The sequence below is a fragment of the Ramlibacter sp. genome, from assembly GCF_035548915.1.
Taxonomy (GTDB): domain Bacteria; phylum Pseudomonadota; class Gammaproteobacteria; order Burkholderiales; family Burkholderiaceae_C; genus Ramlibacter.
Genome location: NZ_DASZSE010000038.1, coordinates 1 through 57,063 on the forward strand (window position 1 = coordinate 1; position 57,063 = coordinate 57,063).

The following is a 57,063-nucleotide window of genomic DNA, read 5'->3' on the forward strand; positions in this document are numbered from 1 at the left end:
GCCCGCGCCCGCGCCCGCGCCCGCGCAGTTGCCCGCGCAGCCGCCCGCCGCGCCGGGCGAGGCACCGCGCCCGCGCATCGTGCTGGCCGACGACAACGCCGACATGCGCGCCTACATTCGGGATTTGCTCGCCCACAGGTACGACGTCGAGGCGGTCGGCGACGGACTTGCCGCGCTGGAGGCGGTCCGGCGGCGCGGTGCGGACCTCGTGCTGAGCGACGTGATGATGCCGGGCCTGGACGGGTTCGCGCTCGCGCAAAGGCTGCGCCAGGACCCGGCCACGGCCGACATCCCGTTGATGCTGCTCTCGGCTCGCGCCGGAGAAGCGTCGCGCATCGAAGGCGCGGGCGTGGGCGCCGACGACTACCTGGAAAAGCCGTTCACGGCGCGCGAGCTGCTCGCGCGCGTCGCGGGGCGGCTGGAGATGGCGCGGCTGCGTCGCGAGTCGGTGCGCGAGCTCGACCAGCGCGAACGGCAACTGCGCATCGTCACCGACTGCGCGCCCGTCATGCTGCTGCAGGTGGATGCACAGGGGCGCTACGTCTTCGTGAACGAAGCATTCGCGACGCGCATCGGCAGTCGTCCACGCGATCTGATCGGCCGAACGATGCGCGAAGTCCTTCCCGGGGCCACTTACGAGCTTCTGGCGCCGAGGATGGACACCGCGCTGAAGGGACAGGCGATCGAGTTCGACGAGCTGGTGAAGTATCCCGCGACGGGCGAGCGGTGGATTCACTACAGCTACCTGCCCCAGCGCGCGAGCGACGGGCGGCCGGACGGCGTCGTCGGTGTGCTGCAGGACATCACCGACCGCAAGCTCGCGGAAATGCGCGCGCAGGACGAGGCGCGCCGTTTCGAAAGGCTCAACGAGGTCGGGCTGGCGCTGGCCGCCGAATCGGACCTCGAACGGATGGTGCAGGCGGCCACGGATGCGGCCACGGAGTTGTGCGCGGCGGAATTCGGCGCCTTCTTCTACAACGTGCTGAAGGCCGACGGCGAGTCGTACATGCTGTACACGCTGTCGGGCGTGCCGCGGGAGCGCTTCTCGCAGTTCCCGATGCCGCGCAACACGCGTGTCTTCGGCCCCACGTTCCGCGGCGAGGGCATCGTGCGCGTGGACGACATCACACGCGATCCGCGCTATGGCCACAGCGCCCCGCACTTCGGCATGCCCAAGGGCCACCTGCCCGTGTGCAGCTATCTGGCGGTGCCGGTCGTCAGTCGCACCGGCGAAGTGCTCGGCGGCCTTTTCTTCGGGCACTCGCAGCCGGCGCGCTTCACCGAGGAGGCCGAGCGCATCGTGGCCGGCATCGCGGCGCAGGCGGCGGTGGCCATCGACAACGCCCGCCTGCACGAGCAGCGCATGCGCCTCATCGACGACTTGCGCAATGCGGACCGGCGCAAGGACGAATTCATCGCGACCTTGTCGCACGAGCTGCGCAACCCGCTCGCGCCGCTGCGCAACGGCTTGCACGTGCTGCAACTCGATCCCTCGGCCGCGCGAGAAGACCTGCTGCCCATGATGACGCGCCAGGTGAACCAGCTCGTGCGCCTCGTCGACGACTTGCTGGAGGCCTCGCGCATCAATAGCGGCGCGCTTGCCTTGCGCAAGGAACGGATCGATCTGCACGCCGTCGTGCAGCACGCGGCCGAAACCGCCGAGCCGCTGGTGCGCGAACGCGGCCACACGCTCGAAGTCTCGCTGGGCGAGCGCGTTGTGTGGCTCGAAGCGGACGCGGCGCGCCTCGCGCAGGTGCTGTCGAACCTCCTCAGCAACGCCACGCGCTACATGGACCCGGGCGGCCATATCGCCGTGAGTGCAGCGGTCGAAGCGGGGCGCGTCGTGGTCACGGTGAAGGACCGAGGCATTGGCTTCGCGCCCGAAGAAGCGCCGCGCCTGTTCGAGATGTTCACGCGTGGCGAACGGTCGCAAGGCCTGGGGATCGGGCTCGCGCTGTCGCGCCGGCTTGTGGAGATGCACGGCGGAACGCTCGAGGCGCAAAGCGATGGGCCCGGCCGCGGCGCGACCTTCACGCTGTCCTTGCCGCTCGAAGCACCGTCGCAGCCGCAAGCCGCAGCGCCGAAAACGGCGCAGGCGTTGCCGGGAATTCGCGTCCTCGTCGTGGACGACAACCGCGACGCGGCCGATACGCTGCAAGTGCTCCTGCAGTTGCTGGGCGCGCAGGCGCAGGTGGCACACGGCGGTCAGGCGGCCCTCGACTTGTTCGAGCGCGAGCGCCACGATGCCATCCTGCTGGACATCGGCATGCCCGACATGGACGGCTACCAGGTCGCGCGCACCTTGCGCGCCCGGCATCCCGAGTGGCCGGGCACGCTCATTGCGCTGACCGGCTGGGGACAGGATGCCGACCGCACCAAGGGGCAGGAAGCCGGGTTCGACCACCACCTCGTGAAGCCGGTCGACGTCGCCGCGCTGGAGCAGCTGCTGTCCCGGGCCGCGACGAAGTCGGGCGTACCGGCGGTCTCGCTCTGAAGCAAGGCGAGATTCGCGACTAACCCGCCCCGGCTCACTGCTCGACCGTGCGCGCGTCGCGATCCAGACTTTCCAGAATGGAGAGCACCTGAGCCAGGTCGACCGGCTTGGTCAGGTGCAGATCGAATCCGCTCGCGCGTGTGGTGTCGCGGTCTTTCTCCTGGCCCCACCCTGTCACGGCGACGAGGAAGGCCCGGTTGCCCGATCGGCGCAGCGCTTGCGCGGCTTCCAGGCCGTTCATGACCGGCATGCCGAGGTCCAGCAAGATCACGTGCGGCTCGAACTCCCGCGTGACCTGCAGGCACTGCGCGCCGTCGTGCGCCTCGCGTACTTCGTGGCCGAAATGGCGCAGGCTATCGGCGAGCAAGGCGGCGGCATCGACGTTGTCGTCCACGACCAGCACGCGCCGCGCGCCGATGGGCGGCTCGCCCGGCGTTGGCCGAGGGGCCGCCGTCGAATGGGGAGCCTGCACGTCCGCCAACGGCAGCGTCAACTCGAATGTACTGCCCTGCCCCGGTCCGGGGCTGCTCGCGCGGACCTCGCCGCCGTGCATGTGGGCCAGGGCTCGCGCCAACGCGAGTCCGATGCCCAAGCCGCCGTGGGTGCGCTGCAGCGCCGGCGTGAGCTGGGAGAATTTCTCGAAGATGCGCTCCAGGTGCTCTGCGGGTATGCCCACTCCGGTGTCGGCCACCACCACGCGGGCGAAGCGGCTGTCGTGCGAGACGGCAATACGCGACTGGCCGCCGTGCGGCGTGAACTTGACCGCGTTGGTGAGCAGGTTGAGCACGCACTGCGTGATGCGCGTCGCATCGCCTTGCACGAACAGCTCGAGCGAGTCGGCATCCATCTCCAGCCGCTGACCGGCGGCCAAGGCGGCGGGGCGCACGGCCTCGACCGCATCGCGCACGCAGGTGTTCAGCGATATTCGCTGCACGTTCAGGTTCAGCTTGCCTTGCGTGATGCGCGAGAGCTCCAGCAGATCGTCCACCAGCCGCGTGAGATGGCGCGACTGCCGATCGAGGATGCGCACCGCGTCCGCCGCCAGCTTGGGCAAGGGTTCTGCACGCGAGATGAGCTCCACCGCCGTGCGGATGGGCGCGAGCGGATTGCGCAGCTCGTGCGACAAGGTGGCGAGGAATTCGTCCTTGCGCAGGTCCGATTCGCGCAACGCCTGCTCGATCTCGATCTGCCGCGTGACGTCGGTGTTGGTGCCGAACCACTGCGTGACGTGTCCGCTCTCGTCGCGCATCGGCACCACGCGCGTGAGGAAGTCGCGAAACCGGCCGTCGGCGCCTTTGAGCGGAAACACCATCTCGAAAGGCTCTCCCGTGGCGATCGAGCGGGTCCATCGTTCCATCACGCTCGCGAGCACCGCCGGGTCGTGGACCTTCTGCCAACCCCAGCCCTCCATGTCCTCGGCGGTCGCACCCGTGTATTCGTACCAGCGCCGGTTGTACCAGTGGATCCAGCCGTCGGCGCGCGCGATCCAGGCGAGTTGCGGCATGGCGTCGACCATGAGGCGAAACCGTGCTTCGACTTCCTGCCGGGCGGATTCTTCCTCGATCGTGCGGCGCGCGCGCGCGAGCGCCAGGTGCATGCGCGCCTGCTCCACGAGCAGCATCGCAAGCACGCTCAGGGAGGCGAGCAGCGCGTAGATCCGTCCCGCGTAGAAGCCTACGTCGAATCGCCCGGCGTTGAAGATGGCCACGAGCCCGATTTCGAAGAACGATCCGCACAGGGCGACCGCGAACCACAGATCGAGCGTCGAGCGGCGCGGGGTCTTCCACACGGCGACGGCGGCGGCGGCCATCAGCAGCCACTGGCCGTAGCGAAAGCCGTTGAATCCCGCCGAATAGTGGTTGCCGGCGAGCAGCGGCGGCAACGATTCGCTCTGCGCGATCGCCACAAAAGCGGCCGCGGCGGCGGCAACGAGGGTGGCGAGCAGCGCGGCAACGGCCGTCTGCGACCACGTGCCGTGCGTCTGCGCGTCTCGCCGCCGCGCGATCGCATAGGCCAGCCCGAAGATCGCAAGTCCGGTGTGCCAGAAGACATAGAGATACGCCGTCGTCTGGGCGCCGCCGCCCACCACGCCGCCCGAAGCGAAGGCGCCCGGGAACGACAGCAGATGGACGACGGCCATCGTGGCGCAGAACAGGTAGCTGCAGGCAAGCAGCAGCACCGCCTTGCTGCGGGCCAGATGCCATTGGCCCAGCAGCAGCACCATCGTGATCAGCTCGTTGGCGACCAGAACGATCTGGTTGACCGGCACGAACAGCGCAACCGCGCGCGCTTGCGTCTTGGCAAAGGGAAGCAGCGCCGCGAACAGCCCGAGCGACAAGCAGAAAACGACGAGCGCTCCCCGGCGCGATGACTCGGAAGGCGCCTGATGATCGAGAGCGAGCAAGGCGGCGGTGCGATCGAGCATCGCGCAAGATTAGTCGAGTTCGACTCGCCCTGGTGATCATGGCCACGGATGAGCAAGGACCATGATCGCTGACGCCATTGCGGTCCGCTCCCACCGCTAGTAACCTGCAATGTCCAGCACCCAACGCTCCAGCAGATGCCCCTCCCGTCCCAGGATCCAGCCAGCGTGGCGTTCCATGGCACGGGAGCGAAGGAGCTCCTCTACGCAAGCGCGACGACGCGCGTCTCGCGCATCCAGACCCAGCCGGACGGCGCTCGCCTCGTCTGCAAGGAATACCTTGGACCTCGCGGGCCGTTGCGCCTGCTGCAGGAAAAGGACGTGCTCGCGCGTCTCGCGCGAATCGAAGGCGTCGTGCAGCTGGCCGAAGGCACCCCTCCCGACGGCATGCTGCTCCTGCGGGACTGCGGAACTCTCACCCTCGCCCACGTCGTTCGCTCCGGCAAGTGCGATCTGCTCACCGTCCTCGCGCTCGCGCCGCAGCTCGCCCGCACGCTGGGCGAAATCCATCGGGCCGGGATCATCCACCGGGATGTCCACCCCGGCAACATCGTGCTCTCCCCCGCTCTTCAGCCCACGTTCATCGATTTCGACGTGGCGGTCTTGAGCGAAGAGCATCGCGCCGGCCCGCAGGACGGTGCGATGGCCGGCACGCTGGCCTACCTCTCGCCCGAACAGACCGGGCGCACCGGGCGGCCCGTCGACCAGCGATCGGACCTCTATGCGCTCGGCGCGACGCTCTTCGAGATGGCCACGGGCCGGCTGCCCTTCGAGTCGCGGGACACGCTCGAACTCATCCACGATCATCTGGTGCGGGAGCCGACCGCGCCTTCGCAGCTCGACTCGCGCGTGCCCGCGGGCCTCTCGGCCATCATCATGCGCCTGCTCGCCAAGGAGCCGGAACAGCGCTACCAGAGTGCCGAGGGCCTGCTGCACGACCTGAAGCGGTTGCGCTTGGAGCTCGAACAGGGCGCAAGCGACCTGTTCGAGCTGGGCGAGCGCGACTTTCCCGCGCGGCTCACCGCGCCCGCGCGGCTCGTCGGCCGCGAGGCCGAGCTCGCCATGTTGCGCGCGGCTTTCGCCGACGCGCTCGCGGCCGGATCGCGCGCGGTCCTGATCGAGGGCGCGGCGGGCGTGGGCAAGAGCGCGCTCGTGAACGAACTGCGGCCGCTCGTGCAGGCGGCCGGCGGCTGGTTCGTCCACGGCAAGTTCGATCAGTACCAGAAGGAACGCGCGGTCACCGGCGCGCTCATCCAGGCGCTTCGCTCGCTCGGCCGCCTGCTGCTCGCCCGGCCGAGGAACGAATCGGCGGCGTATCGCCAGCGCATCCTCGAGGGGCTGGGCCGCAGCAGCGGCCTCATCACGCGCATGCTGCCCGAATTCGAACTGCTGCTCGGACCGCAGCCCGGCGCCCCGGAGGTGGACCCCAAGCACGCCCAGCCGCAGTTGCAGCAGGCCACCGCGGATCTCCTCGCGGCGATCGCATCGCCCGAACGCCCTCTCGTGATCGTGCTGGACGACCTGCACTGGGCCGGGCCCGCGCCGCTGCGGGTGCTGGAGCGCCTCATCGGCGAGACGAATCTGCGAGGCCTGCTCTTCGTGGCCGCGTACCGCGGAGGCGAGTCGGAGGTGCTGCCCGCCCTGCTCGCCCAGTGGCGCGGGCTGCCCCGGCCGCCGATCGAGATCGCGCTGCCGAGCCTCGGGGTCGACGGCATGACGGAGCTCGTGGCGCTGATGCTGCGGCTCGACCGGCTTGCCGCGGTCGAGCTGGGCCGGGCCGTTCACGCGCTGACGTCGGGCAACCCGTTCGACACGCTGGAAATGCTCAACGCGCTGCGGCGCGACGGCGTGCTCGTCCTGGCGGAAAGCGGATGGCAGTGGGACGAAGAGCGGGTCCGCCGCTTCGTCGGGCGAGGCAATGTGGTGGACTTGCTTGCCGCGCGCGTGGCGAGGCTGCCCCCGCCGTCGCGCGAGCTGCTGCAACTGGCGAGCTGCCTCGGCAACCCCGTCGACTGCAGGCTGCTTGCCACGGCGGCCGGTCTGCGCGAGGACGATCTGCAAAGACACCTGCGCGATCCGCTCGCCGATGGGCTTCTCGTGGCCGACCGCACGGGCGGGCAGGACAGCATCGGCTTTCGGCACGACCGCATTCAGCAGGCGGTGCTGGGCACGATGGACGAGGAGGGGCGGCACGCGAGGCAGCTCGTCATGGCGAGGCGCCTCGCGAGCGAGCCGGCCTTCGAGGACGAAGCCGCGCAGCAGTATCTCGCCTGCGTCGGCAGGCTGCCCGATCCGCAGGAACAGCGCCGCGTCGCGCGTCTGTTCCATGCGCAGGCGCAGGCGCTCGCGGCGGTGGCGAGGTTCGGCTCGGCCGAGCGTTACCTCGCGGCCGCCGACGATCTGCTCGTGGGGTTGGCGCCGGGCCCGGCGTCGCCGGGGGACGCGGAGCTTCGGGCGGCGGTCGACGTGGCCCGCCATGCGGCGCTCTACAGCCTCGGGCGGCTCGACGAATCCGACCCGCTGTTCGCCTCGATGCAGGCTCGGGCGTCCGATCCGCTCGACCTCGTGGAGCCCACGTGCCTGCAGATGCGAAGCCTCAGCATGCGCGGGCGCATGGGCGACTCGCTGAAGCTCGGGCTCGGCCTGCTCGCGCAGCTCGGGCTCGACGTGCCTCCGGACTTCGCGACACCGGACACGCAGCAGCGGCTGGACGCGCTCGCCGAGTGGGTGCGGCAGGACAGCCGGCTCGATCATGCGCGCCGTCCGCAAGTGCACAACCGCCGCTCGCTCGCGATGGCGAAGCTCATGAGCCGCGCGGTGCGCGCGGCGCTCGTCTTTCTCGACACGAAGCCGCTCGTGTGGCTGCTGCTCGAAAGCCAGCGCCTCTGGGCGGAGTACGGCCCCTGCCCGGAACTCGTGGCGAGCCTCGGGCGCCTGAGCGGCATGCTCATTGCCATCAGGAACGACTTTCGCACCGCCTACGACGTCGCCCGCCACGTGCTCGCCGTGGGCGAAGCGCTCGGCTACGAGCCGCAGACGGGCGAGGCGCGCTTCATCTTCGCGAGCTACGCGAGCCACTGGTTCGAGCCGCTGGAAGACACCGTCGAGCAATGCGCTCGCGCCTACGACGTCGTGCGCACGCGCGGCGACGCCGCCTATGCGTGCTACGTCCACGTGATCCTCACGACGGTGCTGGTCGACACCGCGCCCACCATCGCCATCTCGGATGCCGAGGTCAAGGCCGGCTTGAGCCTGTGCGAGCGCACGGGGAACCTGCACGCGGCCGTGCAGCACGCGTGCGTGAGCCAGCTGCTCGGCGCGCTGCGGGGCCGCCCGCCCTCGGAGGAAACCCCGCGCGATCCGGTGCTCGACGAGCAGGCGTTTCTCGCCCGCGTCGGACGCTCGCCGTACATGGAAGTGACGTACACGGAGTACCGGGCCCTGCATGCGCAGCTGCTCGGCGACGTGGATGCGCTCGCCCGGCACGCCTGCGCCCTCATTCCGCTCATGCGCGTGCTGCCGGGGTATTACGTCTCGATGCGCGCGTATTTCTCGGTGGCGCTCGCGCGGGCCTGGCAGATTCAGCGCGATTCGGCCGTCGACGCCGAGGCCATGCTCGCCGAGCTCGACTTCTGCCGCGGCTGGCTCGCGCGGCGAGCGGCCGACCAGCCCGCCAACTTCCTGCATCTGCTGCTGCTGCTGGATGCGGAACGAGCCTGGGCGGTGGGCGACGTGCGGGCTGCCGGCCTCGCCTTCGACGCGGCGCTCGGCGAAGTGCAGAGCCGCCAGCGCCCCTGGCAAAGGGCATTGATCACCGAGCGCGCGGGACTGTTTCAGCTCCATCAGGGGCTCACGCATGTGGGCCGCAGGCTGCTCGCCGAAGCGCGCGACGTGTACGAGGCCTGGGGCGCATCGGTCAAGGTCGCACAGATGCAGCGCGACCACGGCTTCCTCGGCGCCATGACGGCGGCATTGCCCGTGGCGGCGAACCGCGCGGCCGGCGCGGCGGACAGCGTCTCCGCCGACGCACTCGACCTGATGGGTGTGCTTCGCGCCTCGCAGGCCCTCAGTTCCGAGACGAGTCTGGAGCGATTGAGCTCGCGCGTGACGGAGGTCATGGCCGCCTTGAGCGGTGCCACCAAGGTGCTCGTGCTCTCGCGCAACGAAGATCGCTGGTGGCTGCTCGCGCCCGCCCCGGGGGAGTCGTCGATTTCGGTGGCGCAGGCGGCCGAGCGGCGCCTGCTGCCCCTGTCGGCATTCGCGTACGCCGACCGCACCGGCGAAGCGCTGGTCGTGGACGACGCGGTGCGCGACGACCGGTTCGCGCGCGATCCCTACTTCGCGGGCGTGCCGCTTTGCTCCCTGCTCGTCGCGCCGATCTCGAGCCAGGGCACGAGGCGCGCGATGCTGCTGCTGGAAAGCCGCCTCGGGCGCGCCGCGTTCAATTCGCAACGGCTCGATGCGGTGATGCTGATCGCGGGGCAACTCGCCGTGTCGCTCGCCAACGCCCAGCTCTACGAAAGCCTCGAGCAGCGCGTGCACGCGCGAACGCTCGAGCTGGAACAGGCGCAGGAGCAGCTCGTGGCGACCGCGCGCCGCGCGGGCAAGGCCGAGATCGCGAACAACGTGCTGCACAACGTGGGCAACGTTCTGAACAGCATCAACGTTTCGGCGAGCGTCGTGCGGCGCACGATCTCCAATTCGAGGATCGAAGGGCTCATGCGTGCCGTGGGCCTGCTCAGGCAGCACGAGGGCGACCTCGGGCGCTTCGTGCTGAGCGATCCGCGCGGCCAGGTCGTGGTCGGGTACATGGAGCAGGCGGTGCAGGCGCTCGACGCGGAGCGCCGGGAAGCACTGGCGGATCTGGACCGGCTCACGAGCAGCGTGGAGCACATCACGTACGTGGTCGCCACCCAGCAGTCGCACGCCGGGCCCTCCAGCGTGCTCGAGACGGCGCGGCCCGAGGACTTGCTGGAAGAAGCACTGCGTCTGTGCGGCGAGCGCATCGACCGCTCGGGTGTGATGGTGGTGCGGCGCTACGACGACATCCCCGCGGCGGCGCTCGACAAGCAGCGGCTGCTGCAGGTGCTCGTGAACCTGATCGCCAACGCGGCGCAGGCGATGGAGAACATGCCCGAGCCTTTGCGCCGCCTCACGCTGCGCACAGCCCTCGAAGACGTCGACGGCGCGGCGTACCTGCGCATCGGCGTGCACGACGGCGGCGAAGGCATCGCGCCCGAGAACCTTTCGCGCATCTTCGCGCACGGATTCACCACCCGCAAGGAAGGGCACGGCTTCGGCCTGCACAGCAGCGCGCTCGCGGCGATGGAGATGGGCGGACGCCTCACCGTGCACAGCGACGGGCTTGGGCACGGGGCCGTCTTCACTCTGGAGTTGCCCATCAAACACGGTTAGACTGCGCCGCAGACGGGGGACTTCATGACGCGAATGTTGGCGGCACATCTCTTCCGGGCGGCAGTCGCGGCCTTCGCGTTGTCCCTGTCCTTCACCGCTTGGGCCGACTATCCGGACCACGCGATCCGCATCCTCGTGCCCTTCCCGGCGGGCGGGGCCTCCGACGTGATGGCGCGCGCGATCGCGCAGCCGCTGTCGCAGGCGCTCGGCCAGCCCGTCGTCATCGAAAACAAGCCCGGCGCGGACGGCGTGATCGCGGGCGAGACCGTGGCCAACTCGCCGGCCGATGGCTACACGCTGCTCATGGGCGCCGGCACGGGGATGACCTACGCGCCGCTTGCGCGGCTGCAGCCGCCGTACGATCCCGTGAACGGCTTCACGCCGATCGGGCTGGTCTGCGACGCGGCGTTCTTCCTTTACGTGCACGATGGCGTGCCCGCCAGGTCGGTGAACGAGCTGATCGCCCTCGCCCACGCCCGTCCCGGCGCGCTCAACCACGGCAGCGGCACCGCTTTCGCGACGCTGGCGAGCCTGCAGTTCGCCCGCAAGGCCGATATCCAGATGGTGAACGTGCCGTACAAGGGCGAAGCGCCGATGTTCCAGGACCTGATGGCCGGGCGCATCCAGTTCGCGATCGCCTCCGGCGGCGGGCTCGGCTTCGCGAAGGATGGACGGGTTCGCGTGCTGGCCACGACGCTGCCCCGGCGAAGCACGCTGGTGCCGGAGGCGCCCACACTGGGCGAAGCCGGCGTCGGCCGGGTCGACGTCGTGCCCTGGCTCGGCCTCTTCGGTCCGCCGCGCATGGCCCCCGACACCGTCGAGCGCATCGCGCGGGCATTGCGAACCGTGCTGGATCGACCCGACGTGCGCGAGCAAAGCGAGCGGCTCGCGTTCCAGATTCGGCCGAGCAGTCCGCAGGAGCTGAAGGCGTTCGTGAAGGATCAGCTCGAGACCTGGCACCAGGCGATGGACGCGGCGGGCATCAAGCCGCAGTGAGGCCGCAGTGACGCCTAACCGGCGATTCGAGGCGATCCGGCGCATCTGCATCGAGCCGCGCCCGGAAAGTTCCCTTCTCGCGAAACTTGACGGGGGCAAGCTTTGAACCTCTGGTCTACCGAGAGGCCCTACCCTCACGACTCGTTACCAACTCGTTGATTTTGCGTATAGTTTTTTGCGAAATCCGTCACGCCACCGACTTGCTCTTTACGCACGCTACACCTACCTTAGAGGCACGCACTGCCTCATCCACCATGCGCTGGCTCAAACCCAATCTCAGGAACAGCATCTACGGCCTGCTTGGACATGCGCAGTCGCCGTCGGAGTCGATCCTCGAGAGCGGCATGGAAGACATCCGCGAGTCCATGCTCGCGCTGCTCGGCGAGGCGGGGCCGAAGCGGTTTTCCCAGGTCACACGGCGCATCCGCTACGCGAGCGACGTCCAGGCGCTTTGGTACCTGCGCGGCGACCTGATGGCGGCGCTCGCGGCGATGGATGGGGAGATCGTCGCGCGGCAGAAAGTCCAGCGCATCACCGACATGTTCCGCGGCCTCGTGCCCGGCAGCATGAATTCGCGCCCGAGCCCGCTGGTGGGCTGACGCCAGGCGAACCGGCCCTTCAGCGCCGGTTCCCCCAGATCAGGAAAGCATCGCGGCCTTCCACCGACAGGTGGACTTTCGCGCCCACGGGCAGCGCGACCTTGGTCGGCACGTGGCCGAAGGGCAGCCCGGTGAAGACGGGCGCCTTCACTTTCGATCGCAGCCAGTCCACGACCGTCTGCAGCTTGAAACCCTTGTCGTTGGGCACGGCCTTGTAGTTGGTGAAGCGGCCGAGCACGATGGCCTTCTGCTTCGCGAGCAAGCCCGTGTAGAGAAGCTGCGTGAGCATGCGTTCGATCCGGTACGGGTGCTCATGGACATCCTCCAGGAACACGATGCCTCCCGCGACTCGCGGCATCCACGGCGTGCCCGCGAGCGCCGTGAGCACGGCCAGGTTGCCGCCCCAGAGGATGCCCTCGGCATGCATGGGCTTGGCCACCGCCTCCGCCTTCGGAAGCTGCCAGCCGGCGCCCTCGCCCGTGCCGTCGGCAAGTTCCTCGAAGCAAGCCTGCATGATGTCGTCGGGCTCGCCTTCGACGCCGAAGTCCTCGCCGACCGCAGGCCCCGCCCACGTCGCGCGGCCGGTGGTGGCGAGCACCGCGTTCTGGAACGCCGTGAAGTCGCTCAGCCCCACGAACTTCGTTCCGCGATCGATCGCCTTCGCCACCGCCTTGTAGTCGATGGCGGGCAGAAGCCGCGTGAGGCCGTAGCCCCCGCGCGTGATGATCGCGATGGCCGCGCCGCTTTTCGCCGCGCGCGAGATGGCCGCGAGCCGCGTGGCGTCGTCGCCCGCGAAGCGCATGTGCGTGGTGAATGCGTCCGGATCGAGCTCGACCTCGTGGCCGAGCGCCTTCAGGCGCGCGACGCCGCGCCGCACGGCGGCCTTGTCGCGCACCGCGCTCGAAGGCGAAAAGACGTAGATGCGTTGATTCACGCGCGGAAGTATCCCACCGCGGCGCGCGCGATCTCTTCGCCATGCTCCTGGACGAAGTGTCCGCCCTCGGCAACGAGCATCGGCGCAGGACAGCCGCGGATCACGGAGCGCAATGCTTCCATCGCGGGCGGCCCGAGCACCGGGTCTTTCGCGCCCACGGCCATCAGCGTCTTGCCCTGCCACTCGTTCGAGAGGAAGTCGCGCGCGCGCCGCGAGACCGCGGCGCCATCGGAGTCGGGGAACTCCGGGACCATCGGCGGGAAGACTCGCGTGGCCGCGCGATGGCCGCGATCCGGGAACGGCGCATCGTACGCGGCGCATTCCGCAGGGGTCATGTGCGGATTGCCGCGGGCGAAAAGACGCGCCACGTCGAAATCGGGATTCTTCGCGCACATCTCGCGCCAGGCGAGAAAGCCCGGCGTGAGCGGCACATCGCCCGTCCCGAGTGCCGTGTTCATCACGAGCAAGCCGCGATACCGGTCGGGTGCTTCCATCGGCAACGTGAGCCCCAGAAGGCCGCCCCAGTCCTGCACGACGAGCACGATGTCGCGCAAATCGAGCCGCTCCACGAATTCGAGCAGCACCTGCCGGTGCCAGGTGAAGGTATGGGCGGATTCCTTCTTCGGCTTGTCGCTCTTGCCGAAGCCGATGATGTCCGGCGCCACCACGCGGTCTCCGGCCGCGAGGAAGACCGGGATCATCCTGCGATAGAGGTAGCTCCACGAGGGATTGCCGTGCAGGCACAGCCACGTGAGCGGCGCATCGGCCGGGCCCTCGTCGAGGTAGTGCATGCGCAGGCCCGCGAGCGCCGGCAGGTCGTTCAGGTACCGCGGCGCCCATGGGTAGCCGGGCAAGCTTTCGAAGCGCGAATCGGGCGTTCGCAACGCATCGTCACGCAAGCGATATCCATTCATCCGTGCCTCCTGCCTTCGAGATTGGAAGAATCGGCTCAGCAATTCGCCGCACTCATCGGCGAGCACGCTGTCGCGCACTTGCGTCTGATGATTGAGCTGCGGGTTGCCGAAGATGTCGATGACGGAGCCGGCCGCGCCCGTCTTGGGATCGGCCGCGCCGAACACCACGCGCTTCAGGCGGGCATGCAGCATCGCGCCGCAGCACATCGCGCAGGGTTCGAGCGTGACGTAGAGCTCGCACCCGTCGAGCCGGTAGTTGCCGATCGCGGCGGCGGCTTCGCGCAGTGCGACGATCTCGGCGTGGGAAGTCGGGTCGTGACGGTGCACGGGCCCATTGCGGCCGCGGCCGATCACGCGTCCTTCGTGCACGACCACCGCGCCCACGGGTACTTCGCCTTCGCTTGCCGCAAGCCGCGCCTCCTCGAGCGCGAGACGCATGAAGTCCTCGTCGGTCATCCGCGCCGTCTACTTTTTTTCGTCGGTCGTGTCTCGCGGCTGCTGCAGCGTGGCCTCGATGCCCGACTTGAGCTGGTCCAGCTGCTGCTTGGTGTTCGCTGGGGTTCCGACTGCGGGCGCGGGCTGCCCGGGCACGGCCACGGTGGGCACCGCGGGAACCTGCACCGAAGCAAGCTGCTTCCGGGCGATGAGGCCGACGATGACAACGGCCACCACGAGCCCGATGATCCCGAGGACACCACGCATGTCAGTTCCCTTCGAGCCCCTTCAGGCCGAGCCGTTGCATCCACTCGGCGAGCGCGCGTTCATCGGCGTTACCTTCGGCGTAGGCGGCGCGAAGCCGCGCGTGCGATTCCGGGCGGTGCTGGTTCAGCTTCAGCTTGCATTCCCAGCGGACGACGTCGAGTTCGAATGCCATGATGCCCGCGAGCATCGACAGCCGGAAAGCTTCGTCGAGACTCGCCCATTGCTCGGCGTAAGCGGCTTCGTGGTCGCCGATCAGGCTCTTGAGCACGACTTCCTTCTGCTCAGGCGCTTCGAGCAGCCGCGCCTGCACGGTGCAATGCACAGCCAGGTAGTTCCAGCTCGGCACACGCTGGCGGTCCGCATAGATCTTCGGCGACTGATAGGCGTGCGGCCCGAGGAAAGTCACGAGCGCCGTCGGGCGCGCCTGCAGGTAGCGCCAGTGGGGATTCGGCCTGGCGCAGTGTCCGAGCAGCACGAAGCGGTCGTCGCGCTCGCGCAGGTGCAGCGGCAGGTGCGTGACGTACGGCAGGCCGCCGTCGTCCACCGACACGAGACTCGCGAACGAATGCGCGCGCATCAGCTCCGCGGCGATGGCGCGATCCTCGGACTTGAATTGAGGCGGCTGGTACATGGCTCGACTGTAGCGGCAACCGGGTGCAGCCGCATGGACTCAGCTCGAATGGACAAGACGGCGCCGGACCGCCTCGACCAAGGGACCGATCACGGACGGCGGAAAGGGCGCGACGCTGCTGACGTTGATCTCGCAGAGCACGAACCCGTCCGCATCCGCGCTGCCGTGCTCACGGTACATGAAGTCGCAGTCCCACAGGAGCGGAAGCCGCGCGTGGGGCACGCCGACCCGGGTTCGCAGCTGTTCGATCCACCCGGACTCGAGCAGCCGTCGCAGACCCTGGCATTCCCGCAAGTCCGCGTCGTGATAGAGCCGCGGACCTGGCTCGCGAGTTTGCCCGTCGGGCGCCGCCGGAAACAGCGCGTTGACGGCCTGAAGGCCGAAGCCCGCGACGCGATCCTCCACGAGGTAGGCCCTCACGGTTCCATCGACGAGGCGCGGCTGCCAGGGCTGATCGATCATGTGCCCGCCTCTCGCGGGTTCGAAGTACGGAGCGAGCCGCCGCATCAGTTCGGCCAATGCGATCACCTCATCGACGCTGCCGCGTTCGGCATGCAGCACGCGCACGAGGCCATCCGAGTCTGCGACGCTTTCGACCCGCCACACGCCGATTCCGCTGTGGCCCCGGTGCTGCTTCAGCACGCGCGCGCCGCGAGCGAGCCGTTGCGGCAGCCGCGTCTTCAGCTCGGAAAGCGACTCGACCCGGTGCACGTCGCTGCCGAAAGGCAGATCGCGGGTGTCGAAGAGCACGTCTTTCGTTCCGAGCTTCAGGATGGTGTCCGGATGCGCGCTGACCGTCACGCCGGAATCGGCGAGCTCCCGCAGCATGGCATCCAGGCGATCGCGACGCCGCCCCTCGTGGATCGGGTTGTGCCAGACGAGAACGAGCGCGGCGTTGCGAAGCTGCGCCTGCACTTCGTCCGCGAAGTCGTCGTGATACACGGCCGCCTCCGCGCGGATGCCCGCGGACGCGAAGGCGTCGAACAAGGCGGCGAACCGGCTCTCGGCCGGATTCGAGCGGTCGCGGGCCGCACGGTCTCCGGGGTAGAGCAAGGCGACAGGTCGTTGCGTCAATGGGCTTCCTCCTCGTGGTGAGAACCGCGCACGATGGGCTCAGGCACTGCGGTATGTGAGCCTGTATGCATACGCAAAATCAAACGATAATCATCGTTTTTTGCATACGATCGGGGCTACTCCCACTCGATCGTCGCCGGCGGCTTCGTGCTCACGTCGTAGGTCACGCGGTTGATGCCCCGCACCTCGTTGATGATCCGGCCCGACACTTTCTTCAGGAGCGCATAGGGCAGTTCCGCCCAGTCGGCCGTCATGAAGTCGCTCGTCTGCACCGCGCGCAGCGCGACGACGTAGTCGTACGTGCGCCCGTCACCCATCACGCCCACGCTCTTCACCGGCAGGAACACCGCGAAAGCCTGGCTCGTGAGGTCGTACCAGCTTCTGCCGCTCTGCTCGTCCCGGAAACCGCGAAGCTCCTCGATGAAGATCGCGTCCGCCCGCCGCAGGAGATCGGCGTATTCGCGCTTTACCTCGCCGAGGATGCGCACGCCCAGCCCCGGTCCGGGGAACGGATGGCGGTACACCATCTCGTGCGGCAGCCCCAGCGCCAGCCCCAGTTCGCGGACTTCGTCCTTGAACAGGTCGCGCAGCGGCTCGAGCAGCTTCAGGCCCAACTGTTCCGGCAAGCCGCCCACGTTGTGATGGCTCTTGATCGTCACGGCCTTCTTGGTCTTCGCGCCGCCCGATTCGATCACGTCGGGGTAGATCGTCCCCTGGGCGAGCCACGCCACCGTGCGCGCATGCGTCTCGCGAATCCTCGCGGCCTCGGCCTTGAACACGTCCACGAAGAGGCTGCCGATGATCTTGCGCTTCGCTTCGGGGTCGCTCACGCCTTCGAGCTTGCCGAGGAAGAGTTCGCTCGCGTCCACGCGCACGACCTTCGCGTGCAGGCGGCCTTCGAACATGTCCATCACCATGTCGCCTTCGCCGAGCCTGAGCAACCCGTGGTCCACGAAGACGCACGTGAGCTGTTCGCCGATCGCACGGTGGATCAGCGCCGCGGCCACGGACGAATCGACACCGCCCGACAGCCCGAGGATCACTTCCTCGCCGCCCACCTGCGCGCGAATCTTCTCCACCGCTTCGGCGATGTGATCGCGCATCACCCAGTCCGGCTTCGCGCCGCAGATGCCCAGCACGAACCGCTCGAGGATCGCGCGGCCCTGCTGCGTATGCGTGACCTCAGGGTGGAACTGCACGGCGTAGAAGCGCCGCGACTCGTCGGCCATGCCCGCGATCGGGCAGCTGTCGGTGGACGCCATGAGTTTGAAGCCGGGCGGCATTTCGGCGACCTTGTCGCCGTGCGACATCCACACGTTGAGCATGCCGTGGCCTTCGGCCGTGGCGTAGTCCTGGATGTCGCGCAGCAGTTCGGTGTGGCCGCGCGCACGCACCGACGCGAAGCCGAACTCGCGCTTGTGCCCGCCCTCGACCTTGCCGCCGAGCTGGTGCGCCATCGTCTGCATGCCGTAGCAGATGCCCAGCACCGGAACACCGAGTTCGAAGACGGCCTGGGGTGCCTTGTCGGTCGTCTCTTCGTACACGCTCGCGTGGCTGCCCGAAAGGATCACGCCCTTCAGCCGGCCGTCGGCGGCGTACTCGCGCACCCATTCGCCGGAGACGTCGCAGGGGTGCACCTCGGAATACACGTGTGCCTCGCGCACGCGCCGCGCGATGAGCTGCGTGACCTGGGAGCCGAAGTCGAGGATGAGGATCTTGTCGTGTTGCATGTTCAGAGTTCGGCGATGTCGAGCACCTTCACACCGCAGGCAGGCGCCGCACTCGCCAGGCGCTGGTCGAAAGTGAGGAGCGGAAGGTTGAGAGAACGCGCGAGCCACATGTAGCCCGCGTCGTACGCCGAAAGCCCTGCATCGAGCGCCACGGCAAGCGCGGCCTTGTGCTGCGCGGGCGCCAGCTCATGGAGCTCGACGCGATGCCGCACCGCCTCGAGGACGCTCCAGAGGCCCTCGACGCTCGAAGCTGGGATTCGCCCACGGCGTACGCCGTTGGCGATGATGTTCGCGCATTCCCATTGCCAGAGATCGGGCGCTTGCGGGTCGACTTCGTCGCGGCGGATCAACGCGTAGAGACGCCGCGTGTGATCGCTGGCCTCGTCGGGCAGCAGCCAGGCCGCCGTGACCGAGGCGTCGAGAATGAAGGCTGTCATTCCTGCCGGCCTTCGTCGCGCAGCTCGCGCCAGCCCGGACCAGGTCGGATGGTCTTGTGCAGTGCGTCGATCTGGTCGAGTTCCCGGGCGATCTGCTCGTCCGTGATGACGGGCTTGCGCCTGAGCGGCAGCATCCGCACGACTTCCTTGCCGTGACGAGTGATTCGGACTTCCTCTCCTCTCAGAACCCGATCGATGAGTCCGGAAAAATTGTTCTTGGCTTCCGAGATGCCAGTGCGATGCATTTTTTGGCCAGAATTTGATAGTCTGGCCAAATTTTAGCGAGTTGGGCCAGACTCTGCAAGTCTGGCCAGAATAGAATCACTCCGCCCGGTAGTTCGGCGCTTCCTTCGTGATCTGCACGTCGTGCACGTGGCTTTCGCGCATGCCCGCGGCCGTGATCTCGACGAATTGGGCGCTGCCGCGCAGCTCCTCGATGGAAGCGCAGCCGCAATACCCCATCGCCGCGCGCACGCCGCCCGCGAGCTGATAGACGATGGCCACGAGCGACCCTTTGTACGGCACGCGTCCCTCGATGCCTTCGGGAACGAGCTTGTCGGCATTCGGGTTGGAGCTCGTCGCCTCCTGGAAGTAGCGGTCGGCGCTTCCTTGCTGCATCGCGCCGATCGAGCCCATGCCGCGATAGCTCTTGTAGCTGCGGCCCTGGTAGAGCACGATCTCGCCCGGCGCCTCCTCGGTGCCCGCGAACATGCTGCCCATCATCACGCTGTGCGCGCCCGCCGCGATCGCCTTGGCGATGTCGCCCGAAAATCGCACGCCGCCGTCGGCGATGAGGGGCACGCCGCTGCCCTGCAGCGCCGTCGCGACGTTGTCGATCGCGGTGATCTGCGGCACGCCCACGCCCGCCACGATGCGCGTCGTGCAGATGGAGCCCGGCCCGATGCCCACCTTCACCGCATCCGCGCCCGCTTCGACCAGCGCGCGTGCCGCGTCGCCTGTGGCGATGTTGCCGCCGATCACGTCGATCTGCGGGTAGTTCTGCTTCACCCAGCGCACGCGTTCGATCACGCCCTTGCTGTGGCCGTGGGCCGTGTCCACCACGAGGACGTCGACGCCGGCCTTCACCAGCGCTTCGACGCGTTCCTCGGTGCCCTCGCCCACGCCGACCGCCGCGCCCACGCGCAGCCGCCCCGACGCGTCGCGCGCCGCGTTCGGAAAGCTCGTCTGCTTCGTGATGTCCTTGACGGTGATGAGGCCCTTCAGCTCGAAGGCGTCGTTCACGACCAGCACCCGTTCGAGCTTGTACTTGTTCAGAAGCGCCTTCGCTTCGTCGAGGCTCGCGCCTTCGCGCACGGTCACGAGCTTCTCGCGCGGGGTCATGATGCGGCTCACGGGCACGTCGTAGCGCGTCTCGAACCGCAGGTCGCGCCCGGTGACGATGCCTGCCACCTTGCCCGCGTCGATCACCGGGAAGCCGGAGATGCCGAGCTGCTCCGACAGCGCGGTCACTTCGCGCACCGTGTGCTCGGGCGTGATGACCACCGGGTCGCGCAGGACGCCGGATTCGTAGCGCTTCACGCGCGCCACCTCGGCCGCCTGCTGCTTCGCGGTGAGGTTCTTGTGCACGAAGCCGATGCCGCCTTCCTGGGCGATCGCGATCGCGAGACCGGCCTCGGTCACGGTGTCCATGGCCGCGGAGACGAGCGGCAGGTTCAGGCGGATGTTGCGGGAGAGCTGGGTGGAAAGCGAGGTGTCCTTGGGCAGGACCTGGGAGAACGCCGGCACCAGCAACACATCGTCGAAGGTGAGCGCTTTACCGAGAAGGCGCATTTGAGATCGCTCCAAAAAAAGGATTGTACCCGCGTACCTTTTGCCTCACCGCTCGGCGGGTCGTGCGCGCCGCTCGTGAAGGATTCCCGCCGATACAGGGCTTTGCTCTAGGGCCGCCCGCTGCCTTGCGAGCTACACTGCGCCGCATGAAACGCCTCTGCCTTCTCTTCGCGGCTGCCGCGTGCGTCCTGCCGGCCGTGGCGACGGCGCAGTGGCAGTGGATCGACAAGTCGGGCCACAAGGTGTTCAGCGACCAGCCGCCGCCCGTGGACATCCCCGCCTCGAACATCCTGAGGCAGCCCGGCAAGAGCGCTTCGAGCCTGTCGCAGCCGCCCGCCGCCGCGGCGCCGGCTGCCGCCCCCACACCGGTCGCCAACGCGGCGTCGCAGTCCGCACCGAAGCTCACCGGCAAGGAAAAGGAACTCGAAGACAGGAAGAAGCAGGCCGAGGCACAGGCGGCCGCCAGGAAAAAGCAGCAGGAAGAAGAACGGCAGGCGATCCGCGCCGACAACTGCGCCCGCGCCAAGCGGGCGAAGGCCACGTACGACAGCGGCGTGCGGGTCGCGCGCACCAACGACAAGGGCGAGCGCGAAGTGATGGACGACGCGCAGCGCGCCGAGGAAGTGAAGCACCTCGAAGCCGTGATCGCGCGCGACTGCTCCGCGCCGACGGCGACGCAATAGGCGGGCCTCGGCCGCGCCCTGCTCCCTGCTCTCCGTTCAATACCCCGGTTTCGCCCCCGGACGCCGCCTGGCGAAAAGCCCCGCCGCGCGCGCGCCCTGCCCGCGAAACCGCTCGCGTCTGGCCACCTTCGGGTCCACGCGCAACTCGCGATAGACCTCCACCCGGTCGCGATCGCGCAGCGGCTGCTCCCACGAGGCCTTTCGCGCCCACACGCCCGCGACGCACTGCGCGAGCTGCTCCCCGGTGAGAAGCCGCGGCAGGCCGCTCGCCATCACGGCCTGGCGCACCGTCGCGCCCGGCGGCAGCACCACCGCCCACTCGCGGACTTCGCGCGGCGCCGGAGAATAGACGACGGTCACGCGCACCGCGTCGTCTCGCCCGTGCTCAGTCGCCATAGATCTGCTGGGCCCGCTTCACGAACGCATCGACGAGGCTGCCCGCGATCTTGTCGAAGACGGGGCCCACCACGGCAGCGAGCGCGGAGTTCCTGAACGCATAGTGCATCTCCAGCTCCACCTTGCACGCGCGCTGCGTGGGACTGCCGATGGGCGTGAAGCGCCACGTCCCGTCGAGGTCCGAAAACGGGCCATCGATGAGCCGGATGTGCACCTGCCGCGGCGGAATGTGCGTGTTGCGCGTCGTGAAGGACTGGTGGATGCCGCCGAAGGCGATGCCGATTTCGGCCTTCATCCCGTCCGGCTCGATGGCGAGCACCGAAGCGCGATCGCACCACGGCAGGAATTCGGGGTAGCGCGGACAGTCCACGACGAGAGCGAACATCTCCTCGGCGCTGTACCAGATGAGCACGGACTTGTGGACGGTTTTCATGGACAATTGCGGGCCCGGCGGCAGGCATTGTAGAGAGCCGAGGCCGCCCGCATCTGTCAGCTCATGGCGCAAAAGAAAGACGACACCTCCCGCATCGCCGAGAACAAGAAAGCCGCCTTCAACTATTTCGTCGAGGAACGGTTCGAAGCGGGCATTGTCCTCGAAGGCTGGGAGGTGAAGGCACTGCGCGAAGGCAAGGCCCAGCTCACCGACGGCTACGTCGTGATCCGCGAGGGCGAACTCTTCGTGATCGGCCTGCAGATCAGCCCGCTGAAGACCGCCTCCACGCACGTGCACCCCGACGCGGCGCGCACGAAGAAGCTCCTGATGCACAAGGCCGAGATCCGGCGCCTCATCGGCAAGGTGGAACAGAAGGGCTACACGCTCGTGCCGCTGAACCTCCACTGGAAAAGCGGCCGCGTGAAATGCGAGATCGCCCTGGCCAAGGGGAAGGCCTCGCACGACAAGCGCGACACCATCAAGGAACGCGAAGGCAAGCGCGAAGTCGAGCGCGCCATGAAGGAACGCCACCGCTAAGCGTGCTCGCCGCGGCGGAATAAACGCGTTGCGGCCCGTGTTCATGCGGTCAGAGGGGCGCGAAGCGCCGCCCCCGGGAGACCGACATGGACTGGTTCAGGTCCGGCATCAGCACCCTCACGGGTTTCTTCGTCGAAGTGGCCCCGGCCTCCTCGCCGACGAGCGTCGAGCGCGCGCAGGGCATCCGCGCTGCGATGCTCGCCGCGCTGGCCGAGGAAGGCGCGGCCCGCTACTCGCGGCTTGCGCAGCGCATCCGCTACTGCCTGCAGCCGCGCATGCTCTGGGACATGCGGGGCGACTTGATGAACGCGCTGTCGCTGATGTATGGTGAATCGCGCGCGCGCGAGCTGATGACGGATGTCGATAGCCGGTTCGCGGGGGCGGTCCCCGCCGCGTGGACGCCTTTGCGGGCCGCCGCCCCGCATCAACCTCATCCGATGGGCCGCTGATGGATCGAACGCTTCTCGTGCAGCAACTCCCGGGGCTGCGCCGCTATGCGCGCGCGCTCACCGGCGATGCCTGGGCCGCCGACGACCTCGTGCAGGACACGCTCGAGCGCGCCTGCGTGAAGTGGAACCTGTGGACCGCGGGAACGAATCTGCGCGCATGGCTCTTCACGCTCATGCACAACCTCTACCTGAACCAGCGCCGCAGCCAGAAGGTCGCGCTCGCCTCGATCAGCATCGACGAGGTGGAAAGCGACCTTCACGCGCCCGCCTCCAACGATGCGCCGATCGACATCGGCCGGTGCCTGCAGCGCCTGCCCGCGGACCAGCGCGCGGTGCTGTTGCTCGTGGGCGTGGAGGACATGAGCTACCAGGAAGCCGCGAAGGTGCTCGGGATTCCGGTGGGCACGGTGATGTCGCGGCTCTCGCGCGCGCGCAGCCGCCTGCGTGAATTGATGGAAGGCGGTGACGCGGCGCCGCCGAAGACCGCCTCCGGCACGGCACCCGTGCTGAGGCGGATGAAGTGACGGAAGGCCAATGATGCAAACGCGAACGACCGACACGCGATCGAGCAGCCGTGCGATCGCCGAAAGCGAAATCCATGCGATGGTCGACGGCAGGCTCTCCCCCGCAGCGGCCGCGGCCCTTCGCGAGCGGCTCGCGCACGATCCCGAGGCCGCCGCGACGGCGAGGGCCTGGCAGCAGCAGCGCGCCGAATTGCGCGACCTCCATGCGAGCGTGGTGGAGCAGCCCGTTCCCGCTTCGCTGGTGGCCGCCGCCGACCGGCTCGCCCGCACGCACGAGCGCGTCACCGCATGGTGGCGCTACGGCGGCTTGGCGGCATCGCTCGTGCTCGTGTTCGGCCTCGGCTGGACCGCCGGCGATGAATGGCGTGACTGGCGAGGCCCCGGGGCGTACACGCGGCTGGAGCCGGCCGCGCGCCACTTCGCGCAGCAGGCCTCCGTCGCGTTCGCGGTGTACCAGCCGGAAGTGCGGCATCCGGTGGAAGTGACAGCGGCGCAGCAGGAGCATCTCGTGCAGTGGCTCTCCAAGCGGCTTGGCCGGCCGCTGAAGGTCCCGGTGCTCACGGACCAGGGCTACGAGCTCGTGGGCGGGCGCCTCCTGCCCGGCGAGGACGGGGCCCGCGCGCAGTTCATGTACCAGAACGCGACCGGCCAGCGCGTGACGCTCTATCTGGGCGCCATCAAGGCCGGCGGCGGCAACCGCGAGACCGCATTCCGCTTCCTCTCGGAAGGGCCGGTCAACAACTTCTACTGGGTCGACGGCGGCTTCGGCTGCGCGCTGAGCGGCCAGCTCGCGCGCGGCGCGCTGATGGAGCTTGCCGAGGCTGCGTACCGCCAGATCGATCCGCCGGCGGCGGGGCTCAAGCGATAAGGCGCTGCCGTGCGCGCGAGCCGAGCCACTCGTTGGCGACCAGCGCACCGATCACGAGCACGCCGCCCGTGAGGACCGCGCGGCTGGGTTGCTCGCCCGCGCCCAGCCATGCGAAGAGGATCCCGAAGATCACCTCCAGCAGCGCGAGAAGCGCGAGTTCGGGCGCCTTCAGGACGCGCGCGCACATCACCGCGAGCGCGCAGGGGATCGCAAGCTGCACGGCGCCGAGCAGGGCGAGCAACGCGATGTCGTGAGCGGAAGCCCGCAGCGGCATCGCAAGCGGCAAGGTCACGAGCGACGAGAGCGCGGCGCCGACGAGCACCGCCGGCACGAGGTCGACGTCCCGGCCGTGCGCATGCGAGCGCTGCGTGATCGTCCAGTTGGCGGCGGCGGCGAACGGCACGAGAAGCGCCACCCCCGTTCCCGCGAGCCCCTCGGCTTCCATCTGCGAAACGTACATGTAGCCGATGCCGCCGCCCGCCACGACGATGGCCGCCCAGGTCCGAGCGGCGATGCGGTGGCGAAGAAAGACGCGCGCGAGGACGGCGGTGAGAAGCGGCCCGATCGACATCGTCACGAGCACGTTGGCCACGCTCGTGAGTGTGAGGGCGACCATGAAGGCCGTGAACATCACGGCCCAGCACACGCCCGACAGCCAGAGCGTGGCCGGGCCTTTGCGAAAGCTGGCGAAGACCTCGCGGCCCTGGAAGAACGGCAGCAGCGCGATGAGCGACAGCATGGTGAAGAAGCTGCGCCAGAACGTGATCTCGAAACTGCGGGCGAATTCGAGGTGCCGGGTGACGACCCCTGCGATGGACCACATCAGGGTGACCGCCACCATGCCGAGGACCGCGCGGCCGTGAGTGAGCTGCGCGGGATGCATGAAGCGCATCACGGTGCCGTCGCGCCGCGCGCGGACCGGCCGTTCACGCTGCTTCCCGCAGCGCCCGCTTTCTCTCGTGCTCCTTCAGGAAGCGCTTGCGCAGGCGGATCGACTTGGGCGTGATCTCCACGAGTTCGTCGTCCTCGATGAATTCCACCGCGTACTCCAGCGTGAGCTGGATCGGCGGCGCGATCTTGATCGCGTCTTCCTTGCCCGACACGCGGAAGTTGGTGAGCTGCTTCGTGCGCACGGCGTTCACGACGAGGTCGTTGTCGCGGCTGTGGATGCCGACGATCATGCCTTCGTACACGGGGTCGCCCGGCTTCACGAACATGCGGCCGCGGTCGTCGAGCTTGCCGAGCGCATACATCACGATCTCGCCGTCGTCCATCGAGATCAGCACGCCGTTCTTGCGGCTCGCGACTTCCCCCTTGTACGGTTCGTAGCCGTCGAAGATGTTCGAAGCGAGCCCCGTGCCGCGCGTGAGGTTCAGGAATTCGTTCTGAAAGCCGATCAGGCCCCGCGCCGGGATGCGGTATTCGAGCCGCACGCGCCCGCGGCCGTCCGGCTCCATGTTCACGAGTTCGCCCTTGCGTTCGCCCAGGGCCTGCATCACGCCGCCCTGATGGTCTTCCTCGATGTCGACGGTGAGCAATTCGATCGGCTCGTTGCGTTCGCCCTCGATGTCCTTGAACACGACGCGCGGCTTCGACACGGCGAGCTCGTAGCCTTCGCGGCGCATGTTTTCCAGCAGGATCGTGAGGTGCAGCTCGCCGCGCCCGGAGACTTCGTACACGCCGTCCTCGTCGGTGTCGGCCACGCGCAGCGCGACGTTGGCTTGCAGTTCCTTGTCCAGCCGGTCCTTCAGCTGGCGGCTCGTGACGAACTTGCCTTCGCGTCCCGCGAGCGGCGAGGTGTTGACCTGAAAGTTCATCGTGAGCGTCGGCTCGTCCACGCGCAGCATGGGAAGCGGCATGGGTTGCAGCGGATCGGTGAGCGTCACGCCGATGCCCACCTGCTCGATGCCGTTCACGAGCACGATGTCGCCCGGGCCGGCTTCTTCCGCCTGCACCCGCTCCAGGCCTTCGAACTTCAGCACCTGATTCACCTTCGCCATCTGCGGCGCGCCGCCTTCGGCGACGGTGCCGTTGAAGACGGCGACCTGCATGCCGGGGCGGATCGTTCCCTGGTTCACGCGGCCCACGCCGATGCGGCCGACGTAGGTCGAATAGTCGAGCGAGGAGATCTGCAGTTGCAGCGGGGCATCGGCTTCGCCTTCGTGCGCGGGCACGTGCTGCAGGATGGTCTCGAAAAGCGGCGCGAGGTCCGTGCCCCACGTGCCGCCCGCTTCGCCCTCTTTCATCGACGCCCAGCCGTTCAGGCCGGACGCGTACACCACCGGGAAGTCGAGCTGCTCTTCCGTCGCGCCCAGCTTGTCGAAGAGGTCGAACGCGGCGTTGATCACGTAGTCGGGCCGCGAGCCGGGCCGGTCCACCTTGTTCACGACCACGATCGGCTTGAGACCGAGCGCGAGCGCCTTCTTCGTCACGAAGCGCGTCTGCGGCATCGGGCCTTCGACGGCGTCGATGAGCAGCACCACGCCGTCGACCATCGACAAGGCCCGTTCGACCTCGCCGCCGAAGTCGGCGTGCCCGGGCGTGTCCACGATGTTGATGTGCGTGCCCTTCCAGCTCACCGCGCAGTTCTTCGCGAGGATCGTGATGCCGCGCTCGCGCTCGAGGTCGTTGCTGTCCATCACGCGTTCGGCCACCTTCTCGTTTTCGCGGAAGGTGCCGCTTTGGCGCAGCAGCTGGTCCACCAGCGTCGTCTTGCCGTGGTCCACGTGGGCGATGATCGCGATGTTGCGAATCTGCTTGTTGTTGCTCATGTCGTCGTTTCCAGGATCTGCTTGATTTCGGTGGGGGCGAGCAGCCGCCCGGGGATGAGTTCGCGGTTCTTGATTTGTGCTGTGCCTAGGAGGCAACCCTCACCCCAGCCCTCTCCCGCAAGCGGGAGAGGGAGATCTCCCGCTTGCGGGAGAGGGAGCTCGGGTCTCTCCCCCGTCTGGGAAGAGCGAAGCGAGGGGTCGGGTTGCGGTGAGGGGCCGAACACAGCGACTCTCGGTGCATCGTCCCACGCGCCGCGACGCCTGAGACCGCTCAGGAAGCGGCCTGCATCTTCGCTGCCGAGCGTGACGCGTTCGTGATCGGCCAGCAGAGATTCCACAGGCAGCAGGCACGCGATGCGACCTTCTTCCGTCAGGTCCGCGAGCTCGTCGAGCGTCACGCAATGCGCCACCCCGAACGGCCCCGTCTGCACGCGCCTGAGCGACGTGAGGTGCGCCCCGCACCCGAGCGCCTCGCCGATGTCTTCGGCAAGCGTGCGGATGTACGTGCCCTTGCTCACGCGCGCGGTGATCTTCAGCGCGTCGGTGCCTTCGAGGCGCAAGTCCAGCTCGAAGACCTCGACCTGCCGCGCCTCGCGTTCGACTTCGATGCCCGCGCGCGCGTATTCGTAGAGGGCCCGCCCGTTCTTCTTCAGCGCGCTGTGCATCGGCGGCACCTGAAGCATGCGGCCCGAGAAATCTTGCTGCACCGCGGCCAACTGCTTCGGCGTGATCGCAGCCACGCTGCGCGTCGAGACGATTTCGCCCTCCGCATCGCCCGTGGTCGTCGTCACGCCCAGCTTCGCGACGGCCTCGTAAGCCTTGTCCGCATCGAGATGCAGCTGGCTGAATTTCGTCGCGGCGCCGAAGCAAAGCGGCAGCACGCCCGTGGCGAGCGGATCGAGCGTGCCCGTGTGGCCCGCCTTTTCGGCCCGCAGCAGCCACTTCGCCTTCTGCAAGGCGTCGTTGCTCGAAAGACCCTTCGGTTTGTCCAGCAGAAGCACCCCATGCACAGGGCGCCGCTGCACCCTGGTGCGTGGCGCGTTCATCGGCTACTCGTCCTTGGAACGCGAGGAGACGGCCTTGGCGATCAAGGCGTTCATGTCGGCGGCACGCTCGGTGGTGCGGTCGAACAGGAAGTGCAGCGTCGGCACCGTGTGAATGTGCAGACGCTTGAAGAGGCCGTTGCGCAGGAAGCCGGCCGCGTGGTTCAGCGCCTCTTCGCATTCCTGCGCGTCACCCACCAGCACGCTGAAGAAGACCTTCGCATGCGCGTAGTCGGGCGTGACTTCCACTGCGTTGATGGTGATCATGCCCAGCCGCGGGTCCTTCACGTCGCGAATGAGCTCTGCCAGATCGCGCTGAATCTGGTCCGCGATCTGAAAGGCCCTGTTCGGCTTGGCTCCCCGCTTCTGCATGGCTCATCCGCGCGTCACAGCGACCGCGCGATCTCCTTGATCTCGAAGAATTCGAGCTGGTCGCCGACCTCGATGTCGTTGTAGCCGCGGATGTTCAGGCCGCATTCGAAGCCTTCCTTCACCTCGCGCACGTCGTCCTTGAAGCGCTTGAGCGATTCGAGCTCGCCCGTGAAGAGCACGACATTGTTGCGCAGCAGGCGAACCCTCGCCGTGCGGCGCACGACCCCCGAGGTGACCATGCAGCCCGCGATCGCGCCGATCTTGCTCACGCGGAACACCTGGCGTATCTCGGCCGAACCGATCACTTCTTCCTTCTTCTCGGGCGCCAGCATGCCCGACATCGCCGCCTTCAACTCATCCACGGCGTCGTAGATGATGTTGTAGTAGCGGATGTCGATGCCGTTGTGCTCGGCGAGCTTGCGGGCTCCGCTGTCGGCTCGCACGTTGAAGCCGATCACGACCGCCTTCGAAGCGATCGCGAGGTTGATGTCCGATTCCGAAATGCCGCCCACGGCCGCATACACGAGCTGCACCTTGATCTCGTCGGTGGAGAGCTTCAGCAGCGACTGCGAAAGCGCCTCCTGCGAGCCCTGCACGTCCGCCTTCACGATGATCGGCAGCGTCTTCACTTCGCCCGCGGCCATCGTCTCGAACATGTTCTCGAGCTTCGCGGCCTGCTGCTTCGCGAGCTTGGTCGTGCGGTACTTGCCCGCCCGATACGTCGCGATCTCGCGCGCGCGGCGCTCGTCGGCGAGCACCATGAACTCGTCGCCCGCCTGCGGCACTTCCGACAGGCCCTGGATCTCCACCGGGATCGACGGGCCGGCGTCCTTCACGGGCTTGCCGTTCTCGTCGAGCATCGCGCGCACGCGGCCGTAAGTCTGGCCCGCGAGCACGACGTCGCCCGTCTTCAGCGTCCCCTGCTGCACCAGCACGGTCGCGACCGGGCCGCGGCCCTTGTCGAGCTGCGCTTCGATCACGAGACCCTTGGCCATCGCGTCGACCGGCGCCTTCAGCTCCAGCACTTCGGCTTGCAGGAGCACCTGCTCCAGCAGTTCGTCCACGCCCTGACCGGTGCGCGCCGAAACCGCCACGAAGGGCGAATCGCCGCCGAATTCCTCCGGCACGACCTGCTCGGCCACAAGCTCCGTCTTCACGCGGTCCGGGTTCGCCTCCGGCTTGTCGATCTTGTTCATCGCCACGACGATGGGAACTCCCGCCGCCTTCGCGTGCTTGATCGCTTCCCTCGTCTGCGGCATGACGCCGTCGTCGGCCGCCACCACCAGGATCACGATGTCGGTCGCCTGCGCGCCGCGCGCCCGCATCGCGGTGAACGCCTCGTGGCCCGGCGTGTCCAGGAACGAGATCGTGCCGCGATCGGTCTTCACGTGGTAGGCGCCGATATGCTGCGTGATGCCGCCGGCTTCGCCCGCCGCGACCTTGGTGCGGCGGATGTAGTCCAGAAGCGAGGTCTTCCCGTGGTCGACGTGACCCATCACGGTCACGACCGGAGGACGCGGCTGCGCCGTGGCCTCGTACAGGCCCGATTCCTCCTCGCTGAACGCCTCGGGGTCGTCGAGCTCGGCCGTGACCGCCTTGTGCCCCATTTCCTCCACGAGGATCATCGCGGTGTCCTGGTCGAGCGACTGGTTGATGGTGACGAGCTGTCCCATCTTCATGAGCGTCTTGATCACTTCGGACGCCTTCACGGCCATCTTGTGCGCAAGCTCGGCGACCGTGATCGTCTCGGGCACGTGCACTTCGATCACGCGTGCTTCCTGCGCGGCGGCCTGCGGGGCCTCGTCGCGGTCGCCGCGGTGGTCCTTGCGGCCCCTCGGGCCGCCACGCCAGTTGTTGCGGCCGACGCCACCCGAGGCATCGCCGCGGGTCTTGATTTCCTTCTTCTTCGAAGGATCGTTGGCCCAGCTCGAAGAGAGCTTGGCGGACTTGACTTCCTTGTTGCCGCCCGCACCGGGCGCCGCGGGCGCGGCAGCCGGCGCCTGGCCGGTGCGCGCCTGCGTCGGCGGCTTGTGCAGCGTGCCCTTCACGCCGGGCTTGCCGGGCTCCGTTGCTTTCGCGACCGGCTTGGCTTCTTCCGGCTTCTTGGCAACGAGCACCTTCTTCGGCGCGGCCATCATCGATCGGATCGCGGCGGCTTCGGCTTCGGCCTTGCGGCGGCGCTCCTGCAGCTCGCTGGCGCGCTGAGCTTCTTCTTCGCCGCGCGCCTTGGATTCGGCCGCGGCCTTCTCGCGTGCCTCGGCCTGCGCGCGGGCGACGGCTTGCGCGGCTTCGTCCGCGACCGCCTTGGCCGACGTGACGCCGGCTTGCGCCGTGGCCTGCTGAGCCTCCTTGGCGGCGCGTTCCTGAGCGGCCCGGGCCTCTTCGGCTTCGCGCTCGCGTTGCTCCGCGGCTTCGCGCTCGCGGCGCTTGGCGGCGAGTTCCTCTTCCTGGCGGCGGATGAGCTCGGCCTGGCGGCGCGCTTCTTCCTCGCGGCGGGCGAGTTCGGCTTCGTCCACCGCGGGCGGCGGCGGCGGCGCAGGCGCGGGGGGCTCGGGCGCTTCGACCACGGCCGTGTCGGCGCCTTCGTCTCGCTTCACGAAGGTGCGCTTCTTGCGCACTTCCACCTGAATCGTTCGCGCCTTGCCCGAGGAGTCGGCCTGCTTGATTTCGCTCGTGGATTTCTTCACCAGCGTGATCTTCTTGCGCTCGGGCGTGGCGGTGCCGTGGCTCGCCTGGAGGTAGCCCAGGAGCTTTTGCTTGTCGGCATCGGTGAGCGAATCGGTCGGCGCCGACTTGGCGACACCGGCGTGACGCAGCTGTTCGAGCAGCGTCTCGGTGGATTTCTTGAGTTCGTTCGCGAACTCGGCAACGGTGGTACTAGACATGTGTTCTCAGTTCCTCCCTGCCGTTCATGAGTGTGCCGCCGCGGCACCGGAGAACCAGTGCTCGCGCGCCTTCATGATGAGGGTCTTGCCTTCTTCGGCGGACTGGCCGGTGATTTCCGTCAGTTCGTCCACGGCGAGGTCCGCGAGGTCGTCGCGGGTGTGCACTCCCGCCTCGGCGAGCTGTGCGATGAGCTGCGGGTTGAGCCCTTCGAGATCGCGCAGGTCCTGCGAGACTTCCTCGACGCTTTCTTCCCGCGCGATCTCCATCGTGAGCAGCGCATCCTTCGCGCGGGCCCGCAGTTCGCTCACGGTGTCCTCGTCGAACGATTCGATCTCGAGCATTTCCTGCAGCGGCACATAGGCCACTTCCTCGAGGCTCGTGAAGCCCTCGGCGATCAGGATGTCGGCGATTTCCTCGTCCACGTCCAGCTTTTCCATGAAGAGCTGGCGCAGCTTCTGCTGCTCCTCGGCGGTCTTCTGGGCCGACTCGTTGGCATCCATGATGTTGATCTTCCAGCCCGTGAGCTCGGAGGCGAGCCGCACGTTCTGGCCGCCGCGGCCGATCGCGATCGCGAGGTTCTCCTCGTCGACCACGACGTCCATGGCGTGCTTTTCCTCGTCGACGACGATCGAGGACACGTTCGCGGGCGCGAGCGCGCCGATCACGAACTGCGCCGGGTCCTCGGACCACAGCACGATGTCCACGCGCTCGCCGGCGAGTTCGTTGGTGACCGCATTCACGCGCGAGCCGCGCACGCCCACGCAGGTGCCGATCGGGTCGACGCGCTTGTCGTGCGAGATGACGGCGATCTTGGCGCGCGAGCCGGGGTCGCGGGCGCAGCTCTTGATCTCGAGCAGGCCCTGCTCGATCTCGGGCACTTCCTGGCGGAAGAGCTCGATCATGAACTCCGGCGCCGAGCGCGACAGGATGATCGGCGCGCCGCGCAGGTTCAGATCCACTTCCATGATCATGGCCCGCACGCGGTCGCCGTTGCGCAGGTTCTCCTTCGGGATCATCTCGCCGCGGCGCAGCCGGCCTTCGACGCGGCCCGACTCGACGATGATGTCGCCCTTGTCCATGCGCTTCACGGTGCCCACGAAAATCTTGTCGCCGCGCGACATGAAATCGTTCAGGAGCATCTCGCGCTCGGCGTCGCGAATCTTCTGCAGGATCACCTGCTTGGCCGCCATCGCGCCGATGCGCCCGATGGGAAGCGATTCGACCTGCTCCTCGATGTATTCGCCCTCCTCGACGTCGGCCACGCGTTCGCGGGCATCCATGAGGAGTTCCTCGGCGTCCGGGTTCTGCAGCCCCTGTTCGTCGGGGACCACGAGCCAGCGGCGGAAGGTTTCGTAGTCGCCGGTTTCACGGTCGACCGAGACCCGGATGTCGACTTCGCCCTGGTAGAGCTTCTTGGTCGCCTGCGCCAGAGCTGCCTCGACCGCGCCGAACACGACGTCGCGCTCGACGTTCTTCTCGCGCGAGATGGCATCCAACAGCATCAACAGTTCGCGATTCATTTCCCTTGCTCCTGAACCCCGGGACGCTTGCGCCCCTTGAAATCCACTATCGGCGCGAGGCGGGCTTCCTTCAGCTCGTCCAGCGCGAAACCCAAGACCTGCAGCGGGTGTGCCGCCGCCCCTTTTTCCGCCGCCCTCTTTTTTGCCGGCCTGCGACCGGGCACGGGCGGGGGCTCGTCGCTCCACACCAGCTGCCAGCCGCCGCTTTCGCCGCGCTCCAGCGTGCCGCGAAACTTCTTCCTGCTGGCGGCCACCGCGCCGCTGGCCGCGGCGCCCATCGGCGCCTTCAGCGTGATGTCGACCGTCTCGCCCGCGAAACGCTCGAAATCCCTTTCACCACGCAACGGCCGATCGATGCCGGGGGACGACACTTCCAGGCGCTTGTAGTCCACGCCCTCGACCTCGAGCGTGTACTGCAGCTGGCGCGTGACGCGTTCGCAATCTTCGACGTTCACGAAGCGCTGCGACCCATCGAAAGGCCAGTCAATCGTCACGCGCAGCGTGCCACCGGCGGAGCGTTCGAGCTCCACCAGCTCGTAACCGAGGCCGGTCACGGTGCGATCGACGATGTCGTGCAAAGCCACTGACGTACTGAACCACCCGAGCAAAAAAAACGGGCGGTTGGTATCCGCCCGTTTGGTCGTGAAGACGGTATTGTATCCGCCAACACGTTGATTTGCAACGAGAGATCAGGCCGCGGCCGCCACCAGCGTGCGTGTGTACGGGTTCTTCGGCGCGTCCAGCACTTCCTCGACCGTGCCGCGCTCCAGGATCTCGCCGTCCTTCATCACCAGCACGTCGTGCGCCATGGCCCGGATCACGTCGACGTCGTGGGTGATCAGCAGATACGCGAGGCTTCTCTCACGTTGGAGCCTCTGCAGCAATTTCAAGACCTGCTTTTGAATCGTCACGTCGAGCGCGCTCGTCGGCTCGTCGAGGATCAGCACCGACGGCTCGACGATGAGGGCCCGCGCGATCGCCAGGCGCTGACGCTGGCCGCCGGAGAATTCGTGCGGATACCTCTGCAGGAGGCCGGGGAACTGCGATTCGGTGAGCCCGACCTCCGCGAGCGCCATGACGACGCGCTGCTGCCGGTCCTGCGGCGAAAGTTCCGGATGGTGCACGAGAAGCCCCTCGCCCACGATTTCTTCCACCGTCATGCGCGGCGACAGCGACGAGAACGGGTCCTGGAACACGACTTGCACCAGCCGCCGGATCGCCTTGTTCGACGCGGCGTCCGGCCCCCAGCGGCGCTCGACCACGTCGAGCTCGCCTTCGTGCGGCAGGAGCCCGAGCGCCGCCATCGCGAGCGTCGACTTGCCCGAGCCCGACTCCCCGACGACGCCGAGCGTGTGGGCGGGCCGGATCGCGAAGGCGGCGTCCTTCACCGCGACGAAGCGGCCCTTGCGCAGCCACCCCCTGAAGCCCGGCAGCGGCGTCGGATAGGTCACCTGCAAACCTTTGGCCTGCATCACGGTCGGCGCGCTTGCCGCGGACCCTTCCACCACGTCGCGCTCCGGCCGGCTTTCGATGAGCTTGCGGGTGTAGTCATGCGCCGGGTGCGCGAAGATATCCGCCACGGGCCCCTGCTCCACCAGATGCCCGTCTTCCATCACCGCCACGCGGTCGGCGAACTTGCGCACGAGGTTCAGGTCGTGCGTGATGAGAAGGATCGCCATCCCGGTCTGGCGCTGCAGGTCGGCGAGCAGTTCGAGGATCTGCTGGCGCAGCGTCACGTCGAGCGCGGTGGTCGGCTCATCGGCCAGAAGGAGCTTCGGACGGCACGCGAGCGCCATGGCGATCATCGCCCGCTGCCGCTGGCCGCCCGAGAGCTGATGCGGGTAGGCCGTGGCGCGTCTGCGCGGCTCGGGAATGCCGGTGGCGGCGAGTGCTTCAACCGCCGCGTCCCAGGCTTGCCGCTTCGAGAGCGCCTGCTTCAGTTCCAGCACTTCGGCAACCTGGTTGCCGACGGTGTAGAGGGGATTGAGCGCCGTCATCGGCTCCTGGAAGATCATCGCGATGTCGCGTCCGCGCACGCCGAGGAGTTCGCGTTCGGACAGTTGCAGCAGATCGACTTCGCGCTCGTCCTGGAATCGGGCGCTGCCCGAGATCGTGGCGTTCGGCACGAGGCGCAGGAGACTCAGCGCCGTCACCGTCTTGCCCGAACCGGATTCGCCCACAAGCGCGAACTTCTCGCTCGGGCCGATCGAGAAATCGACACCGTGCACCACTTCCTTCGCGCCGAATGCGACGGTGAGGCCGTGAACGTCGAGGAGGCGTTTCCCGTTCACGTGTCGGCCTTTCTCGGATCGAGCGCGTCGCGCAGGGCGTCGCCCATGAAGGTGAGGAGCAGCAGCGTCACAACCAGCACCGCGAACGTGAGCGCTGAAATCCACCACGCGTCGAGGTTCGCCTTGCCCTGGTTCAGCAGTTCGCCGAGCGAGGGCGTGCCCGGTGGCACGCCCAGGCCCAGGAAATCGAGCGACGTGAGCGCGAGGATCGCCGCGCTCATCTCGAACGGCAGGAAGGTCACGACCGGCGTCATGCTGTTGGGCAGGATGTGCCGCCAGATGATCCGGGCGTTACCCACGCCGAGCGCCCGGGCGCTGCGCACGTAGTCCATCTGGCGGTTGCGCAGGAACTCCGCTCGCATGTACTGCGACAGGCCCATCCAGGTGAAGAGGCTCAGGAGCGCGATCAGAAGCGGCACGCTCGGCGTGAAGATCGAGCTGAAGATGATGAGCAGGTAGAGCTCGGGCATCGAGCCCCAGATCTCGATGAAGCGCTGGAAAGCGAGGTCGGTGCGGCCCGCGAAGTAGCCCTGGACCGCGCCCGTGATCACGCCGACCACCACGCCGATCACCGTGAGCGCGAGCCCGAACAGCACGCTGATGCGAAATCCGTAGATGAGCGTCGCGAGCAGGTCGCGCCCGCGCTCGTCGGTGCCCAGCCAGTTGTCCGCGGAGGGCGGCGCGGGATTGGGCAGCTTCGCGAAGTAGTTGAGCGTCTCGGGGCCGTAGGGGTTGGGCGGCCAGAGGACCCAGTTGGACCCCTGCGTGATCTTTTGCCGGACGTAGGGGTCCAGGTAATCCGTCGGCGTCTCGAAGTCGCCCCCGAAAGTCTTCTCCGGATAGTCGTGCAGCATCGGAAAGTAGAGCTCGCCGTTGTAGTGCACGACATAGGGCTTGTCGTTGGAGATCAGTTCCGCAAAGAGGCTCAGGAAAAAGAGCACCGCGAAAAGCACGAGGCTGTAGAAGCCGAGGCGGTTGCGGCGAAAGCGCCGCCAGGCGCGCCGCCCGGGACTCAGGTGCGCGGGCACGGGCTGGAGCGCTTCAGTCGAACTTGACACGGGGGTCCACCCAGACGTAGGCGAGGTCGCTGACGAGGCGCGTGACAAGACCGATCAGCGTGAAGAAGTAGAGCGTGCCCATCACGACGGGATAGTCGCGGCGGATCACGCTTTCGTAGCTGAGGAGCCCGAGTCCGTCGAGCGAAAAGAGCGTCTCGATCAGAAGCGCGCCGGTGAAGAACGCCCCGATGAATGCCGCGGGAAAGCCCGTGATGATCGGGATCAGCGCGTTGCGGAACACGTGCTTCCAGAGCACGCGCCGCTCCTCCAGCCCCTTCGCGCGGGCCGTGAGCACGTATTGCTTTCGGATCTCCTCCAGAAACGAATTCTTCGTGAGCATCGTCGTCACGGCGAAGCTGCCGATCACCATCGCGAAGACGGGCAGCGTGATGTGCCACAGGTAGTCCACGATGCGCGCGGGCCAGCTCAGTTCGTCCCAGTTCGCGGAGGTGAGTCCGCGCAGCGGGAACCACTGCAACTGCCCGCCGAAGACGACGAGCAGGAGCACCCCCAGCACGAAACCGGGGATGGCGTAGCCCACGAGCACGATGAGGCTCGTCACGAAATCGAAGCGGCTGCCGGCGCGCACCGCCTTCGCGACGCCCAGCGGCACGGCAATCAGGTAGCTGATGAAGAAGGTCCAGAGGCCCAGGCTCACCGAGACGGGCAGCTTTTCCACGATCAGGTCCCACACGCTCTTGTTCTGGAAGAAACTGCGGCCCAGGTCGAACCGCGCGAACTCGCCGAGCATCTTCATGAAGCGCTCGGGCGCGGGGCGGTCGAAACCGTAGAGCTTCTTGATCTCCTCGATCTTCTTCGGGTCGACGCCTTGCGCGCCGCGATAGACCGCGCCACCCTCCCCGCCGCCCGGGCCGCGCCGCGCTTCGGCCATGTACTGCTGCACGGGGCCGCCGGGGACGAACTGCGTCACGGCGAACGTGATGACGAGCACCCCCAGCAGCGTGGGCAGCATGAGCAGGATGCGCTTGAGGATGTAGGCGAACATGCGCGGGCTATTTCGTGATCGGCGGATTGCGCGCCCACCAGGTGAACATCGGCCAGCCCATGTAGGCGACGCCTTCGGGCGGATATGGCGGCACTTCGCCGGGCCGCTCGAGCCGCCAGGCATCGTAGGCGATGCGCGTCTCGCGCGTGGTCCAGGCCGGCACCATGTAGTGGCCGTGCGCGATCACGCGGTCCAGCGCGCGGCACGCCGCGAGGAATTCCTCGCGCCGGTCGGCGCCGGTGAGGCGATTCAGCAGCGCGTCGATCGCCGGGCTCTTGATCCCCATCCAGTTGCTCGATCCGACCGTGTCGGCCGCCTTGCTGCCGAAGAACTCCACGTAGTCCGATCCGGGAAAGTGCGTCCCGGGGATGGACAGGCCGATCAACTCGAACTGCCGGTTGTCGATGCGCTCCTGGTACAGCGCCCAGTCCACTTCGCGCAGGCGCAGTTCGATGCCGAGCTTTTCGAGCGCGCGCTGCCACGAGGCAAGCGTGGTCGCGCTCTTGGCTTCCGGCGTGTCGAGCAGCTCGATCGTGAGCGCCTCCCCCTTCGCGTTGCGCCTCACGCCATGGCTCAGGGTCCAGCCGGCCTCGTTCAGCAGCGCGTCTGCCCGGCGCAGGTTTTCACGAAGCGAATTCGGCGGTGCCGTGCTCGGCGGTATCGCCATCGGACCGTAGGTGTCCGGTGGCAGGACGTTGCGGAAGGGGTCGATGAGCGCGAGTTCTTCCTTCGACGGCAGCCCGTTGGCCTCGCAGTCGGTGTTGCCGAAGATGCCCTTCACGCGCGTGTACGAACCGCGAAAGAGCATGCGGTTCATCCATTCGTAGTCCATCGCGAGCTCGATGGCCATGCGCACGCGCCGGTCCTGGAATTTCGCGAGGCGCAGGTTGAACATGTAGCTGTACCAGCCGTCCGGCCGCCGGTGGCGAAACGGCGACTTCACGAGTTCGCCGCGCTCGATGCGCCGGCCGTTGAGCCTGCGGTTCCAGTCGCCGGCGGAGAAGAACTCCATCAGGTCGAACTCGCCCGCCTTCAGCGCCTCGAGCTGCGCGGTGTTGTCGCGGTAGATCTTCACGGTGATGCGATCGAAGTTCACCATGCCGCGACGCACGTTCAGGTCCTTCGCCCAGTAAGCCGCATCGCGCACGTACGTGATGTCCTTGCCGAAGCGCACCGGGCCGATCCTGTACGGGCCGCTTCCGATCGGCGTGTCGGTCACGACCTGATCGAACGTCTTGCCCGCGCCCCATTTCGGGCTGAACACCGGAATGCCGCCCGCCACGAGCGGCAGCTGACGGTCGTTCTTCTTGAACCGGAATCGCACCGTGCGCTCGTCGACGACGTCGCAGCCCGCGATGTCCGCGAACACCGTCGCGTATTGCGGCGCGGCGTACTTGGAGATGAGCGTCTCGTAGCTGTACTTGACGTCCGCGGCGCGCACCGGGTCGCCGTTCTGGAAGCGTGCTTCCTTGCGCAGCCGGAATGTCGCGGACATGCGATCGGGCGCGACCTCCACGTCTTCGGCGAGGAGGCCATAGGCCGCGTCGTTCTGGTCCATCGAACCCGTGAGCAGCGTCTCGAACAGCAGGTCTGCGAGAAACGAAGGCTCCCGCCCCTTCAGCGTGAACGGGTTGTACTTGTCGAAGTTCGACACGCGCGAGCCCGCCACGAGCCGCAGCTCGCCGCCCTTGGGCGCTTTCGGGTTGACGTAGTCGAAGTGATCGAAGCCGGGCGGATACTTGAAGTCGCCCCAGACCGAATAACCCGGCGCGGCCCAGCCCGCACCGCCGAGCAGCAGGCTCGAGAAGAACAGCAGCAGAGCACGCATGCGACAATTCTGCCGACTTTTTCAAGCAGGCAAGCCATGGGATTCCTCACCGGCAAAAAATTGTTGATCACGGGCGTGCTGTCCAACCGCTCCATCGCCTACGGCATCGCGCGCGCGTGCCATGCGCAAGGCGCGCAGCTCGCTTTCAGCTACGTCGGTGACCGGTTCAAGGACCGCATCACGGAGTTCGCGGCCGAGTTCGGCTCCAGCCTCGTGTTCGATTGCGACGTCGGCGACGATGCGCAGATCGAACGTCTCTTCCAGGATCTCTCGGCGGCCTGGCCGAAATTCGACGGCTTCGTGCACAGCATCGGCTTCGCGCCGCGCGAGGCGATCGCGGGGAATTTCCTCGACGGCCTGTCGCGCGAGAGCTTTCGCGTCGCTCACGACATCAGCGCCTACAGCTTCCCGGCGATGGCGAAAGCGGCGCTGCCGCACCTGAACGAGAAATCGGCGCTCCTCACGCTCACGTATCTCGGCTCGCTACGCATCGTGCCGAACTACAACACGATGGGGCTCGCCAAGGCTTCGCTCGAAGCTTCGGTGCGCTATCTCGCCGGCTCGCTGGGCCCGCAGGGGATCCGCGTGAACGGCATCAGCGCGGGGCCCATCAAGACGCTCGCCGCGAGCGGCATCAAGGATTTCGGCAAGCTGCTCTCGGCATTCGCCGCGCAGGCACCGCTTCGGCGCAACGTGACGATCGAAGATGTCGGCAATGCCGCGGCGTTCCTGCTGAGCGACCTCGCCGCCGGCGTCACGGCCGAGATCATGTACGTCGACGCGGGGTTCAGCCACACGGCGATGGCGCTGGAATGACTAAGCGCCCCTGAACAGGTGCGCGAAACTGCGGCTCACCTCCAGCACTTCCGGATGCCCGCTGATATGCACGCGCTGCCGGCCGCTGTCGTCGCGAGTGATCGCGCTCACGGCCCCCAGGTTCACGATTGCGCTGCGATGGATCTGCCAGAACTGCTGCGGATCGAGCTGCGGCACGAGCTCGCGGATCGGTGTCCGGATGAATGCCTCGGCTTCCTTCGTCTGCACGCGCGTGTACTTCTCGTCCGAACGGAAGAAGAGCACGTCGTTCACGTCGATCATCTTCGTCGTGTTGCCGGCGGTCGCCTGAATCCAGCGCAACGGTTGCGCCCGCGCCCCCGAGCCCGTCTCGAGACCGCGCTGCAGCTTCATGAGCCGCTCGAGCACGGCATCCAGCGCGGCTTCCTGCTCCGCGGGCGGCATGCGCTCGGGCGCACGCGAAGCCCCAAGGCGCGACTTCAGCCGCTGCGCCGTCTGCGCGAGGCGCTGCGGCTCCACGGGCTTCAGCAGGTAGTCGAGCGCGCCCTGCTCGAACGCGGCGATCGCGTATTCGTCGTACGCGGTCACGAAGACGATCTCGCCTTGCCAGCGCGGCAGCGCGAGGATCTCCCGCGCGGCCTCGATGCCCGAGAGGCCCGGCATGCGGATGTCGAGAAAGACGACGTCCGGCCGCAAGGCGTCGGCGCGGTCGACGGCTTCGGCGCCATCCCTCGCTTCGGCAACCACTTCGAGTTCGGGCCAGACGCTCGCAAGGCGCGACTTCAGCTGCTCGCGCAGCAGGCGCTCGTCGTCGGCGATGAGCGCGCGCAGTGGCGCGGCGTTCGCGCTTCCTCCGCTCACGCCGCTTCCTCCGCTCATGCTGTTTTCTCCTCTCGCGCGGCGCCTTCCTCCGGCTTCGGCTCGGCCAACTTGAAGGGCACGCCGATGCGCACGACCGTCCCGAGCCGGTCATCGGACATGAGGGTGAGGCGGCCCTTGCCCGGATAGAGCATCGCCAGGCGCTCGCGGATGTTCTGCAGGCCGATGCCCGTGCCCGAGGTCGGCGATTCGAGCTGCTCGGGATCGATGACGCCCACGCCCGTGTCGCGCACTTCCACCCACAGCTGCTGGCCCTGGACCTTCGCGCCCACGCTCACCTTGCCGCCTTCGGGCTTGGGCTCGATGCCGTGCTTGATCGCGTTTTCCACGAGCGACTGCAGCATCATCGGCGGGAATTCCGCCGCTTCGAGGCTCTCCGGGACGTTCACCTCGATGTCCAGGCGGTCTTCGATTCGCATCTTGATCAGATCGAGATAGGAGCGCACGAGGCGCATCTCGCGCCCGAGCGTCGACGTCTCCTGCCGCATCTGGGGCAAGGCGCCGCGCAGGTACGTGATCAGCTTCTTCTGCATCTGGCTCGCGCGCGCGGGGTCGGTCTCGATCAGGTAGTCGACGGCCGAGAGCGTATTGAAGAGAAAGTGCGGCTCCACCTGCGCCTGCAACACCTGCAGCCTCGCCTGCACGAGCTGGCGCTCCATCGCCTCGCGCTCGGCCACGTGCACGGCGGAGCGCACTTTTTCGTCGGCCTGCGCCACCTTGCGCACGACGATCTTCGACGCCACGAGGTAGGCAAAGAGCAGCACGAGCACCGCGGAGCCGAGATCGCCCACGATGCCGCGGAAGGTGATGACGCGGCGCGTGGTGAGCTGCGGCTCGTCTTCTTCGGCTTCCTCGTCGCGCGAGCTGCCGGGCTCGGGCGGCGTCGCGTCCGTGCTGTCCGAAGCCCCCGGCTTCGGGATGGCCGGCACCTCCACCGCGCCGCGCGGCTCGACGCGGATGCCGTCCTTGTCGATGGTGACGACCGGGTCCCTGCGATGAGAAGAGGTGCCCGGCACGATCACCTTCACGCGCTCGTGCTTCAGGTTGAGGACGTCGGAGAGGACGCCTGCCGCGATCAGGATGACGATGAAAAGGACGATCAGCCGCCACCACGACACCGAGGCGGCCCAGCCGGAGACCTGCCTGTTGAGCTGCACGAGCCAGTCGATGACCGGGGCACGGCGCGCGGGCGGCTCGGCTGTCTTGCTGCTGGTATTCATGTCACGCGAGATTACTGCCAATTGTGGTGCCATCTGCGAGGCATTTCCTGGCACGTCCCGGTCATTCCCGTTGCGCGGACTCGGGGACGCACCGCCTTCACAGGGCCCAATGGACGGTCAGGCGCCCTTCGCGCAGGTGACGGATGCGACCGGCCCGCCGTCCTGGCGGCCCACCACGGTCACCTGCGGCAGCGTGACCCGGGCGATGTCCGCCCCCGCCCACGGATCGGCTGCCCAGTTGCCCGGCCCCGCAGTGGCCCAGCACGCCACGTAGATCGACGCGACGCCGATGCCGACAACAGCGCGCGCGACCGCGGAGGCGAGCGGGAATCGGTCGATGTCGTAGTCCGAATGGTATGCCTTCATTGTTGTCCTCCTTCCGCGCCGGGATGGCACTCGATGGGAGGAATGTAGGCATCGCGTGTGTCGCCCGCACGCGGGATGCGACAGGACGCGGGCAGTCGCGACGAATCGCGGAAATGCCGGGATGGACGTCGGCGGCGCGTGCGGAAGAATGCCCGTTACATCAGGCTAGTCCGGTACTGGATCCACGCCTGGCGATCCTCTTCGCTCATTCTCGCTTGGCGCGCCAATTCCGCCATGAGGGCGACGTGCTTCACGGGCTTCCACTTATCTTCGATTTCCGCGAGCAGGAAGTTGCTCCAGGCCCGATCGTGCGCGCCTTCGATTTTCCGCAACGCGTCCATCACGTATTGGATGTCGGAATTCAGCAGCTGGGACTTTTCCAGTGGGTCCAGCGCGGAATCGAGGATTCCGAGTGCGACCAACGCCATGCCGGCCGGGTGCCGGTCGGCGTAGCTCAGCTTTGTCCATCTGTCCGCTTCGGCGATGGCGCGAAACATGAAGTCGACCCCTTTGTTGGCGGCTTTCTTCGCGTGGCTTCTGAGCTCGGTGAATGCATCCAGGAGGTTGGGGTCGTGCGCCTTCGTCTGGGCACGGACACGAGCCTCCAATGCCGCGAGGGCCTGGCGCCACTGCGCAATGTAGGCGGCGGCTTCGCGCTCGGAGGCGGTGGGCTCGGGTTGCGGCTTCCTGGGCCCGAGGCACGGACAGCACGAAGCGCGGCGGCCGCCGACACTCTGCCGTGCCTCGTCGCCTGTGGACGGCAGGGCTGCCGGAACGTTGCGAGCTACGGATGACTGGCGCCTCATGGAACTCCTCGACTTTCAATGGATGGAGCCCCTGAGTAACGTCACGGCTCGGTCGGTTCCCGCACGACGCAAGCCCGAGCCGGGCAGCCGCTACGCCGCCCCGTTCTTCACGCAATCCGCGAAGTAGCGCGTCTTGCCGTCGGGCCCCTGCTCCTCGACCAGCCCGTGGATATCCGTCTCGAACCCCGGGCACTCCGCGTTGAACGCACGCGAGAACTTCAGGTACTCCACGATCCTGCGGTTGAATACCTCGCCCGGGATCAGAAGCGGGATGCCCGGCGGGTACGGCGTGACGAGGCTCGTGGTCACGCGGCCTTCGAGCTCGTCGATCTCCACGCGCTCGGTCTTGCGGTGAGCGATGTGGGAAAAGGCGTCGCTCGGCTTCATCGCCGGCTGCAGGTCGCTCAGATAGATGTCGGTGGAAAGCCGCGCGATGTCGTACTTGGCGTAAAGCTCGTGCACGTGCTGGCACAAGTCGGCAAGCCCCATGCGCTCGTAGCGCGGGAAGTGCTGGCAGAACTCCGGCAGGATGCGCCACATCGGTTGGTTCTTCGCGTAGTCGTCCTTGAACTGCTGCAGCGCCGTGAGGAGCGTGTTCCAGCGGCCCTTGGTGATGCCGATCGTGAACATGATGAAGAAGCTGTAGAGGCCCGTCTTCTCCACGATCACACCGTGCTCCGCGAGGAACTTGGTGACGATGGACGCGGGAATGCCCGTCTTTGCGAATTTGCCGTTCAGGTCGAGCCCGGGCGTCACGACGGTCGCCTTGATCGGGTCGAGCATGTTGAAGCCCTCCGCGAGATGGCCGAAGCCATGCCACTTGGCCGCGCGCGCCTCGCCCTTGATGATCCATTCGTCGGCACGTCCGATGCCCTCCTCCGCGAGCCGGTCCGGGCCCCACACCTTGAACCACCAGTCGCGGCCGTACTCCTGGTCCACCTTGCGCATCGCGCGGCGGAAGTCGAGCGCCTCCATGAGCGATTCCTCCACGAGCGCGGTGCCCCCGGGCGGCTCCATCATCGCGGCGGCCACGTCGCAGCTCGCGATGATCCCGTACTGCGGGCTCGTCGAGGTGTGCATCAGGAAGGCTTCGTTGAAGAGATGCCGGTCGAGCCGGTTTTCCACCGCGTCCTGCACGAGCACGTGGCTCGCCTGGCTGAGCCCGGCGAGCAGCTTGTGGATCGATTGCGTCGAGTAGACGAGCGACTTGTTCGGCCGCGCGCGCTTCTTGCCCATCGCGTGGTACGCGCCGTAGAACGGGTGGAACGCCGCGTGCGGCAGCCACGCTTCGTCGAAGTGCAGCGCCTCCACGTAGCCGTCCAGCATGGACTTGATGGTCTCCGTGTTGTAGAGCACGCCGTCGTACGTGGATTGCGTGAGCGTGAGGATGCGCGGCTTCACCTCGTCCGGGTCCACGCCCGCGAGCAGCGGGTTGGCACGCATCTTCGCCTTGATCGATTCCGGTGAGAACTCGCTTTGCGGGATCGGGCCGATGATGCCGAAATGGTTGCGCGTCGGCTTCAGGAAGACGGGAATCGACCCCGTCATGATGATCGAGTGCAGGATCGACTTGTGGCAGTTGCGGTCCACCACCACCACGTCACCGGGGGCGACTTCGTGGTGCCACACCATCTTGTTCGAAGTCGACGTGCCGTTGGTGACGAAGAAGCAGTGGTCGGCATTGAAGATGCGCGCCGCGTTGCGCTCGCTCGCCGCCACCGGTCCGGTGTGGTCGAGCAGCTGGCCGAGCTCGTCCACCGCGTTGCACACGTCGGCGCGCAGCATGTTCTCCCCGAAGAACTGGTGGAACATCTGCCCGATGGGGCTTTTCAGGAAGGCGACGCCGCCCGAATGCCCGGGGCAGTGCCAGGAATACGAACCGTCTTCGGCGTAGTCGAGCAGCGCCTTGAAGAATGGCGGCTGGATGCCTTCGAGGTAGCTCTTGGCCTCCCGGATGATGTGCCGCGCCATGAACTCCGGCGTGTCCTCGTACATGTGGATGAAGCCGTGCAGCTCGCGCAGCACCTCGTTGGGCAGGTGGCGCGAGGTCTTGGTTTCGCCGTAGATGTAGATCGGCACGTCGGCGTTCTTGCGGCGCACCTGCTCGATGAAGGTCTTCAGGTTCAGCACCGCGGGGTCGAGGTCGGGGCCCGGGGTGAATTCCTCGTCGTCGATCGACAGGATGAAGGCGCTCGCGCGGCTTTGCTGCTGCGCGAACTGCGAGAGGTCGCCGTAGCTCGTGACGCCCAGCACCTCCATGCCCTCCGCTTCGATGGCCTGCGCGAGCGCGCGGATGCCGAGGCCCGACGTGTTCTCGGAGCGGTAGTCTTCGTCGATGATGACGATCGGAAAGCGAAACTTCATCGGGAGGGCCCTCGGCGCCCGGGGAAAAATGGCGCAACAGGCGCGAAGTGTATGAAATCCGCGAGGCTCGGCTGCGACGCGCGGCGGCTCGTCTACGGCTGCGTCTCGCGAAACGCCTTGTCGTCCGCCGCGGCGAGCGGACTGGGCCGCGACCTGAGTGCGCCCGGCAGCGCGTCCTTGAACATCTCGCCGAGCGCGGCGAGCTGCTCGCGGGCGATCGCTTCGCCGTGGCGGCTCGCGAGATAGCGCATCAACTCGCTGCGCAAGAACCAGAGCCCCTGCACGTCCGGTGCGAAGCGGATGCGTGTCGCGAGCCCCGCGGCGTAGACGCCCGTGCGGCCGGTGCGGCTTTGCATCGCCAGGTGGTGGCCCGCAGGGCTCGCGCGGCCCGGCTCGGCCGCGGGGCGGCCCGCGCCGCCTTCCATCATGGCGAGCATGGCCGCGCGGATGTCCTCCGTGAGCATCTTTTCTTCCTCCGGAGCGAGCCGGCCCGAGCGGCGCACGCTGAAAAGGATATCCAGACCGCTTCGGATCGTCGTGAACAGCCACTGCATCGCCGAATTCCTTCTACTGCGTCGGTTGCTGCGCCTGCGGGGCCGGCGGGGCCTCGTCGCGCGGGCCGAGTTCGAGCACATGCGCCACCGCGAGCTCGGCCAGCCGCGGGGGGACCATCTCCGCAGCCGCGATGTCCTGCAGCCGCGCGAATGTGAAAAGCAGAGGCGGTGCGCCGTCTCGCGGCACGCCGAACGTGAGCCGATCGCCCTCGGCGGCGGTGAGCTTTCCGACGAAGCCGCGGGTGGCGAGGATCGCGCCGTCGCGGCACAAGCGCGAGAGCTGCAGCGCGCGATCCGCGGCGTCTCCGAGCACGCGCAGTTCCGCGTTGCCGGCCGAGCCGACCCAGTCGCGGCCCTCGTCGATGCCGATATTCATGTGCAGCTCGAAGTCCCAGGCCTTGCGCATCTGCCAGCGGCGGCTCAAGGCTCGCATCGCGGTGCGGGCCTCGTCGGCGGCCGCCAGCGCGTTCCAGAGGTAGCTTGCGGCCGGCTGCGGGAAGAAGTAGCTGACGAGGCCCTCGTCGGGATGCCTGCCCGCCGTCCCGCCATGGCGGCGGAAGATCGGGTCCAGTTCGGCCCAGACTTCCCCCACGAGCTCGAAATATTCGATGGCGGGCAGGCGTGTCCACAGGCGCGGCGCGTCCTGCAGCGTGCTCGCGAGCGTGACCACGTGGCGGATCGACGGGCTGGCGCCCGGCGCGGCGGGCATGCCCGCCGCGCTCCGAGTGACGGGGACCGGCGCGCCGGCGCCCGCCGGAGCGACGCCGGACTCCGGCACCGCGCCGCTCGCAGGCGCCTCAGCGAAGTGTTGCGCGATCCGCGCGATGCTCCAGCCGGAGCGCTTCAGGCGCTGGATCTCTTCGATGCGCTCGACCGTCGAATCCGGGAAGTAGCCGATGCGAGGTGCGGCGCCATCTTGCTCATGCGGCGGCATGACGTCCGGCCGCTGCACGAGGCCGGTCGCGATGTAGTTGTGGAGCGTGGCCCGCGAGATGCCGGTCCGCTCCAGGACTTCCTTGCTGGTGAGCAAATGCGCCTCTGTCCAGACAAATGCCTAGACATAGCATAGACAGTGTCTAATCATTGTGCAAGCAACCTGCATCGTGCTGACAACACTTCCTCTCTGAGTGGGTCTTGCAGTCTGTCCAATCGTCTGTCCATTTATGTCTAAATTGATTTAGACAGATCGGGGCTGCACAATCAGGTCGTCGCGAACGGAAGAGGAGCGAGCGGCATGGACGATTCGACGTTCTGGTGGCTGATTGCCGGGGGAGCCGTGGCCATCGAGCTGCTCACCGGCACTTTCTATCTGCTGATGGTGGCCATCGGCCTGGCCGCGGGCGCGGTGGCGGCGCACCTGGGTGCGGGCATCGCCACGCAGCTCGTCGCGGCGGCGGCCATCGGTTCGGGCGCCGTGGCCGCATGGCATCTGCGGCGCGGTGGCGTGCCGCCCGCCCCTGCCTCGGGCAACCGCGACGTGAACCTCGACGTCGGCGAGATGGTGCAGGTGGAGCGCTGGGAGCCCGACGGCACCGCGCGCGTGAAGTATCGCGGCGCCCAGTGGACGGTCACCTCCGCCACGGGCCAGCCCGAGGGGACGGGGGCGCACCTGGTGCGCGAAGTCGTGGGCAGCCGCCTGATCGTCGAAAAGGTCTGAGGAACGTTGTTCCTTCGAAGGAGAAGAAGAATGCAGGAAATCGGAATCGTCATTTTCGTGATCGCCATCATCTTCGTGGTGCGGGCGCTCAAGGTCGTGCCGCAGCAGCACGCGTGGGTCGTGGAGCGCCTCGGCCGCTTTCACGCCACCCTCACCCCGGGGCTGAACATCCTCGTGCCCTTCATCGATCGCGTGGCCTACAAGCACAGCCTGAAGGAGATTCCGCTGGACGTGCCCAGCCAGATCTGCATCACCCGCGACAACACGCAACTCTCCGTCGACGGCATCCTCTACTTTCAGGTCACGGATGCGATGCGGGCGAGCTACGGCTCATCCAACTACGTCGTCGCCATCACGCAGCTCGCGCAGACCACGCTGCGCAGCGTCATCGGCAAACTGGAGCTGGACAAGACCTTCGAGGAGCGCGACATCATCAATGCCCAGGTGGTCCAGGCGATCGACGAGGCGGCCCTGAACTGGGGAGTGAAGGTCCTGCGCTACGAGATCAAGGACCTCACGCCGCCGAAGGAGATCCTGCACGCGATGCAGGCGCAGATCACCGCCGAGCGCGAAAAGCGCGCCCTGATCGCGGCCTCGGAGGGCCGGCGTCAGGAGCAGATCAACATCGCCACCGGCGAGCGAGAAGCGTTCATCGCCCGCTCCGAAGGCGAGAAGCAGGCCGAGATCAACAAGGCGCAGGGCCAGGCGGCCGCGATCCTGGCCGTGGCCGAAGCGAGCGCCGAGGCCATTCGCAAGGTGGCCGACTCGATCCGGCAGCCCGGCGGCGAGCAGGCCGTGCAGCTGAGGGTGGCGGAGCGCGCGGTCGACGCCTTCAGCAAGGTGGCGGCGGACGCGACCACGACCCTGATCGTTCCGAGCGGAATGGAAAACGTCTCGACGCTGATCGCTTCGGCGATGAAGATGGTGCAGGCGGCCCGGCAGCCTTCGTAGCACGCGTTCCGGCTTTCGCATTCCGGCCTTCGGCGCCCGCCCTCGCTTCGCGCGGGCGGGCCTCGCGTACCATCGGACGCTTTGGCTTCGCCGATTTTCGATTCCCGATTCCCGAATCCCATGTCCTCCTTCGACCCGGGCGCCGCCCGTGCGTTTTCCCAGCAGCAGCAGCGCACCGAAATCCGCTTCATCGCACCGCCGCCCACCGAGCTCGACTTGCTCGACGAATGGCTCGGCGGCCCGATGGGCATCGATGCCGGTGTGCTGCGGCAAGCCGATGCAGCCGCGTGGCCCGCGCCGTGGCTTTGGCGCACCCTGCTCCTCTCCCTGGAAATCATGCAGGGCTCGCGCCTGCCCGCGCTGGAGCTGCCGCGCATCGTGTCGCTGACGGCCGTCTCGGAGGCCGAAGGCAAATGGCATGCGGCCGTCCTGATGCCGTTCGTCGAATACGTACCGCGCGCGGTCGGCGAGATCGTCGTGAGCGGCTCCATGCGCCTGTGTCACTGGGCCCGCTCGCGCCCGGTCGACGATGCGAGCATCGCGCAATTCTTCGAAGGCCTGGAGAAGCCCATCCTCTCGCGCATCAAGCGCATGGTGCCCGGCGGCAAGTCCACCGTGCCCGTGCTGCGTGCCGCGCATGCGATCGGCATTCCCTTCACGCATCTGGGCAGCGGCATCTACCAGCTCGGCTGGGGCAGCAGCGCCTGCCGGGTGGACCGCAGCACGACGGGAGCGGATTCCGCGATGGGCGCGCGGCTCGCGCAGAACAAGGTCGACACCGCGCGGCTGCTGAAGACGGGCGGCCTGCCCGCGCCCATGCACTTCATCGTGAAGGACGCCGAAGAAGCTCTCGCGGCCGCGCGAAAGCTCGGCTGGCCGGTGGTGGTGAAGCCGGGCGACCGGGACCGCGGTGAAGGCGTGACGGTGGACGTCGCCGACGATGAGGCGCTCGTGTCCGCCGTCGAGAGAGCCAACGATGGCTCCACGCGCAACCTCGTCATCGTGGAGCAGCAGGTCCCGGGCGTGTGCCACCGCCTCTTCATGTTGCGCGGGCAGCTGCTCTATGCCGTGAAGCGCCTGCCGATGTCCGTGCAGGGCGATGGCGAGGCGAGCGTCGAGCAGCTCATCCACCACGCCGTGCAGGCGGATCGCCGCCAGCCGCCGTGGCGGCGGTCGGGCATCCAGCCGATGGACCCGCCCGCGCTCGCCGCGATGGCCGCGGCGGGCTTCTCCCCCTCCTCCGTGCCCGCCCAGGGGCAGCGCGTGCCCTTGAGGCGCATCGAGTCCACGGCCGACGGCGGAGTCGACGAGGACGTGAGCGCCATCGTCCACCCCGACAACCTCGAGATCGCGCGCCGTGCATCGGCCCTCTTCGACCTGGAGGTCGCGGGCATCGACATCATCTGCGAAGACATCTCCGCCGCGTGGCATGCGTCGCGCGCGATCATCAACGAAGTGAACTTCGCCCCGCTCCTGGGCGGCGGGGACATCTCGCGTTCGAACCTCGGGCGCTACCTCGAAGAGCTGCTGCCCGACCAGGGACGCATCCCCGTCGAACTGTTCGTGGGAGACGAAGCCGCGCTGCAATCCGCTCGCCGCCGCTGCGCCGAACTCGCGGCGGCGGGACGACGCTGCTGGATCACCTCCGCGACGCAGACCATCGATGCATCCGGCCGCGAATGGAAGATGCCGCTCGACCGCACCCGCTCGCGGGTGGCCGCATTGCTGCTCGATCGGGAGGTGGACGCCGTGATGGCGGTGATGAGCGAGGACGAATTCCGCCGTTCGGGCCCGCCACTGCCCGGCCTCGAGCCTTCAACCGCCATCGAAGGCTGAAGACTTTCGTCCGATTCAGCGCAAGGGTGAACGATACGGAAGTGGGCCTTTCGCGACGGCCGATCGGAAGGCTCTTGCACTTTTCCGATTTGTGTAACAAGATGTACAAATTCGGAGAAGAGAAAGATGGTTGCACCGCTGCTGCGGATGGGGTTCATCGGTTTTGCCGACGAGCGTTACCTTGTCGACCTTCTGAAGACACGAAGCCAGAGTCTTCGGTGGCAGCCCTGGACCTACCTCGAAGCCGATGCGCTCTGGGTGAACGGCACGCATGCGCAGCCCGCGCGCAATCACCTGGTGCGCGTCCCGTCGGCGGACCCGCAGAAGCCGGCCGTGCTGCTCAACCTGCAGGAGATGGGCCGGCCGATGGCATTCACCCTGCCGCTCGGCAACGCCGCCGTCTCGCCTCCTTTCACGTTCGATCCTCACTCGGCGCCGAGCGTGGCCGAGGTGCTGGTCACGTTCGAGACGCTGCTGAGGCCGCTCGCCACCCAGCTTGCCGTCGCCGGCGAGATCGTGGCGCGCCGCCATTCGCTCACGTCCACCGTCTATCACATCGTGCGCAATGGTGTTCTGGTCGCGATCATCGATTCGCATCGCGACGTCGGGCTCGCCCCGGACCTCGCCGCATCCGAGTTGCAGGAAGCGGTGTGGAGTAGCCGCCCCGAATCCGCGTCGGCGATGCCGCCGCACTTCCGGCGCATCAGCTTCGCGGAGATGATGTGGCAGTACGCGCTGCGCAACGAAGATGACCTGCTGCCGGCGAAGTACCGCCAGCGCACGATCTATTTCCGCAAGGCGCCGGCCGTGCAGCGCCGCTCGCTGAAGGACGCGCACCTGGCCGTGCTTTCGACGCTCTCGGCGCAGCCTCTCACCTTCGCGCAGTTGCAGGCGCAGATCGGCTTCGCCGAGCGGCAGCTCACGCAGGCGCTCATGGCGCTCTACTTCGCGGGCAGCATCACGACCGAGGAGCGTCTGGCGGATGCCCAGCGGCTGCAGGCGGCGCGCCGGCGCGCGAAGGAAGCCGAGGCTGCGCCATTCGCAAGCTCGATGTCCTTCTCCGAGTTCGGATCGGTCCCGCCGGTTCCGGGGCTGCCGCCGGGTGGCGACACCCCCATCGGCGACACGGTGCCTACGCCACTCGGGCCGCACTGACCGAAGCGAAGCGCCATGCAGCGGACCTCCGGCTCGGGCCAGCCCGTCGACGCGGAAGGCCAGGCCGACCCGGCCGATCGGCAGCCGCCGCACGTGCTGGGCGCGTGGATTCACCGCACGCTCGTACAGGCCGCGCTGCCGATCGATGGGCGCCTGCGCGAACTGCAGTCACGCTTCGAGGAGCTCGCGTTCGAGTGCGAAGTCGCCCTCTTGCTGCAGGCCGTGCGAGCCATGGCCGGCGCTCTTCATGAGGACGATGTCGGGCCGGATGAAGCGTCGAACGGCTGGCGGTCGCGCCTCGCGGGCAGGACGCGCGATCATGCGGCGCCCGTGGTCGCGCGCTACCAGCGCGTGCTGGCGTGCGGCGAAGTCGTGTCGCAGCGTGCCGGCGAGGTGGGCCGCGTGCATGCGACGCACCTGTCGCAAAAGCGGAAGATTCTGCTGGAAATCGGCATCGAGGAGCAGCGGCTGGCCGAGGTGCTCGTGCGCACCGAGCGGTGGCTGCGGCAAATGTGGAAGGGACTCACGTCGAGCCCCGTGCCGAGCGACGGCGAATCGGTGCAGAAGCTGCGAGTGCTCGTCGAGCGGGCCGACAGGTTCGGCACCGAGTTGCGGCGCCTGCAGCAGGCGGCCGACGCCGCGCAGGAGACCTGCCGCCTCGGCCAGCGCGTGACGGTCAAGCGCGAGGCCTTGCTTGCGATGATCGATTCCGATCTGGCGCAGGCGCGGTCGCGCTGGCAGCGGCAGTACGGCAGCTTCGTGGCCGAACGCGAAGCCGCGCCGAGCCTGGCGGCTGAGTCGGCGGGCGAAGCCGGTGCGATGCATGCCACGCAGCTGCTCGCGCACGAACTCGATGCGTGCAGCCGCGCGGCGCTGGATCTGGAGATCGAGGAGCAGGAGCTCGGACAGCATCTGGGCGTGGTGAGGCGAAGCGGGAAGTGATGCTTGCGTCCGAATCGCGACACCGGCCGCCGCGCGCGCCTACTGCGGCGAAATACCCGCTGCCGCAATCAGCCGGCCCACCGTCACCGCTTCTTTCTTCAGGAAGGCCTCGAATTGCTGCGCGGTCTCGCCGGTGGGCGCCAGGCCCTGCTTTTTCAGGTGCTCGGAGGTCTCGGGTTCCGACACGATCGTGCGGCGCACGCGCGGTGAAACGATTTCCGACGACGCGCTGGTGCTCGGATAGACAGGGTCAGGAGGCCGGAACAACCTTCGGCCGCTTGTCCACCACGCGGCGCGCCTTGCCGGTCGAAGTGCGCTCCACCTCACCCACGGAGAGGACTCGCACCTTCGCACTTACGCCGATGAATGACTTGATGGCGTGTTCGAGGTCGGCACCCGCGCGCGTGATCTCGACCTTCACCGCGGGTCGCGCTTCGACCAGCACCTCGAGGTTGTCCATGTGCCCCTCGCGGGAGATCACGAGCTGATAGATCGGTGCGAGCGATTCGTTCTTCAGGATCAGCTCTTCGACCTGCGTCGGGAACACGTTCACGCCTCGAATGATCAGCATGTCGTCGCTGCGGCCGGTGATCTTGGCCATCCGGCGCATGGACCGGGATGTCGGAGGCAAGAGCCGCGTGAGGTCGCGTGTCCGATAGCGGATGACGGGCATCGCCTCCTTCGTGAGCGACGTGAAGACCAGTTCGCCTTCCGCACCGTCGGGCAACACCTCGCCTGTCTCGGGATCGATGATCTCCGGCAGGAAGTGGTCTTCCCAGATCACGGGACCGTCCTTCGATTCGACACACTCGTTCGCGACCCCGGGCCCCATCACTTCGGAAAGCCCGTAGATGTCGACGGCGTCGATGCCCGCGCGAGATTCGATCTCGGCGCGCATCGCATCTGTCCAGGGTTCGGCGCCAAAGATGCCGATCGTGAGCGACGAACGCGCAGGATCGAGCCCTTGCCGTTCGAATTCCTCGATCAGGTTCAGCATGTAGCTGGGCGTGACCATGATGATGTCCGGCTTGAAGTCGCAGATCAGCTGCACCTGCTTTTCCGTCTGGCCACCCGACATCGGCACGACCGCACATCCGAGCTTCTCCGCCCCATAGTGCGCGCCAAGCCCCCCGGTGAAGAGGCCATAGCCGTAAGCCACATGAACCATGTCGCCGGCCCTTCCACCGGCCGCTCGGATGGATCTGGCTACGAGCGTCGCCCACGTCTCGATGTCCGCGGCGGTGTAGCCTACGACCGTGGGCTTGCCCGTGGTGCCCGAGGACGCGTGAATGCGAGCCAAGCGCCCCCGGGGAACCGCGAACATCCCGAAAGGATAGTTGTCGCGCAGTTCCTTCTTGCCTGTGAACGGGAACTTGGCCAGGTCGGCAAGCGACCTGCAGTCTTCGGGGTGTATTCCTGCGGCGTCGAAGGCCGCTCGGTAGTGCGGCGCGTTCTCGTATGCCCGCTTCAGCGTAGCCTGGAGTCGCCGCAGTTGCAGCGCTTCGATCTCGTCGCGGCTTGCTCGCTCGATAGGCTCGAGCTCTTCGGGAAGTGGGTGCAGTCGGGGCAAGTGACGACTCCTGGCAGGCACGTTGGCGGGTGGCAGATGGTCCGGCCAAGTTCATCTGTGAACAAGATGTGCTCAGGATGCAATCGCGCCGCGAGAGTCCGACCATTGCGCATCCGACTGCGCATGCCGCTCCCGGTGAATCCCATGCAACATTCGCTCTTCGAGGAGCAATTCGTCAGGGAAAACCCGCACCTCGGATGTTCGTTTTGAGCGTTTGTTGCATGTCTCGCAACAGGCCTATGCACCGATACCGAGGGCTCCCCATGAACCCCCGCTGCAGCCGGCACAGGCTTCTTGCATGTGATGCACATCTTGCTCGCTCATGGAGCGCGGCGAATCATGAGGCCTTGTTCAACAGCGAGTGGGCCATGAGTACATACCGCCTTTTTGATCGCCGCTTCATCCGCCACCTGGCGGTGCTCGTCTCGGCGACGGTTCTTTGCTTCAGCGCCGCGGCGCAGAACGTCCTTCGCGTCGCGACCGAGGGCACCTACCCACCCTGGTCATTCAAGGACGCGCAAGGCCAGCTGCAAGGCTGGGACGTCGATATCGCCAATGCGATTTGCGAGAAACTGAAGATGAAGTGCGAAATCGCGGCGCAGGATTGGGACGGCATCATTCCGGGCCTGCTCGCGCAGAAATACGACGCGATCGTTGCCAGCATGGCGATCACCGAAGAGCGCAAGAAGCGCGTCGACTTCACGAACAAGTACAAGAGCACGATCTCCCGCTTCGTGGCCCACAAGGGCACGTCCCCGGATGTGTCGCCGGGGGCGCTCAAGGGCAAGACGATCGGCGTGCAGCGCGGCTCCATCCAGGCCGGCTACCTGACTGCCAACTACAAGGACTCGGACGTCAAATTTTACGACACGCCGCAAGCTGCGGAGCTCGACCTCGTCGCGGGACGCGTGGACTACATCCTCGGGAACATGGTGACCTACTACGTGGGTTTCATGAAGCGCCCGGAAGCGAAGGACTTCGAGTTCATCGGGCCGAACCTTCAGGGCGGGCTGCTGGGGGACGGCAATGGCATCGCGGTGCGGAAGAACTCACCCGAGCTCCTCGCCAAACTCAATGGTGCGCTGGCTGCGATCATGGCGGACGGAACGTACGACCGCATCACGGCCAAGTACTTCCCGTTCAAGCTGATGTAGGGCGAGATCGGAAATGGACCTGCAGGGATTCGGCGGGCAGCTGTGGCTGGGTGCGATCACAACGATCGAACTGGCCTTGGCCGCACTACTCTTCGGAGCCCTCTTCGGCGCAATCGGGTGCTGGCTGCAGCTCGCAAAGCCTCGTGCACTGCGGGCGATCGGTTTCGGCTATGCCGCGATTGTCCGAGGCGTTCCAGACCTTCTGATCATCTTTCTCATCTACTTCGGGGGCACGCAAACGCTCAACGCCGTCGCCGGCAGGCCAGTCGACTTGAACGCTTTTGCCGCCGGCACCTTTGCACTCGCACTGTCTTTCGGGGCCTTCGCGTCCGAAATATTTCGCGGAGCCGTGCAGGCAGTTCCGCGCACTCAGTCCGAAGCGGCCGCGGTGCTAGGACTCACCCGTTTTCAAGCGTTCCTGACCATCCTTGCACCGCAGGCGCTACGCACCGGGCTGCCGCCGTTCGGCAACCAGGCCATCGTTTTGCTGAAACAGACCTCGCTCGTTTCCGTTATCGGTTGCGACGAGTTGATGCGCAAGGCTGCCGAAGCATCTGGCGCGACGCGCCAGCCATTCACGGTCTACCTTGCGGTGGCCCTCATCTACCTGCTCTTCACCACGGCGGCCACACTGTTGCTCGAGGCGTCGGAGCGCAGAGCATCCCGACACGCCAGGGCCTGACCATGCTGGACTTCGACGTCGTCTGGTCGGGTCTTCCGGCGCTGCTGAAGGGTGCAGCGCTGACGATCAAGCTCACCGCCGCAATTCTGCTGCTCGGCATGCTGCTCGCACTGCCGCTTGCGTTGGCGAAGAACTCGAAACACCTCGGCTTGCGAGTTTTCGCGCATGGCTACATCGGGATCTTTCGCGGCACACCATCGCTCGTGCAGGTCTTCCTTCTCTACTACGGCGGGGGCCAGTTCGACCTTCTTCGCCACTCTTTTCTGTGGCCCGTGTTGCGGGACCCGTTCTGGTGCACCGTCATCGCTCTGGGGCTCAACTCGGCAGCGTACACGGCGAAGAACCTTGCGGGAGCATTGGCCGCGATTCCCCCGGGCCTAAGTGAAGCTGCGAGAGTGCTCGGTTTGACGCGCTTTGCCCGTCTGTGGACTGTCGAACTTCCGCTGGCAATCCGCACCGCATTGCCCGCCTACAGCAACGAAGTGATCCTGACTTGCAAGGCCACGTCGCTCGCGAGCACGGTCACCTTGATCGAATTGACGGGCAGCGCTCGCCTTCTCGCATCTCAGACCTACGCCCCTTACGAATCCTTCCTTGCCGCTGGCGCCGGCTACCTCGTCATCAACTACGTCTTGATGGTCGTATTGCGAAGCGCCGAGCGTGCATTCGCCATTGCTTGAATTTCACAGGAGTATTGCTTGATCAAGTTCATCACCCTCGGCCCCGTCGGCAGCAACCACCAGCTCGTCGTCGAACGCTACGTTCAGTTCCAGGGACTGGAAGGCAAGGCCAGCATCGAATTCTTCAAGACCTTTGCCGAAGGCTCGGCGCGCATCCTGGATGGCAGCGCCGACTTCATGCTGCAATGCGCGGTTCATCCGGAGACGGTCGACACGGTCGCGCGCTACTCGCAAGGCTTGTATGTCATCGACACCTTCATCTCGCCGAGCCGTGACCTCGCCGTCATTCGCGACCGCCGTGCACCTCCCCCGACGTCCATCGCGCTGATGAATCCCACGCGCGACTACACCGATCCGGCTCGCTGGGGCGAGGTCGTCTCCATGCCGACCGTGGTCGCCGTTGCGCAGGGTCTTCGCGAAGGACGCTTCGCGCGCGGGCTCACATACGCTTCCGTGGCGGCGGAGGATCCGGAGCGCTTCGAGGTCGAGGAGTTCATCGGCTCGGTGGACGATGCGTGGATCGTCTACGGCCGCGAGCGTGTCTCCGGGGGCAAGCTCCTCGCATGGCCCGGGAGTCCTGCCTCGAAAATCTTCGCGCACCTGCGTGGTAGCGCCGTGGAAGTTGCATGAATACGCAAGCCGGAGACG

52 protein-coding genes (1 of these 52 only partly in view) are annotated in these 57,063 nt (G+C 67.3%); 20 read left to right on the forward strand and 32 right to left on the reverse strand.

What is annotated here, in order from left to right:
* Positions 1-2,494 (forward strand): response regulator (locus VHA82_RS14080; RefSeq protein ID WP_325544703.1); only part of this gene is annotated, 2,494 nt, incomplete at its 5' end.
* A 34-nt stretch (positions 2,495-2,528) separates the two neighbouring features.
* Here the strand turns inward: VHA82_RS14080 and VHA82_RS14085 are convergent.
* On the reverse strand, positions 2,529-4,919 hold the full coding sequence (locus tag VHA82_RS14085) for an ATP-binding protein (protein ID WP_325544705.1): 2,391 nt from the start codon (positions 4,917-4,919) through the stop codon (positions 2,529-2,531).
* A 135-nt stretch (positions 4,920-5,054) separates the two neighbouring features.
* Between VHA82_RS14085 and VHA82_RS14090 the strand changes: the two genes are divergently transcribed.
* From VHA82_RS14090 to VHA82_RS14100, 3 genes are all read left to right on the forward strand, one after another.
* Positions 5,055-10,331: a trifunctional serine/threonine-protein kinase/ATP-binding protein/sensor histidine kinase gene (locus VHA82_RS14090; protein WP_325544707.1), complete on the forward strand. Its 5,277-nt coding sequence runs from the start codon at positions 5,055-5,057 to the stop codon at positions 10,329-10,331.
* Between the two features lie 24 nt (positions 10,332-10,355).
* On the forward strand, positions 10,356-11,327 hold the full coding sequence (locus tag VHA82_RS14095) for a tripartite tricarboxylate transporter substrate binding protein (RefSeq protein ID WP_325544709.1): 972 nt from the start codon (positions 10,356-10,358) through the stop codon (positions 11,325-11,327).
* 254 nt (positions 11,328-11,581) lie between these two features.
* Positions 11,582-11,926, forward strand: a complete 345-nt coding sequence (locus tag VHA82_RS14100; RefSeq protein ID WP_325544711.1) for a hypothetical protein — start codon at positions 11,582-11,584, stop codon at positions 11,924-11,926.
* A gap of 19 nt (positions 11,927-11,945) precedes the next feature.
* Here VHA82_RS14100 and VHA82_RS14105 read toward each other — a convergent pair whose 3' ends face one another.
* The 9 genes from VHA82_RS14105 to guaB form a co-directional block, all read right to left on the reverse strand.
* The gene (locus tag VHA82_RS14105; RefSeq protein WP_325544713.1) at positions 11,946-12,860 is read right to left on the reverse strand and encodes an LD-carboxypeptidase; all 915 of its coding nucleotides are present in this window, start codon (positions 12,858-12,860) and stop codon (positions 11,946-11,948) included.
* Positions 12,857-14,230, reverse strand: a complete 1,374-nt coding sequence (gene tadA, locus VHA82_RS14110) for a tRNA adenosine(34) deaminase TadA (protein WP_325544715.1) — start codon at positions 14,228-14,230, stop codon at positions 12,857-12,859. The genes VHA82_RS14105 and tadA overlap by 4 nt, the downstream gene beginning before the upstream one ends.
* A gap of 9 nt (positions 14,231-14,239) precedes the next feature.
* Positions 14,240-14,476 (reverse strand): hypothetical protein, encoded by a 237-nt coding sequence (locus tag VHA82_RS14115; RefSeq protein WP_325544717.1) that lies wholly within the window; start codon positions 14,474-14,476, stop codon positions 14,240-14,242.
* 1 nt (position 14,477) lies between these two features.
* On the reverse strand, positions 14,478-15,107 hold the full coding sequence (locus tag VHA82_RS14120; RefSeq protein ID WP_325544719.1) for an FMN-binding negative transcriptional regulator: 630 nt from the start codon (positions 15,105-15,107) through the stop codon (positions 14,478-14,480).
* A gap of 39 nt (positions 15,108-15,146) precedes the next feature.
* Positions 15,147-16,181, reverse strand: coding sequence for a Cj0069 family protein (locus tag VHA82_RS14125; RefSeq protein ID WP_325544721.1), 1,035 nt, complete (start codon positions 16,179-16,181; stop codon positions 15,147-15,149).
* A gap of 116 nt (positions 16,182-16,297) precedes the next feature.
* A complete protein-coding gene (gene guaA, locus VHA82_RS14130; protein ID WP_325544723.1) occupies positions 16,298-17,911 on the reverse strand; it encodes a glutamine-hydrolyzing GMP synthase in 1,614 nt (537 codons plus the stop codon).
* A 2-nt stretch (positions 17,912-17,913) separates the two neighbouring features.
* Positions 17,914-18,348, reverse strand: a complete 435-nt coding sequence (locus tag VHA82_RS14135) for a type II toxin-antitoxin system VapC family toxin (RefSeq protein WP_325544724.1) — start codon at positions 18,346-18,348, stop codon at positions 17,914-17,916.
* Entirely contained in the window at positions 18,345-18,593 is a 249-nt protein-coding gene (locus VHA82_RS14140; RefSeq protein WP_325544726.1) for a type II toxin-antitoxin system prevent-host-death family antitoxin, read from the reverse strand. Before VHA82_RS14140 ends, VHA82_RS14135 begins: the two co-directional genes overlap by 4 nt.
* Before the next feature lie 76 nt (positions 18,594-18,669).
* Positions 18,670-20,139 (reverse strand): IMP dehydrogenase, encoded by a 1,470-nt coding sequence (gene guaB, locus VHA82_RS14145; RefSeq protein ID WP_325544728.1) that lies wholly within the window; start codon positions 20,137-20,139, stop codon positions 18,670-18,672.
* Positions 20,140-20,285: 146 nt separating this feature from the next.
* Here guaB and VHA82_RS14150 point away from each other — a divergent pair, with 146 nt between their 5' ends.
* The gene (locus VHA82_RS14150; protein ID WP_325544730.1) at positions 20,286-20,822 is read left to right on the forward strand and encodes a DUF4124 domain-containing protein; all 537 of its coding nucleotides are present in this window, start codon (positions 20,286-20,288) and stop codon (positions 20,820-20,822) included.
* A 36-nt stretch (positions 20,823-20,858) separates the two neighbouring features.
* Here VHA82_RS14150 and VHA82_RS14155 read toward each other — a convergent pair whose 3' ends face one another.
* Complete coding sequence (locus VHA82_RS14155) at positions 20,859-21,218, reverse strand: RnfH family protein (protein ID WP_325544732.1); 360 nt, start codon at positions 21,216-21,218, stop codon at positions 20,859-20,861.
* Positions 21,208-21,651 (reverse strand): type II toxin-antitoxin system RatA family toxin, encoded by a 444-nt coding sequence (locus VHA82_RS14160; protein ID WP_325544734.1) that lies wholly within the window; start codon positions 21,649-21,651, stop codon positions 21,208-21,210. Before VHA82_RS14160 ends, VHA82_RS14155 begins: the two co-directional genes overlap by 11 nt.
* A 63-nt stretch (positions 21,652-21,714) precedes the next feature.
* Here VHA82_RS14160 and smpB point away from each other — a divergent pair, with 63 nt between their 5' ends.
* From smpB to VHA82_RS14180, 4 genes are all read left to right on the forward strand, one after another.
* Entirely contained in the window at positions 21,715-22,188 is a 474-nt protein-coding gene (smpB, locus tag VHA82_RS14165; protein WP_325544736.1) for an SsrA-binding protein SmpB, read from the forward strand.
* A gap of 86 nt (positions 22,189-22,274) precedes the next feature.
* Positions 22,275-22,637: a hypothetical protein gene (locus VHA82_RS14170; protein ID WP_325544738.1), complete on the forward strand. Its 363-nt coding sequence runs from the start codon at positions 22,275-22,277 to the stop codon at positions 22,635-22,637.
* Positions 22,637-23,161: a sigma-70 family RNA polymerase sigma factor gene (locus tag VHA82_RS14175; protein ID WP_325544740.1), complete on the forward strand. Its 525-nt coding sequence runs from the start codon at positions 22,637-22,639 to the stop codon at positions 23,159-23,161. Before VHA82_RS14170 ends, VHA82_RS14175 begins: the two co-directional genes overlap by 1 nt.
* Positions 23,162-23,174: 13 nt before the next feature.
* Positions 23,175-24,029, forward strand: a complete 855-nt coding sequence (locus VHA82_RS14180; RefSeq protein ID WP_325544742.1) for an anti-sigma factor — start codon at positions 23,175-23,177, stop codon at positions 24,027-24,029.
* Here the strand turns inward: VHA82_RS14180 and VHA82_RS14185 are convergent.
* The 11 genes from VHA82_RS14185 to VHA82_RS14235 all read right to left on the reverse strand — a co-directional run bounded on the left by VHA82_RS14185 (position 24,019) and on the right by VHA82_RS14235 (position 38,804).
* Entirely contained in the window at positions 24,019-24,921 is a 903-nt protein-coding gene (locus VHA82_RS14185) for a DMT family transporter (protein WP_325544744.1), read from the reverse strand. The genes VHA82_RS14180 and VHA82_RS14185 overlap by 11 nt on opposite strands.
* Positions 24,922-24,955: 34 nt before the next feature.
* The gene (gene typA, locus VHA82_RS14190) at positions 24,956-26,800 is read right to left on the reverse strand and encodes a translational GTPase TypA (RefSeq protein ID WP_325544746.1); all 1,845 of its coding nucleotides are present in this window, start codon (positions 26,798-26,800) and stop codon (positions 24,956-24,958) included.
* A complete protein-coding gene (truB, locus tag VHA82_RS14195) occupies positions 26,797-27,846 on the reverse strand; it encodes a tRNA pseudouridine(55) synthase TruB (RefSeq protein WP_325544749.1) in 1,050 nt (349 codons plus the stop codon). The genes typA and truB overlap by 4 nt, the downstream gene beginning before the upstream one ends.
* Positions 27,847-27,849: 3 nt before the next feature.
* A complete protein-coding gene (rbfA, locus tag VHA82_RS14200; protein WP_325544751.1) occupies positions 27,850-28,215 on the reverse strand; it encodes a 30S ribosome-binding factor RbfA in 366 nt (121 codons plus the stop codon).
* A gap of 14 nt (positions 28,216-28,229) precedes the next feature.
* Positions 28,230-31,100 (reverse strand): translation initiation factor IF-2, encoded by a 2,871-nt coding sequence (gene infB, locus VHA82_RS14205; protein WP_325544753.1) that lies wholly within the window; start codon positions 31,098-31,100, stop codon positions 28,230-28,232.
* A 24-nt stretch (positions 31,101-31,124) separates the two neighbouring features.
* Positions 31,125-32,621: a transcription termination factor NusA gene (gene nusA / locus VHA82_RS14210; RefSeq protein ID WP_325544756.1), complete on the reverse strand. Its 1,497-nt coding sequence runs from the start codon at positions 32,619-32,621 to the stop codon at positions 31,125-31,127.
* Entirely contained in the window at positions 32,618-33,205 is a 588-nt protein-coding gene (rimP, locus tag VHA82_RS14215; protein WP_325544758.1) for a ribosome maturation factor RimP, read from the reverse strand. The genes nusA and rimP overlap by 4 nt, the downstream gene beginning before the upstream one ends.
* Before the next feature lie 105 nt (positions 33,206-33,310).
* Positions 33,311-34,912, reverse strand: a complete 1,602-nt coding sequence (locus VHA82_RS14220) for a dipeptide ABC transporter ATP-binding protein (protein ID WP_325544760.1) — start codon at positions 34,910-34,912, stop codon at positions 33,311-33,313.
* Positions 34,909-35,970 (reverse strand): ABC transporter permease, encoded by a 1,062-nt coding sequence (locus VHA82_RS14225; protein WP_325544762.1) that lies wholly within the window; start codon positions 35,968-35,970, stop codon positions 34,909-34,911. Before VHA82_RS14225 ends, VHA82_RS14220 begins: the two co-directional genes overlap by 4 nt.
* A complete protein-coding gene (locus VHA82_RS14230; protein ID WP_325544765.1) occupies positions 35,954-36,976 on the reverse strand; it encodes a microcin C ABC transporter permease YejB in 1,023 nt (340 codons plus the stop codon). The genes VHA82_RS14225 and VHA82_RS14230 overlap by 17 nt, the downstream gene beginning before the upstream one ends.
* A 7-nt stretch (positions 36,977-36,983) precedes the next feature.
* Positions 36,984-38,804, reverse strand: a complete 1,821-nt coding sequence (locus VHA82_RS14235) for an extracellular solute-binding protein (protein ID WP_325544767.1) — start codon at positions 38,802-38,804, stop codon at positions 36,984-36,986.
* Between the two features lie 36 nt (positions 38,805-38,840).
* On the opposite strand from VHA82_RS14235, the gene fabI reads away from it, so the two are divergent.
* Positions 38,841-39,620 (forward strand): enoyl-ACP reductase FabI, encoded by a 780-nt coding sequence (gene fabI / locus VHA82_RS14240; RefSeq protein ID WP_325544769.1) that lies wholly within the window; start codon positions 38,841-38,843, stop codon positions 39,618-39,620.
* Here fabI and VHA82_RS14245 read toward each other — a convergent pair whose 3' ends face one another.
* The 7 genes from VHA82_RS14245 to VHA82_RS14275 all read right to left on the reverse strand — a co-directional run bounded on the left by VHA82_RS14245 (position 39,621) and on the right by VHA82_RS14275 (position 46,818).
* Positions 39,621-40,478 carry a LytTR family DNA-binding domain-containing protein gene (locus VHA82_RS14245; RefSeq protein ID WP_325544771.1) on the reverse strand — a complete coding sequence of 286 codons (858 nt, stop codon included), beginning with the start codon at positions 40,476-40,478 and terminating at the stop codon, positions 39,621-39,623. It lies immediately after the preceding gene.
* Positions 40,475-41,698 carry a sensor histidine kinase gene (locus VHA82_RS14250; RefSeq protein WP_325544773.1) on the reverse strand — a complete coding sequence of 408 codons (1,224 nt, stop codon included), beginning with the start codon at positions 41,696-41,698 and terminating at the stop codon, positions 40,475-40,477. Before VHA82_RS14250 ends, VHA82_RS14245 begins: the two co-directional genes overlap by 4 nt.
* A gap of 117 nt (positions 41,699-41,815) precedes the next feature.
* Positions 41,816-42,064: a hypothetical protein gene (locus tag VHA82_RS14255; protein ID WP_325544775.1), complete on the reverse strand. Its 249-nt coding sequence runs from the start codon at positions 42,062-42,064 to the stop codon at positions 41,816-41,818.
* 155 nt (positions 42,065-42,219) lie between these two features.
* Positions 42,220-42,561, reverse strand: a complete 342-nt coding sequence (locus VHA82_RS14260) for a hypothetical protein (protein WP_325544777.1) — start codon at positions 42,559-42,561, stop codon at positions 42,220-42,222.
* 399 nt (positions 42,562-42,960) lie between these two features.
* Complete coding sequence (locus tag VHA82_RS14265; RefSeq protein ID WP_325544779.1) at positions 42,961-45,234, reverse strand: arginine/lysine/ornithine decarboxylase; 2,274 nt, start codon at positions 45,232-45,234, stop codon at positions 42,961-42,963.
* A 92-nt stretch (positions 45,235-45,326) separates the two neighbouring features.
* Positions 45,327-45,788, reverse strand: coding sequence for a hypothetical protein (locus VHA82_RS14270; protein ID WP_325544781.1), 462 nt, complete (start codon positions 45,786-45,788; stop codon positions 45,327-45,329).
* Positions 45,789-45,801: 13 nt separating this feature from the next.
* Positions 45,802-46,818 carry a MerR family transcriptional regulator gene (locus tag VHA82_RS14275; protein ID WP_325544783.1) on the reverse strand — a complete coding sequence of 339 codons (1,017 nt, stop codon included), beginning with the start codon at positions 46,816-46,818 and terminating at the stop codon, positions 45,802-45,804.
* 204 nt (positions 46,819-47,022) lie between these two features.
* Between VHA82_RS14275 and VHA82_RS14280 the strand changes: the two genes are divergently transcribed.
* The 5 genes from VHA82_RS14280 (at position 47,023) to VHA82_RS14300 (ending at position 52,329) form a co-directional block, all read left to right on the forward strand.
* Complete coding sequence (locus VHA82_RS14280; protein ID WP_325544786.1) at positions 47,023-47,445, forward strand: NfeD family protein; 423 nt, start codon at positions 47,023-47,025, stop codon at positions 47,443-47,445.
* 30 nt (positions 47,446-47,475) lie between these two features.
* The gene (locus tag VHA82_RS14285) at positions 47,476-48,396 is read left to right on the forward strand and encodes a stomatin-like protein (RefSeq protein WP_325544788.1); all 921 of its coding nucleotides are present in this window, start codon (positions 47,476-47,478) and stop codon (positions 48,394-48,396) included.
* A gap of 120 nt (positions 48,397-48,516) precedes the next feature.
* Complete coding sequence (locus VHA82_RS14290; RefSeq protein WP_325544790.1) at positions 48,517-50,232, forward strand: hypothetical protein; 1,716 nt, start codon at positions 48,517-48,519, stop codon at positions 50,230-50,232.
* A gap of 126 nt (positions 50,233-50,358) precedes the next feature.
* Positions 50,359-51,387: a hypothetical protein gene (locus tag VHA82_RS14295; RefSeq protein ID WP_325544792.1), complete on the forward strand. Its 1,029-nt coding sequence runs from the start codon at positions 50,359-50,361 to the stop codon at positions 51,385-51,387.
* Between the two features lie 15 nt (positions 51,388-51,402).
* A complete protein-coding gene (locus VHA82_RS14300; protein WP_325544794.1) occupies positions 51,403-52,329 on the forward strand; it encodes a hypothetical protein in 927 nt (308 codons plus the stop codon).
* Between the two features lie 39 nt (positions 52,330-52,368).
* Here the strand turns inward: VHA82_RS14300 and VHA82_RS14305 are convergent, their stop codons facing one another.
* Both VHA82_RS14305 and paaK read right to left on the reverse strand, forming a co-directional pair.
* Positions 52,369-52,530 (reverse strand): hypothetical protein, encoded by a 162-nt coding sequence (locus VHA82_RS14305; protein WP_325544796.1) that lies wholly within the window; start codon positions 52,528-52,530, stop codon positions 52,369-52,371.
* A 49-nt stretch (positions 52,531-52,579) separates the two neighbouring features.
* Positions 52,580-53,899, reverse strand: coding sequence for a phenylacetate--CoA ligase PaaK (gene paaK / locus VHA82_RS14310; protein WP_325544798.1), 1,320 nt, complete (start codon positions 53,897-53,899; stop codon positions 52,580-52,582).
* A gap of 368 nt (positions 53,900-54,267) precedes the next feature.
* Between paaK and VHA82_RS14315 the strand changes: the two genes are divergently transcribed.
* The 5 genes in view from VHA82_RS14315 to VHA82_RS14335 are tightly spaced (at most 18 nt apart) and all read left to right on the forward strand, a layout consistent with a single transcriptional unit that may run on beyond the window.
* Complete coding sequence (locus tag VHA82_RS14315) at positions 54,268-55,053, forward strand: ABC transporter substrate-binding protein (protein ID WP_325544800.1); 786 nt, start codon at positions 54,268-54,270, stop codon at positions 55,051-55,053.
* A gap of 13 nt (positions 55,054-55,066) precedes the next feature.
* Complete coding sequence (locus VHA82_RS14320) at positions 55,067-55,735, forward strand: ABC transporter permease subunit (RefSeq protein ID WP_325544802.1); 669 nt, start codon at positions 55,067-55,069, stop codon at positions 55,733-55,735.
* Between the two features lie 2 nt (positions 55,736-55,737).
* Positions 55,738-56,415: an ABC transporter permease subunit gene (locus VHA82_RS14325; RefSeq protein ID WP_325544804.1), complete on the forward strand. Its 678-nt coding sequence runs from the start codon at positions 55,738-55,740 to the stop codon at positions 56,413-56,415.
* An 18-nt stretch (positions 56,416-56,433) separates the two neighbouring features.
* Positions 56,434-57,045: a hypothetical protein gene (locus VHA82_RS14330; protein WP_325544806.1), complete on the forward strand. Its 612-nt coding sequence runs from the start codon at positions 56,434-56,436 to the stop codon at positions 57,043-57,045.
* A protein-coding gene (locus VHA82_RS14335; protein ID WP_325544808.1) for an amino acid ABC transporter ATP-binding protein crosses the window boundary here: on the forward strand, positions 57,042-57,063 show its 5' portion. The gene runs 713 nt beyond the window's last position; only the first 22 of its 735 coding nucleotides appear in the window; its start codon is at positions 57,042-57,044; its stop codon lies beyond the right edge, outside the window. Before VHA82_RS14330 ends, VHA82_RS14335 begins: the two co-directional genes overlap by 4 nt.

Bases quoted from the DNA above. Each gene is read 5' to 3' on its own strand.
- VHA82_RS14085 (WP_325544705.1), bottom strand. From the start codon at position 4,919: ATGCTCGATCGCACCGCCGCCTTGCTCGCTCTCGATCATCAGGCGCCT.
- VHA82_RS14090 (WP_325544707.1), top strand. From the start codon at position 5,055: ATGCCCCTCCCGTCCCAGGATCCAGCCAGCGTGGCGTTCCATGGCACG.
- VHA82_RS14095 (WP_325544709.1), top strand. From the start codon at position 10,356: ATGACGCGAATGTTGGCGGCACATCTCTTCCGGGCGGCAGTCGCGGCC.
- VHA82_RS14100 (WP_325544711.1), top strand. From the start codon at position 11,582: ATGCGCTGGCTCAAACCCAATCTCAGGAACAGCATCTACGGCCTGCTT.
- tadA (WP_325544715.1), bottom strand. From the start codon at position 14,230: ATGACCGACGAGGACTTCATGCGTCTCGCGCTCGAGGAGGCGCGGCTT.
- VHA82_RS14115 (WP_325544717.1), bottom strand. From the start codon at position 14,476: ATGCGTGGTGTCCTCGGGATCATCGGGCTCGTGGTGGCCGTTGTCATC.
- VHA82_RS14120 (WP_325544719.1), bottom strand. From the start codon at position 15,107: ATGTACCAGCCGCCTCAATTCAAGTCCGAGGATCGCGCCATCGCCGCG.
- guaA (WP_325544723.1), bottom strand. From the start codon at position 17,911: ATGCAACACGACAAGATCCTCATCCTCGACTTCGGCTCCCAGGTCACG.
- VHA82_RS14135 (WP_325544724.1), bottom strand. From the start codon at position 18,348: ATGACAGCCTTCATTCTCGACGCCTCGGTCACGGCGGCCTGGCTGCTG.
- VHA82_RS14140 (WP_325544726.1), bottom strand. From the start codon at position 18,593: ATGCATCGCACTGGCATCTCGGAAGCCAAGAACAATTTTTCCGGACTC.
- guaB (WP_325544728.1), bottom strand. From the start codon at position 20,139: ATGCGCCTTCTCGGTAAAGCGCTCACCTTCGACGATGTGTTGCTGGTG.
- VHA82_RS14150 (WP_325544730.1), top strand. From the start codon at position 20,286: ATGAAACGCCTCTGCCTTCTCTTCGCGGCTGCCGCGTGCGTCCTGCCG.
- VHA82_RS14155 (WP_325544732.1), bottom strand. From the start codon at position 21,218: ATGGCGACTGAGCACGGGCGAGACGACGCGGTGCGCGTGACCGTCGTC.
- VHA82_RS14160 (WP_325544734.1), bottom strand. From the start codon at position 21,651: ATGAAAACCGTCCACAAGTCCGTGCTCATCTGGTACAGCGCCGAGGAG.
- smpB (WP_325544736.1), top strand. From the start codon at position 21,715: ATGGCGCAAAAGAAAGACGACACCTCCCGCATCGCCGAGAACAAGAAA.
- VHA82_RS14170 (WP_325544738.1), top strand. From the start codon at position 22,275: ATGGACTGGTTCAGGTCCGGCATCAGCACCCTCACGGGTTTCTTCGTC.
- VHA82_RS14175 (WP_325544740.1), top strand. From the start codon at position 22,637: ATGGATCGAACGCTTCTCGTGCAGCAACTCCCGGGGCTGCGCCGCTAT.
- VHA82_RS14180 (WP_325544742.1), top strand. From the start codon at position 23,175: ATGCAAACGCGAACGACCGACACGCGATCGAGCAGCCGTGCGATCGCC.
- VHA82_RS14185 (WP_325544744.1), bottom strand. From the start codon at position 24,921: ATGCGCTTCATGCATCCCGCGCAGCTCACTCACGGCCGCGCGGTCCTC.
- typA (WP_325544746.1), bottom strand. From the start codon at position 26,800: ATGAGCAACAACAAGCAGATTCGCAACATCGCGATCATCGCCCACGTG.
- truB (WP_325544749.1), bottom strand. From the start codon at position 27,846: ATGAACGCGCCACGCACCAGGGTGCAGCGGCGCCCTGTGCATGGGGTG.
- rbfA (WP_325544751.1), bottom strand. From the start codon at position 28,215: ATGCAGAAGCGGGGAGCCAAGCCGAACAGGGCCTTTCAGATCGCGGAC.
- infB (WP_325544753.1), bottom strand. From the start codon at position 31,100: ATGTCTAGTACCACCGTTGCCGAGTTCGCGAACGAACTCAAGAAATCC.
- nusA (WP_325544756.1), bottom strand. From the start codon at position 32,621: ATGAATCGCGAACTGTTGATGCTGTTGGATGCCATCTCGCGCGAGAAG.
- VHA82_RS14230 (WP_325544765.1), bottom strand. From the start codon at position 36,976: ATGTTCGCCTACATCCTCAAGCGCATCCTGCTCATGCTGCCCACGCTG.
- VHA82_RS14235 (WP_325544767.1), bottom strand. From the start codon at position 38,804: ATGCGTGCTCTGCTGCTGTTCTTCTCGAGCCTGCTGCTCGGCGGTGCG.
- fabI (WP_325544769.1), top strand. From the start codon at position 38,841: ATGGGATTCCTCACCGGCAAAAAATTGTTGATCACGGGCGTGCTGTCC.
- VHA82_RS14245 (WP_325544771.1), bottom strand. From the start codon at position 40,478: ATGAGCGGAGGAAGCGGCGTGAGCGGAGGAAGCGCGAACGCCGCGCCA.
- VHA82_RS14250 (WP_325544773.1), bottom strand. From the start codon at position 41,698: ATGAATACCAGCAGCAAGACAGCCGAGCCGCCCGCGCGCCGTGCCCCG.
- VHA82_RS14255 (WP_325544775.1), bottom strand. From the start codon at position 42,064: ATGAAGGCATACCATTCGGACTACGACATCGACCGATTCCCGCTCGCC.
- VHA82_RS14260 (WP_325544777.1), bottom strand. From the start codon at position 42,561: ATGTTTCGCGCCATCGCCGAAGCGGACAGATGGACAAAGCTGAGCTAC.
- VHA82_RS14265 (WP_325544779.1), bottom strand. From the start codon at position 45,234: ATGAAGTTTCGCTTTCCGATCGTCATCATCGACGAAGACTACCGCTCC.
- VHA82_RS14270 (WP_325544781.1), bottom strand. From the start codon at position 45,788: ATGCAGTGGCTGTTCACGACGATCCGAAGCGGTCTGGATATCCTTTTC.
- VHA82_RS14280 (WP_325544786.1), top strand. From the start codon at position 47,023: ATGGACGATTCGACGTTCTGGTGGCTGATTGCCGGGGGAGCCGTGGCC.
- VHA82_RS14285 (WP_325544788.1), top strand. From the start codon at position 47,476: ATGCAGGAAATCGGAATCGTCATTTTCGTGATCGCCATCATCTTCGTG.
- VHA82_RS14290 (WP_325544790.1), top strand. From the start codon at position 48,517: ATGTCCTCCTTCGACCCGGGCGCCGCCCGTGCGTTTTCCCAGCAGCAG.
- VHA82_RS14295 (WP_325544792.1), top strand. From the start codon at position 50,359: ATGGTTGCACCGCTGCTGCGGATGGGGTTCATCGGTTTTGCCGACGAG.
- VHA82_RS14300 (WP_325544794.1), top strand. From the start codon at position 51,403: ATGCAGCGGACCTCCGGCTCGGGCCAGCCCGTCGACGCGGAAGGCCAG.
- VHA82_RS14315 (WP_325544800.1), top strand. From the start codon at position 54,268: ATGAGTACATACCGCCTTTTTGATCGCCGCTTCATCCGCCACCTGGCG.
- VHA82_RS14320 (WP_325544802.1), top strand. From the start codon at position 55,067: ATGGACCTGCAGGGATTCGGCGGGCAGCTGTGGCTGGGTGCGATCACA.
- VHA82_RS14325 (WP_325544804.1), top strand. From the start codon at position 55,738: ATGCTGGACTTCGACGTCGTCTGGTCGGGTCTTCCGGCGCTGCTGAAG.